Below are 54,606 nucleotides of genomic sequence, written 5' to 3'. Positions count from 1 at the left end.
CTGGGCCAGCATGCCCGCGATCGTTAGCGGCGTCAGTTCGACCGCAGGCGCGTCCTTCACGCGCCGCACTTCATCGACCAGGCTCGCGTAATTGGCCGAAAGCCCGGCAATCTTGGCCTCGATACTGCCCTGCGTCAGGCTGCGACGCAGCCGCTCGATCAGCCAGGCGCCAAACGTGTCGAGCCTGGAGATCTGCGAGACATCGATGAAAATGTTGGGCCGGCTGCCGGCGAGCTTCTCGGCATCGGCAACGATCGCCTCCAACAAGGGCGCAAACGGAGCGGTCCATGGTCCCGCCGCGCACAGCGCAAGCCCGTTGCCGCGCGCAATCCGCTCCAGGGTCGGGTCGCCGTTCACAACTGATAGCTCCTGCGCCTGCCCCTCACCCGGCATCCCCCGCTTTGCGCAAGGCTCGCCTTGTCGAAGGCACCCCTAACCAGCCATAGTTGGTCGCGCCCCGCAAGCGCATGGTTCAAAAATCGCCTGACATTAAAATGACTTCCAGTCAATTTCCAACACTTGACGTTCGAATCGAGCGCTTTCCCATCACAGGCTCCTTCACCATCAGCCGGGGCGCCAAGACCGAGGCTGTGAGCGTGGTGGCCGAGTTGAAGCGAGGCAGCCATACCGGACGCGGCGAATGCGTGCCCTATCCCCGCTATGGCGAGACGCCTGAGGAAACGCTCAAAGTCCTTCAAGCGATGCGTGAGGCGGTAGGGCGCGGGCTCGACCGCGAGGCCTTGCAGGCGGCAATGCCCGCGGGCGCCGCCCGCAATGCGCTCGACTGCGCCTTTATCGACCTTGAAGCCAAGAGCAGGGCTCAACGCGCCTGGGACCTGCTTGGCCGGCCGGCGCCGCAGGCCTGCACCACCGCCTATACGATCTCGCTGGCGTCGCCTGCGAACATGGCGGCCGCAACCGAGAAGGCCGCGCACCGGCCGCTCCTGAAGATCAAGCTCGGGGGCGATGGCGACCGCGAGCGCATCATGGCGGTCCGCCGGGCCGCGCCGAAATCCGAGCTCATTGTGGATGCCAACGAGGCGTGGCTGCCCTCGAACCTCGAGCAAAATCTCGCGGCCTGTGCCGAGGCCGGTGTAACCCTCGTTGAACAGCCGCTGCCTTCCGACTGGGACGAGATGCTGGGGCGGATCCGAAGGCCGGTTCGCGTCTGCGCGGATGAGAGCGTCCATGATCGAAAATCGCTCGATGGGCTGCGCGGGCGCTATGACGCGGTCAACATCAAGCTCGACAAGACCGGCGGCCTGACGGAAGCGCTCGCCATGGCGGACGCCGCGAAGGCGCTCGGCTTCGACATCATGGTCGGCTGCATGGTCGCAAGCTCGCTTGCGATGGCGCCGGCGATGCTGCTCGCCGCGGAGGCGCGCTTTGTCGACCTCGACGGCCCGCTGCTGCTCGCGCGCGATCGCGATCACGGGCTGCGCTATGACGGCAGTCTCGTTCACCCACCGGACTCCGCGCTGTGGGGATGATCCATCAACAGGCGGCGCGCCGAAAACATCACCAATCCGCCGCAGGCCGCGATGCCGGCCATCACGAAGTAGACGTTCTGCCCGTAGCGGGCGAAGATCGCGCCTGTCAGGATATAGACAGAGCCCGTGACCATCCCGCTGCAGGCAGCGAGATAGCCCTGCCCGCGCGCTACAACATGTCCGGGCACGCGACGCACCATCAAGGCCATGGTGCCGACCTGGGTGAGTCCGAACGTTAGCCCGTGCATGGTCTGGACCACGGCCAGGATCGCGATCGGCGGCGCCTGCGCCGTGATGAGCCAGCGCGCGACCGCACAGCTGGCCGCGATGATCACCAGCATCGCCGGCGGCAAGGTCAATCGCGGCGACAGCGCGAACACTACGATCTCGGCGAGCACGCCGAGCGTCCATAGTGTCGCGATCGTCAATCCACCAAAGCCTTCCTGTTGCCAGGTAATGGAGGCGACGACGTAATAGGCGGCGTGGCTGCTCTGGATCAGCGCGGAAGCGAGGATGATGGCGAGAAAGCCCTTGTCGCGCAGCAGTGCGCTTGCGCCCTGATGCGCAACAGGAGCCGGCTTCAGCGGGGCCAGCGGCTTGAGCCCAAGGCTCACTAGCGCGCTGAGGGCGGCCATCGCGGTGATGATCCAGATCAGGTCCCTCGCCGCGATGACATCGATCAGCGCGCCGCAGGCGAGCGCGCCAGCGATGAACGCCGCCGATCCCCATAGCCGCAGTGGACCGTATTTGAGACCAAATTGACGGATGCCGCGCAGCGCATAGGCGTCGATGAGCGGCACCATCGGGGTCCATATGCAGCAGGTCAGCGCATAGGCAAGGAAGATCAGCACGGCCAGGTGCTGCAGGCCGACGATCGCGAGCCCGACCGTGGTTGCAAAGCCCATCGCGATGATACCGCCGCGCAGCGCCTGGTGCCGCTCGGCAAAGCTCGTGACGAAAGGCAGCGTCGTGAAACGTGTCACCGAAGGAACGGCCGTGATGACCCCGATCCAGGCGGCATCGACGCCGACCGCCTTCAGCCAGACCGGGAAGAAGGGTTGATGCGTGCCGACAATCCCGAAGCCGGTGGCATAGACCAGCGCCAGCCGGGTCGCGAATCGCTTTGCGGCGGCCTGTGATGCGGTGGGGATTTGTGAGGGGGGCGACATCAATTCAATTGCGATTCGGGCGAGTTCATGGTGATCGTTAGCGCAATGTGCGCTGATTTGCGCGCCCTGAGTCTGTCATGGCCAACCAAGCATTCGCCCTGTCGCCGATTTCCGCTCGCGCCAGCCTGCCGAGCGAGGAGGACTATGAGGCGATCCGCGATGCCTTTATGGAGACCGCGCGGGGGCGCTGGTTTCTGGATGAATATGCCAAGCGGAACCGCAATGCCGATACCCGCATGGTGCTGGATGCAGTGGCGCGAATCGAGGAGACACTGGCGGCGCAGAAACAGCCGCCACCGCCCGTGGTCGTCGACCGTCTGCCTGCAGCGCTGACTTCGATTCGAGGCGCAGTGGAGAGGGCGCAAGGCGCCGCCTCCAACGCGCTCGACGGGCTGCGGCTCGAGGAAAACCTTGCGCCAATCCGCAAGGGCAGCCGCATCATCAAGGAAATCTCCTGGCGTTGGCGCGAGATCGGCGCCGACGGCCGGATTTGCGACCTGATTGATTCGCAGGTGGCCGCGATCGACACGGCTTGCGCCCAGCTTGCCGCGACCGACCCGCGCGTTGCCTTGCGTGCCGCCTTCGAGATCATCCGCTCCGAGATCGAAGCGTTCCGGAACAGCAGCGAAGCCGAGGCCGCGCCTGTGCAGGTTGCAGCACCTGAGCAGACCGCAGCACTGGTGCAAGCCGCAAGGCCGACGCCGCCGATAGCGCTCGCTTCTGCCCCCGTTGCCGTAGATCTGGCCGCTGCGCCCGCCGAAGCGGATGACGAACTCTCTCCAAGCGAGGTGGAGACCGCATTCAACGAACCGGATCTGCCCGTCGAAACCACTGCTGCTGAAGAAGAGCTACCGGAGCTTACCCAGGACGATGCGGAGGACGAGGCGGTGCTCGAGCTGGTTGCAGCCGAAATGGCCGCGCCCGACCCCGACCACACCGACGATTTTCCCGATGTCGTTGCCGAGAGCGAGCCCGCGCATGTCACCACGCCGCCCATCGTCGAGCCGATAACATCGTTCGTGCGCGAGCTTGAGGAGGTCACGCCGGTCTCAACACAGGCGCCATCGCCGCACGGAGGACCGCCAGTCCCTGCACGGGCGCCGGCGCTACAGCCCACGCTTTCGGCCACGCCTCCCGTTGCACCGGAGCCCGAGGCCACGCCTTCGCTCGGCTCGACCCTGATCGCGAGCGGAATCCTGCGCAAACCCTATAGTCCCGCCAGCGATCCGCTCGCGCCGATCCGCCGCATGAGCCAGGCCGAGAAGATCGCGTTCTTTTCGTGAATCGATCCAAACTCTTCCCCACGCCTCCGTTAGTGACTCGCGTCACGTACGCGTGCCGCGCTTCGCTCTAGCGTCTCCACGACCCGTCTCAGCTTGAGATCTTTGTCGAGGAAGACGCCATGTCCTCTTTCATTTCGTCTCGCATCGGATCGCTGCTCTTTGCCGCAAGCTTGCTTGCCGGCCTGCTCTGCTGTGGGCGGGAAACGGCTCTCGCGCAAACCCAGACCGCGGAACTCGACCGCATCCAGGCGCCGGCGCAGGCGCTGCCAGGGCCTGAGCAACGTGTGGCGCTGGTGATCGGAAATTCGAAATACGAAAACACGACGCCGCTCGCCAATCCCGACAATGATGCGCAATCGGTTGCGCAACTTCTGAACTCGGCCGGCTTCGACGTGATCGCCGCGACCGACCTGACGCACAACGACATGATCGAGGTCATGCAGGATTTTTCCGCCAAGGTCGCCGAGCACGGACCGAATACGGTGGCGATGATCTATTACGCCGGCCACGGTGTGCAGGTCGCCGGCGAGAACTACCTAATCCCGGTCGACGCCAGGATCGCAAGCCCCTCCGATCTCGTGAGCAACGGCGTCCGGCTGGTCGATCTGATGGCGACACTGGAATCGATCCCGAGCCGGCTGCGCATCGTCATGCTCGATTCCTGCCGCAACAATCCGTTCCCCAACCTCGACGATTCCAGCCGCGGACTTGCGATCGTCGACGCACCCTTGCGCTCGATCGTCGGCTATTCAACCGCGCCGGGCGCGGAAGCACTCGACGGCGCGAACGGCCACAGCCCCTACACCCAGGCCTTCCTGCATCTCGCGCGCGAGCCGAACCTGCCGATCGAGCAATTGTTCAAGCGCATCCGCCTCGAGGTAAATCACGAGACAGAAGGACTGCAAACGCCGTGGGAGAGCTCGTCGGCGACGAGCGACTTCTACTTCTTCGGCGATACCGCGGTGGCGTCGGCCCGCGCGCCCGAGCATGGCCCGGTGGTGCAGATGGCATCCAACCTGCCGTGGGAGGCGGTGGACCAAGTCTACGACTACGTGGTGTCGGAGGATTCGCCGCAATACTATCAGGAGTTCCTCGTGCGCTTTCCGCACGACCCGCGCTGCGATCGCATTCGCCGTCTGCTCGCCAATTTGACGCTGGCCGCGGCGTGGCATCAGGCGGTGCTGGCGAACTCGCCGCTCGCCTACAAAAACTTCTATGACCATCACCTGGACAGCCCGTATGCCAAGGTGGCGCTGCATCTGCAATCGCAACCAAGGACCATGCCGCTGCTGCAGGCCGATCATCTCCTGAAAGGAAGCGGCGGTTTCCAGCATCAATTGCCGCTGTCGAGCAACGCAAAAATCACGACGATGCCGGTGCACACGGGCCTGAACACCGCGCCGACCCTCGGCAAAATCGTGAACCTGCCGTCACATGACAAGGGCAGCGAGCACAATTTTCGACATGAGGACCGCACCGTGGGTCACAACACCCAGGTCCTCAAGGCGCAGAAGCCGTCCGTACCGTCACATGACAGCAAGAACAGTTTCGTTCACGACGACCACATTGTTGGTCACAACGACCGCGTCTTCAAACCGCAGAAGACAATCGTGCCACAACGGCAGCTCGACCGGCGCGAGGTCTCGAACACCAATGTCTTGCGCAGCAACCGCTTCGCCAATACGCAGGCCCACATGACTGGTGGCGGCGGTGGTGGCGGCACGCACCTCATGATGGGCGGAGGCGGCGGCGGTTTTAGACGCCGCTTCTGACCGCGGCGATGGTCAACGATGGGGCAGAGCCGAGAGGGTCTGCCCTTTGCATTTCCGCTCAGGCGATGAGCTTTGCGAACAGATCGGCGTCCACATTGCCGCCGGAGAGCACGATCACGATCGTCTTGTCGCGCACGTCGATCCGCCCTGCGAGCAGCGCGGCAAGCCCGACCGCCCCGCCCGGCTCGACCACGAGCTTCAATTCACGAAACGCAAAGGCAATCGCCGCCCCGACCTCCTCATCGGAGGCGTCGACGGCGCCTGCGAGCAGCCTGCCGTTGATGGCGAAGGTGATCTCGCCGGGCATGTCCGCCATCAGCGCGTCGCAGATGGTACGCGCCTTGGCCTGATGCGCCTCGCGTTTGCCGGCGCGCAGCGAACGGGCGTGATCATCGTAGTCCTTCGGCTCGGCGACGATGACCTGCGTGTTCGGAAATTTTGCCTTCACGGCGGTCGCGATCCCGGCGATCAGGCCGCCGCCGGAGGCCGGCGCCACGACGATATCGGGCGTGATGCCAAGGGAGGCCATATCCTCCGCGATCTCGCGGCCGGCGGTGCCCTGGCCCGCGATGATCAGGGGATCATCGTAGGGCTTCACCAGCGTCGCGCCGCGCTTGACGGCAATGTCGCGCGCGATCGCCTCGCGGTCCTCGCGGTCGCGGTCATACAGCACGACCTCGGCGCCATAGGATTTCGTGCGCTCGCGCTTCAGCGCCGGCGAGTCCGCCGGCATCACGATGGTCGCCTTGATGTTGAGAAGCTGCGCCGCCGCGGCCACGCCCTGCGCGTGATTGCCCGACGAGAAAGCGACCACGCCGGCGCCGCGCTTGTCCTCCGGAATCGACGACAGCTTGTTGAAGGCGCCGCGGAATTTGAACGAGCCGGTCCGTTGCAGCGATTCCGGCTTGAGGAAAACCCTGGCGCCGAGGCGCGCGCTCAGGACTGGAGAGGACAATAGCGGCGTGCGCACGGCAAAAGGCGCAATCACCCTGGCGGCGGCATCGATGTCGGCCGGGCTGACCGGCAAGTCTTTGGTGGTGTTTTCCTGGGGAATGTTTTTCATGTCGGCGTCTTAACGCATCCCGAAGCAGGCCCGCAAGATGGCCTCAAGCGGCGCAGCGGGGATGTTCGGGCACGAAGTCGACGCTTCCTGTCGCAGGCCGCGAGGTGCCGGTCGCGGCAAGTCTCGTCAATCAGGCATCAGGCCGCGCGCGCGGCGATCTGCGGCACCGGCGCGACGCGCCCCTGCGGATCGGTCCAGGTGATGATCTCGAAGCGCCCATCCTCATGCTCGGCAAGCGCGGTGCAGCTCTCGACCCAGTCGCCGCAATTCATGTAGCGGATGCCCTGGTCGTCGCGGATCACGGCATAGTGGATGTGGCCGCAGATCACGCCGTCGGCGCCATGGCGGCGCGCTTCCGCCGCGAGCGCCTGCTCGAACGCGCCGATATAATTGACGGCGTTCTTCACCTTCTGCTTCGCCCATTGCGACAGCGACCAATAGGGCACGCCAAACAGGCGGCGGAAGAAGTTGACCAGGCGGTTCATCTGGATCGCGAAATCATAGGCCTTGTCGCCGAGATGGGCGAGCCAGCGCGCGTTCTGCACGACGAGATCGAAGATGTCGCCGTGGATCACGAGGAAGCGCTTGCCGTCGACGCCGGTGTGCACGGCGTTCTCGACCACATCGATGCCGCCGAAATGCGTGCCGTAGTATTGGCGCAGGAACTCGTCGTGATTGCCGGGGATATAGATGACCTTGGCGCCCTTTCGCGCCTTGCGCAGCATCTTCTGCACGAAGTCGTTGTGCGATTGCGGCCAGTGCCAGTTCGACTTCAGCGCCCAGCCGTCAACGATGTCGCCCACCAGATAGATGGTGTCGGCGTCGTGGCTGCGGAGAAAGTCGAGCAGCTTGTCGGCCTGCGAGCCGCGGGCTCCGAGATGGACATCGGAGATAAACAAAGTGCGAAAGCGCCGCTCCGGGCTTTCCTCACCAACAGCATCACTTCCCATGCGCGCGCCCTTAACAGATTCCCATGACAGAGCGGTGACGACCGGGCTTGCCCAAACAGGAACCCGTTAACGCCTCGCCTTTGCAGGCGCCCGAATCGGTCCCCGCCTGCATTGAATCGCGATTACCAGCGCTCAACGACAATCAGGCGACGACGGCAGCAATTCCGGGGGAATACGGGCGACAGAAATGGCGACCGCTATGTCCGATCAAAACCAATGTCGACGCTGTAGGAACGCGCATCGCCCGGGTTCAGGTCCCTCTCCGTTCCGTCGAGCTTCGCGCTCGTGCAGGGCTCGATCGCCAGAACACACGCATGTGGCCGCAGGTCATGCCAGAGTTGCAGGTGGGGCAGTGTCGCGGCGTCGAATGCGACGCTCACCCGAAACATCGCGCCCCGCTCGAGCGGCGTGTTGAGCGTGCAGACCGCTTGCGCATCGATGTCCTCGACGGGAAAGCTGATGGATTCCGAACTCGCCGACCGATCGGGAAACGCCTTCACCTCGACGAGCTTGCGCCCGCCGAGCGAGACCGTCGATCCTGCCGCCAGCGCCGGATAGCCGAAATTGATATGATACAGGCTCGCCTGCGCCGTCCGCTCGTTTCCCAGATTGACCACCGTGTCGCGGATTCGCAGCAGGTTGCCGCCGACCGGCACTTCGATCCTCCGTTGCAGCCTCAGCGCCTCGCCGCCGAAGCGGAATTGCATGATCTCGCCTTCGCAAAAGAGCAGAGGGTCGTCCCGCTCCCAGTCCTCTCCATAGGCGGTCACGCGCGCCGGTGTGAACGGAAGCCGTCCATGCATCGGATGTCCATCGGCGGGCTGGCGGATATGGTCGAGACCGCAAGTTACGAGAAATCCGGAATTGGTGCGGCCGTAGCCGCGGCCGCCATCCTCCTCCGGATGATGCAGGGCGGGACTGCGAAACCCGGCCATGCTCTGCCAGGCGACGGGAAAACCCTTCCACCACAGGGGACCGATATCGAGCGAGCGATCGGGCAGCACCCAGAAGTCAAGGCCACCGCCGCTCGAGAAGGCAAGCGCTCGCACGCCGCGTTCCACGCCGTCGTCCAGCACAATGCGCCTGACACTGGCGAACTGCCGGAGGTCGCCAACCCTTGAACGCAGCTCCTCGCCGGTCATGATTGCGTTTCGTGCTGGAGCGCGATCGCAGGCTCGACCAGATCGAGCCGCCGAAACGCTTCCGGCGGAGCCTGGTTGGCCGCCATCAATTGCGCCATCAGCGCGGCAAGTCGCCGCTCCTGCGCCGGATCCTTCAGCGGATGCTGCTGCCCCGGGTCGGCTGCGAGGTCGTAGAGACGCGTGTCGTTCTCGAGCAACGCACCGGGACCGTAGTTGAGATACATCGGCGAGCGTTCGATCACCGGAACTTTCAGCACCTTCGCGCCCTTGGTGAACGGGAAGCCGTCCGAGAGGCTCGTGCCCGCCAGTTCTTCCGGCAGAAAGGCGGAATGAATGTGGGTTGGCATGACCGTATACTGGAATAGTTCCTGATTTTTCGGATCGGCCGGAAAGCGGTGGTAGGTGTAGGTGCCGTCGGTGACGTTGACGGCGCCGCCAAAATAGCCGAACAGCGCCGCCTCGCGCAGCGGCCGTGCCGCACGCGCCGCCGCAAGGACGGAATACCCTTCGATCTCCGGCGGCGGCGCCACTCCGAACAGATCGAGGAACGTCGGCGCAAGATCGATCGACTGCGTCAGCACCGCGGTGCGCTCACCCGGCTGGGGAAAGCGGGGATCGTGCACGAACAGCGGAATATGCACGATCTCCTCATAGAGGTTCATCCGGTTCTTCGCCCAGAAATCGTGCTCGCCGAGCAGGAAGCCGTGGTCGGTGGTGACGACGAGGGCTGTGTCGTTCCACATGTCATGGTGATCGAACGCGTCAAGCAACTGTCCGAGAAGGAAGTCGCACATCGATACCACGGCATAATAGTTGGCGCGCAGCTCCTCGCATTCGGCCGGCAGCTCATCGACCCGGCCATAGCGCGGCCAGTCCCGGATCGGTCCGTTCCAGCCCGTGTCAAACCGCGCCTTGAAGCGCGCCGGCGCATGAAATGGCTCGTGCGGATCGAACGTCTCGATCTGCAGGAGCCAGTTATCGGCGTTTCGATTGCACTGGAGGAATTCGAAGCCATGAGCGAAGCATTGGACGGACGGAAAATCCTTTTCCTCCTTGATGAACTCTCGGTTGATGATGTTCTGCGAGTGATATTTGCGCCGCTCCGTGGTGAACTGGCGCGCGTGGTACATCTCGCGCAGCCGCTCCCAATGCGGCTGCACCATCGCCTTCCACGGATCGCCCTCCTGGCCGCGTACGAATTCATAGCTGTTGTAGCGGTTGTGGTAGGTCGCGCCGCCGTCCTCCCAATAGTGGAAGTGATCGGTGATGAGATGGCTGTAGACGCCCGCCCGGTGCAACAGCTCGGGCGCGGCGGCGTCGAACGGCTCGAGCGGCCCCCAGCTTCGATGCAGGAAGCTGAGGCGTCCGGTCAGCATGTCGCGCCGGGCCGGCATGCATGGCAGGCTGCCGACATAGTGCTTTTCAAAAGTGAGCGTCTTCGCGGCGAGCCTGTCGAAATTCGGAGTTGGAATACGATGGCCGCCATAAGCGCCAAGCAGGTGACGGTTGAGCGAATCGAACAGGACGAAGACCGTCTTCATGGGCATTCCTTCGACTTGCAGAGGCGCTTCACTTCACGGCACCCTGGGTAAGCCCGGCCACGATGTAGCGCTGGCCGATGATCAGCAGCACCAATGCCGGAAGAATTGAAAGCGCCGCGGCGGCGGCCATCTGGGTGTAGAGGATCTCGTAGTCCTGCGCGAACTTGGCGATGGCGACCGGCACGGTTGCGGTCTGCTTCATCGTCAGCGTCAGCGCGACGCCGAACTCGTTCCAGCTGAACACGAAGGTCAGGATCGACGTGGCCGCCAACCCGGGCGCGATCAACGGCAGCACGACCCGCCGCAGCAGAACCGGCGTGGTGGCGCCGTCGAGCCGTGCCGCCTCTTCGAGTTCCACGGGCACGTCGCGCACAAACACGCCCATCAGCCACAGCGCCATCGGCAGGTTCAGCACGGTATGCGCAAGGATGACGGCAGTGAGCGTGTTGTCGAGGCCGATGCTGCGCATGATCGTGAACCAGGCGCTGGCGAGCGCGAGCGGCGGGAACATGTGAAACACGAGCGCCCAGCCGAAGAAGATGTGCACGAACCAGCGCGGCCATGGCATCCGGTGCAGCGACCAGGCTGCAAGCGTTGCGGCAACGAGACAGATCAGCGTGCTGAGCGCGCCGACGATCAGCGAGTTGAGGTAGTTGAGGAGGAAATCGGAAGTCTTCGAGAACAGTACCTCTCTGAAATTCTTCAACACCGGCGTAAACCAGAATGCACCGGACAGGAGCGAAATCTGCGTGCGAAAGCCGGCCAGCACCACCCAGATCACCGGCACGGCGACGCATGCGGCGGCTCCGACGAGCGCCGCATGCGCGAGCCACGATCGTGAGGCACCCCTGGCTCCCGCGCTCATCGGGCGGCTCCCGTCTGCCGGCGCGACGAGAACGCAGCGACGAGCAACAGACACGTCATGAAGATCACCGCGATCGACATGGCGGACCCGTACCCTGTCTGGTCCTCGCGGAAGAAGCGTTGATAGAGCGTGTAGCTCACGACCTGCGTGGACGTTCCGGGCCCGCCGCCGGTCAGGAGATACACCTCGTCGAACACCTTGAATGCAAGCACGAGGCGGAAGGCGAACGTCACCATGATGGTCGGCAGCATCATCGGCAGGGTCACGTATACGAGCTCCTGCCAGGCGGAAGCCCCGTCGATTCTGGCCGCTTCATAGACGTCGAGCGGGAGGGATTGAAGACCTGCGAGAAACAGCAGGAAGCAGAACGGCGTCCAGTGCCAGATGTCGACGAAGATCACCGAGGCGAGCGCGGTGCTGGCCGAGCCGAGCCAGTTGACGGGATCGAACCCGATCAGTCCGATCGCCTGGTTGACGAGGCCAAAGTCGAAATTGAGCAAGAGCTTCCAGATCGCGCCGACCACGATGCCCGGAACGAGGATCGGCAGGATAAAAATGGTCCGGTACAGGACGCGACCGCGCGTCACCTGATTGCACAGCAGAGCCAGCACAAAGCCGCACAGCATTTGGCCGCCTACCGCGAACGCGGCAAACAGGATGGTGTTGAGCAGACCGGCGCGAAACAGCGTATCGCCTGCCAGCGCCCGATAATTGGAGAGTCCCGCGGGCGCAAGGCTGGAGTGCCCCCCGCTCCAGGTGACCGTAAAGAAACTGGTGATGAAGAGATTGATCAGGGGCAGCACGCTGAGTGTCAGCAACAAGACGAGCGCAGGCGACAATGCCGCCCAGCGCCAGACGCGCTCATCGAAACCGCGATCGAAATCGCCAGCGGCAGGCCGCTTCGCCAGGGCCGGTTGGCCGGCTGCGAACGGTGCCGCATGGGCGGCAGTACCTGCAATCGGCTCCATGCGTTCCTCAGCGCAAGGGCGGCTCCACGCCCGTCTTGTAGCCGTGCTTGGACATCACGTCGTGGATTTGCCCGGCCATGCTGTTGAGCGCCGCGACGGCGGTGAGGTTGCCGGCGACGGCCTGATTGAGCCCAAGCTCCAGGATCGAGATCACTTCGCTGGCCTCGGGAAACTGGTAGATGTTGACGGCGTGCGGCAAGGCCTCGCTCAGCGGCTTCATCCAGCGAAACTTACGCTCCTGCGAAATCGGGTCGCGATAGGTTGCCGCGCTCACGGGGATTCCACCGGCCTTGGCGTAAGCGAGCTGGGCGTCGGCGGTCTGGAACCAGCGCAGGAATTCCACCGCGGCACGCTTGCGATCGTCGGGAACATTGCGCGCGATACCGCCGAGCCAATGACCAAGACCGGGCCCCGGCGAAAAGCCCGGCGCATGCGGCGGGACCGCGAATTCGACCTTGTCGACGACCAAAGACTTGTCGGGATCATCCATCTGCGACCATGCCGAAACCACGACGATGATGTGTCCGGCCTTGCCGGTCACCATGTTCTGGATGACTTCAGCCTGCTCGAGAGAGGCTGTCTGCGGATGACCGGCTTCCTTCGCGAGCCTGAGGTAGTAGTCGAGCGCGGTGTGGCCCGCCTCGTTGTTCAACGTCACCGAATAGTCTCCGGCGGCCTGGTTCTTGAAGACTCCGCCGCCGAACCCGTAGAGGTAGGGATAGAAATCGTAGCTGACCGATGCGGGACCGCGCGCGCCGCGCTGGACGATGCCGTAGCGCCTCGGCGGCTTGTTGAGGCGCTTCGCATTCGCCTCGAGCTCGGCGAAGGTTTCCGGCGCCTTCACCAGCCCCGCCTCCTTGTAGAGATCGCCGCGATAATAAGTCAGGGGTATCAGCGGCGCGATCGGAACCGACATCAGCTTGCCGCTTGGCGTCATCGTCTTCTTGGCCGCGTCGAAATAAACCGTGTTGTCGAGCGTGTAGATGTCGGGATCCAGCTTGAATGCCGGGTCGATGTCGCTGATCGCTTCGAGGAAGCCGCCAAAATACATTTCGGCGAACCAGCCGCTGTTCATCACCAGGAGATCGTATTGTCCCTGCGCGGCGCGGACCGAGTTGCGCTGCTTCTCGAGCGATCCCGCAAATGGATTGACGTCCAGCTCGACTTTGTTGCCGGTGTCCTTCTCGTACAGCTCAACGACCTTGCGGAAACTGTCGAACCACGGCGATTGGTTGATTACCACGGTGATGGGAACCGCCTTGGCTGCGGCCTCGGCCGGCCGCCGGGGCGCCAGAAGCCCAAACGCGGCAACCCCGCCGCCTGCAACCACCTGGCGGCGCGTCACGCCGCGCCCTGCGCCGTTTGCCGGCATGTCATGTCCTCCCCACCCGGTCGGCTGTCGCCGTTTCTCCAGGCTATCAGCAAAACAGGATTCCGGTATTCTTACAAAGAGCTTTTCATGCATCCGGCATAGCCAAAAGCTATGGATTGGATTTCTGGCCGCGAGCTTCGACCGCGCAAACCGCCCTCAATTCGCTGATGACATGGCTGGCAGCAGGCGAAAGCCAGCCGCCCTTCCGGGTAATGACGCCCGCATCACGCGACAACGCTAGGCCCGGGACGTTGAGCATCGTGAGGCCCTTGCCTTCAGGGGTTTCGAGCGTCTTCGATACTGTGCTTGCCAGTGCGTTGGATTGGCGCAGGACGTTGAGCTGGAGCGCGACCGATCCGCTTTCGAGCACGCTCTTCGGCGGCGGCAGATCGCTCGCGACGAAAAATGCGTCAAGCCGGCGGTGCGCCCGGGTCGAATGCGGCGGCTTGATCCAGGGGTATTGCAGGAGATCGCGCATGGTCACCCGCCGCCGCTTGGCAAGGGGGTGACCGCGACGACAGCAGACGCCGAGACGATCGGACGTCAGCGTCATGGTCTCGAGGTCCTGCCGGTCCTCGGCAGACGGAATTTCGGCCACGACGAGGTCGAGCTCGCCCCTTCTCAGCGCGCGAAACAAGGCCTCGTCGAAGCCGGCTTCGACGCGGATGCGCACGCTGGGATGCGCTGCGATGGTGCCGGAGAGCGCGGTCGGAAGGTAGCGGCGCAACCAGGTCGGGCCGGCACCGATGACGACGCTTCCGGTCGTGCCGCTGCGCTGGGCGGCGATCTCCTCGCCTGCGTCCTTCATCTGAACATGCACGGCTTCGGCGTGGCGCAGCATCGTCTGGCCGAATGGTGTCAGCGCCACGCCGCGCGGCAGGCGCTCGAAAAGCTGCACGCCAAGCTGCTCCTCCAGCAGCTTGATGCTCTTGGTCAGGGTCGGCTGCGCGATGCCAAGGTCGGTGGCGGCGAGTGAAATGTTCTTGCGCTGCGCCACGCGCAGAAAATATTCGAGTTGCCGCAGATCCAATGCCATTCGCGCGCTTGAGGAGCCGTAGCCGCCCTGCCCTTGTGACCACGCGTCAATAGTAGCGCCACGCCAGACATTCGCGCAAATTTCGGCTTTAAACCGGAAAAGTGCATCAGTCCTGAACAAAATGTGCAGGCTCACATCGTCAACTTCCGCGGCTCACGACGTACGCCCTCGCACGTCCCGCCTGATCGATTCCGGCTTTTCCACGTCCGCATTGCCGGGTGGAGCGCGTCCGTCGCAGGCATGCGACCGCGCCGCACACACCAACACCCTGATGTTGGCTGTCACGATGCCGCTGGCGTCGACAAGAATGAGATTCGTGACGCCGGGGTTAAGCGGGTTGATGACCAGGGAGCGATCATCGTCGATGCGAACGTCGACGACCAGGGGATCGCCGATCATCACCGTCTCGAAGGCACGCGCCACCACCACCCTTGTGGCGTTGCCGAGTGCGAGCGCGAGCGCAGTGTCTTCCGCCCGCGCGCCCGAAATCGTGACGCAGAACAGGAATACGCCGAGCAGGAACCTTCCAGGCTGCCTTGTCATGCCGAGCCCCAGAGGGTGATGAGATTATGTCCACTGGAACGGCGTTGAGGTTCACCTCTCCCACGCAAAGTCGGGCCCGATTTGCGTGTATCTGCCCGTCGGGCAAGCGCTTGTTCCCGCTTCGAAATCTCGACACAAGAGTGCCGTGCCGGAGACAAGTGAGGATCGCTATTCCAGCGCAAACATGGCGGAAGGTTGTGGCTTGATTCGAAACGACGGGGCAATCCGAGTATGGTGAGCGCAGACGAACATATGCCGATCGCTGGATCAGGCCAGATCAACGGGAAGGCAGAGCTTCCCGGCAAGAAAGCCGAGAAGCGGCGGCGCAAACCAAGTCAAAAACCGAGTCAACAACCGGAGGCGGCATCGCGCGCGCTCCCGGAAGCGAGCGAACCTGTGCTCGAAGCACGGGAACAAGCGGAGATGCCGGTGGTCTCAAGCGAGCCTGCTCCGGCCCTCACGCCCGCGGAGGACATCTCCCCGCGCGAGCCTGCGGCGTCGGAACCCGTCGCGGCCAGCGTTCAGGCCATCACGGACGCTTATGGCAGCTACACGAAGAAGTCCTTCGAGCAGACCACCTCGTTTTTCGAGCAGCTTGCAGGCGCGCGTTCCCTCAACCGGGCGTTTGAGCTTCAGAGCGAATTCGCGCAAGCCGCTTTCGAGACCTTTGTGGACGAGTCGCGGAGGATCCGTGAGTTGCACCGCGAGCTCGCGAAGCAGAGGCTGCGGAGCCTTGAAGGCTTTGTGATGGGACGAGGCGCGACGCGTTCGACCTGACGCGCATCGCGCCTCAGCCGCTCACCGCTTGCGCCGCGCAATGAGCTGATCGGCGACATCATTCAAGTCGCGGCCCACGATCTGCGGCTGAGGACCCACCCCCAGGACGTCATTGCCCGGACGCTTGATCAGCGCGGCTTCCCAGCCGGCGGCAACCGCGCCGAGCGTGTCCCAGGTGTGGCAGGCGATCAGGCAAAACTCGGAAGGCCTGGCCCCAAGCTCGCGCTCGACATAAGCATAGGCCTCGCGCGAGGGCTTGTGGTGCTTGACGCCGTCCGCAGAAAACCGCCGCTCGAACAGATCGACGATGCCGCCCTGGGTGAGCTGGCGCGTCTGCACCTCGAGCAGGTTATCCGTGAGCGTGAACAGCCGAAGGCCGGCGGTCTTCAGCTTTCGGAGCGCGGCCGGAACCTCGGGATGAGGCGGCATGGTCGAGAATTTCTCGGCCAGCTCGCGCCTGTCGGCCTCGCTGATCCCAATGCCGCGCGTATCCGCCAGCATCTTCATCACGGCCGCACCGATATCGGTGAACGGTACGTAGCATCCCGCGACCGTCAGCGCCGCCGAATACATGATGAAGTTGGCAAACCAGAGCCGCATCGCACTCTTGTCGCCAAAGATGCGCTGGAACGTCGGCTCCATCGTCTCCAGATCGAGCAGGGTCTCGTTGACGTCGAAGACGATCAGGGGAAGCGCAGGCATGATTGGTCTCCTTTTTGTTGGTTTGCTTTGTTGTTGATCTGCCCTCAGCGTTTCGTCTTGAGCCGATTGCGGTGCGCAGCCTGCTTGGCGCGATTGCCGCAGAGCGCCATGCTGCACCACCGACGCGCCCGTCTCCTGGTGTGGTCGGCGAACATCAGCGTGCAGCCGACGCCCTCGCACGCCTTCACGTCCGTAAAATTTTCCTCGCAGACGAACTGCGCCATGGCTTCACCGATGGGCAGCAGCAGTGACTCCGGCGATTTCCATCGCCGCATGGCCCGAAGCTCCAGATAACGTTCGCCGTGACGGCTCTCTGCATCGTGGTGCGGCACGAGCTGCTTGAAGGTCTCGTCGCGTTCAAGCAGCCGATTTAACGGCTCCAGTTCGCGGAGCGCTTTGGGCGTCAGCGGGCGGCCCATATGCGTGCGAACAAAATTCCTGAACCACTCGCGAAAAGAGCGCGCCTGGTCGGCGACCTTGTCCAATTCGCCCGGCAATGCGCGCGCCTTGATCTCGTCGAGTGTATCGGAGGGAACAAGTCCAGCCTGGGCCAGCCAGTTCAAAAGCCCCTCACCGTCCTCGATCCAGTCAATCGCGGTGTCGGCCGGTGTCGCCACCGAGTTGAGAAAATCGAGACCAAGAGAATCCGCGATGAAGATCGCGGGCGAATGCCTGTCCACCGGTGCAACCTCTCTCGGGCGGTCCAAGGGTCAGCCCGTAATGAGGATATGTAACCTATAAAATCGCACTTGACAAGTTACTGCTTGACGATCATAACTACCAAATATAGATTTAACAGGTTACGTAAGCATGACCAATCCGAGGGAGGAGAAGATGGCGAAGATCACTGTTGTGGTGGCGCACGGTGCCTGGGCGGACGGATCGAGCTGGGCGCGGGTCATTGCGGCGCTGAAATCGGATGGCGTGAATGTGATCGCGGCGCCGCTGCCGCTGACCTCGCTTGAAGACGACGCCGCCGCCGTCGATCGCAGCATCGATCGCGTTGATGGGCCGATCGTGCTGGTCGGCCACGCTTATGCAGGCGCGGTGATTGCCGAAGCGAGATCAGAGCGGGTCAAGGCGCTGATCTATGTCGCGGCGTTGGCGCCCGACGAGGGCGAGAAGGTTGCCGAAATGTTCTATCGCCTTCCGCCGCATCCGAAGGCCCCGAAGCTAGCGCCGGATGCCAACGGACTGATCTGGCTGCCCGACGAAGCCTTCAAGTCAGCTTTCGCCCAGAACGCCTCCGACGAAGATCTGGCAGTGCTCGCCGCCGTGCAGCGGCCGATCTCGCCGGCTTGCATCACGGTCCCTGCCGGCCGTCCGCTTTGGAAGCACGTACCGAGCTGGTTCCTGATCGCCGAGGACGACCGAATGATCGCCCCCGAAACCCAACGCTTCATGGCCGAGCGCATGAAGGCGACGGTGCGGACACATGCGGTCGATCACACGCCCATTGTCACTTCGCCGCGCGTGGTCGCCGACATCATCGTCGAAGCCATCAAGCACGTCGCGAAATCATAACCTCATAATACCAATCCAAGAGGTTACGATATCAACCCCTCAAACACGACCCGAGAAGTTATCGATCACAAGCAGGAGAAACGCCATGTCGAGCGTCAAATACAACACAGCCAATGTGGATGGTTTTGGAATCTTCTATCGCGAAGCTGGCCGCAAGGGCGCGCCAAAGCTGCTATTGCTGCACGGCTTCCCGAGCGCGGGCCACATGTTCCGCGACCTGATCCCGCTGCTCGCGGATGATTTCCATATCATCGCTCCCGACTTGCCGGGATTCGGTCAGTCCGACATGCCGCCGCGGGACAAGTTCACTTACACGTTCGACAATATCGCCGGCGTGATCGAGCGCTTCACCGAAGTCATCGGCTTTGATCGCTTCGCGGTCTATGTCTTCGACTATGGCGCGCCGACCGGCTTCCGGCTCACCAAGCGGCATCCGGAGCGGATCACCGCGATCATCTCGCAGAACGGCAACGCCTATGAGGAGGGACTGAGCGACGGCTGGAATCCGATCCGCGCCTATTGGCAGGAGCCATCGCAAGCCAATCGCGATGCACTGCGCGCGTTCCTCAAGCCGGAAACGACGCGCTGGCAATATACCCACGGCGTTGCAGACCCGACGACCGTGTCGCCGGATGGGATGAACCTCGACAACTTCTATCTGGCGCGCGCCGGCGCAGACGACGTGCAGCTCGACCTCTTTGGCGACTACAAGAGCAACGTCGCGCTGTACCCGAAATTCCAGGACTATTTCCGCACCCACAAGCCGCCGACGCTCGCGGTGTGGGGCAAGAACGATCCGTTCTTCCTGCCGGGCGGAGCGGAGGCGTTCAAGCGCGACAACCCGGCCGCCATCGTCCGCTTCTTCGATACCGGTCACTTCGCGCTGGAGACGCATGCGCGCGCGATCGCGCAGACCATCCGCGAATTCCTGCTGCGCGCCATCGGCGCGAACCGCGCGGCCTAATCAAAAGCGTGGGCCCGCCACAGAAATCGCCCCGCCGTGCTGAGAACACGGCGGGGCTTCTTCCAACTTCCCCCTGCTCGAGTGTGGGCACGGGTGCAATTTGATTAATCAGAAAAGATAAACAGATCGGAAAGCAATCGCCGCGATTGCTAGGCATCGCCGCGCTGTCGTTTGTAAGCTTGCTGTAAGGAAGCCGTCTCTTCTCGGGTCGCCATCGGCGGCGCAACTCATCGGCGGCTTCACCTGAAGTCCGGATAATTTCAGCCCGTTTCGCCGAATCCGCAGCGGGGTGTTATCCTGCGCGAGGGGATTGCTGCCGCGCAATTCCACTTCCGCAAGCCCACGCCCCTGGGGTAACGTCATCGCAAAGCTGCCTGAGCCGCCCTCCAGCAAGGACGACCCGCAGAATGTTCCGCCGCGCCGTCTTCGCTATCGCCGGTCTGCTCGTCTCCCTGTCGGGTGGATCCGTGCGCGCGCAGACCGCCCCGCCTCTCAACGTCCCGCCGGCGCTACTGGAGGACATCGTCGTCGGCAGCCGCATCCTCGCTGAGTTCGGCGTGCTCGACGCCTTCGGCCATGTCAGCGCGCGTGATCCCAACAATCCGAAGCACTTCCTGATGTCGCGGTCGCTGGCGCCGGCCCTGATCACGGCCGACGACATCATGGAATTCGACCTCGATGGCAACCCCATCGATGCGCGGGGACGCTCGGTTTTCCTCGAGCGCTTCATCCACGCGGCAATCTACAAGGCCCGCCCGGACGTGATGAGCGTCGTGCATTCGCATTCGCCGGGCGTCATACCGTTCTCGGTAAGCAAGACGCCGTTGCGTGCGGTGTTTCACAACGCGGCGTTCCTCGCGGGCGGCGCGCCGGTCTGGGACATCGCTCACGAGTTCGGCGCAACCGACATGCTGGTGCGCGACAACGGCATCGGCAACTCGCTGGCGCGGACGCTTGGAGACAAGCCGGTCGTGCTGATGCGCGGGCACGGCGACGTCACCGTCGGGCCCGACGTCAAGATCGCGGTGTTTCGCGCCTATTACACCGATGTCGACGCGCGCCTGGAATCCCAGGCGATCGCCCTCGGCAGCGAGATCACCTATCTCAGCCCCGAGAAAGGGCTGAAAGCCGACTCGATCAATCTCGCAGTCATCGACCGCGTCTGGAATCTCTGGAAGCAGAAGGTGCAGGCAAACCAGGGCAAGTAGTGTCGCTGGTGAGCTCCGGATCGAATGATCGCGCCCGCATCGCGCGACGCGCGTGCGATCAGCTTTATTTGACCGTCTGCAACTTGCACCCGCGGCGCGCGTTGGTATTTTGACGGGCCAAAATGCCTCCGGCTCCGCCGTGCGCTCAAGTCACCCGCCCGTTTGATCATCCAAAATGAAAACGATTCTGATCTCAGGTGCTGGAATAGCAGGCCCCACGCTCGCCTTCTGGCTGCGCGCTGCCGGCTTTGGGCCGACACTGATCGAACGCGCGCCCCGTATCCGCACGAGCGGCTATGTCATCGATTTCTGGGGCCTCGGATATGACATCGCCGAAAGAATGGGGCTGATCGAAGAGATCAACCGCGTCGGCTATCGCGTGAAGGAAACGCGGATCGTGGACGACGCCGGTCGGCGCCGCGCCGGGTTCGGAACCAGGGTTTTCACCGAGCTGACCGGCGGTCGCTATGTCACGCTCCCGCGCGGCGAGCTCTCCCGATTGCTGTTCGAGAAGATCAGGGGTTCTGTCGAATGCCTCTTCGGCAACGAAATTGCCGGGCTGCGTGAAGAGGCGGACGGGGTTTGGGCGCGGCTGAGACACGGCGGCGAACGCCGGTTCGATCTCGTCATCGGGGCCGACGGCCTGCACTCCGCGGTGCGCCAACTTGCATTTGGTCCATCCGCGCAATTCGAGAAACATCTGGGCTATGTGGTCGCGGCCTTCGAAGCCGATGCATATCGTCCACGCGATGACGACGTCTATCTGATCTACGGTCAACCGGGCCGCATGATCGGGCGTTTCACCCTGCACGACGACCGCACGCTCTTTCTGTTCGTGTTTCTAGCCTCCGATGTCGCGCCGCCCGTAACCCTAGCAGAGCAAAAGGCGCTGTTGCGCAAGATCTATGCCGACGCGCGTTGGGAAGCTCCGCAGATCCTGGCCGCGCTGGAGCGCACCGACACGATTTACCTCGACAGGGTAAGCCAGATCAGGATGAGCGGATGGACGCGAGGCCGCGTGGCGCTGATCGGCGATGCCGCCTTCTGCGTCTCGCTACTGGCCGGACAAGGGTCGGCGCTTGCCATGATCTCGGCCTATGTGCTGGCGGGAGAGTTGGCGGCCGCGGATGGGCGCTATGAGGAAGCGTTCGGCAGGTATGAAACCTCGTTGCGCGACTATATGGACGCCAAGCAAAGAGCCGCCGAGAACTTCGCCGGTGCGTTCGCACCAAAAACGCGGACGGGCTTGTTTATCCGCAACCAGGTCGTTCGGGCGTTTGCGATCCCCGGCCTTGCGAAGCTCGCGATCGGCAGGGAGATCGCCGACAGGCTGGAGCTTCCTCGCTATCGCTGGCTTGCCGGTCAATAGAAGCGGTGGAAGTGATGGATCGGTCCGTGGCCGTGGCCGATAGTGAAGCGATCGGCGGAGGCGATCGCGGCGCTGACGAAAGTCTTGGCGTTGCGGACGGCGGCTTCCAGCGCTGTACCTTTGGCAAGCTCGGCAGCGATCGCCGCCGACAGCGAGCAGCCGGTGCCGTGGGTGTTTTCCGTCGCCACGCGCGGCGCCGCGAGCGCGAGCGTGGCTCCGGCATGGACAAGAGTGTCGATGCTCTCGCTGCCCTGCCCGTGCCCGCCCTTGATCAGCACGGCAGGACAGCCGAGCGCGAGCAGCCGCTCGCCTTGCGCCTCGATCGCGGCCTCGCCCACCGCGACCGGCTCGTTCAACAGTGCCGCCGCCTCCGGCAGGTTCGGCGTAATGATGGTTGCGAGCGGAATGAGCTTTGTCCTGAGCGCCTCGACCGCGTCCTGCGCCAGCAGCCGTCGGCCCGAGCTTGCGACCATCACGGGATCGAGCACGACATGCTTCGGCGACCAGTGTTTGAGTGCCGCCGCGATCGCCTCGATCCCGGCAAGCTCTCCCACCATGCCGATCTTGACGGCGCCGACATCGAGATCGGAGAACACAGCATCGATCTGCGCGCGCAGGAATTCCGGCGGCACGGCATGAATGCTGGTCACTTCCTGAGTGTTTTGCGCGGTCAGCGCCGTGATCGCGGAGGCGCCATAGACGCCGAGCGCGGCAAAGGTCTTCAGGTCGGCCTGGATGCCGGCTCCGCCGGACGAATCCGAGCCTGCGATGGTGAACGCGACGGGCGTGGTCATGAGCTTTCCTTAAGGCTTGTCCTAACGCGCCCTCCCAACCCGAGCAAGCCGGCTTGCCTTGCCGCCCCAAATTTGGCCTATTGGGTTCCAATCGCGCTCCCGGAGACGCCTTCGATGGTCCCTTTCTTCGTCCAGATCAAATGCAAGCTTGGCCAGTCCTACACCGTCGCCAATGCGCTTGCCGAAGCGGAAATCGCGTCCGAGATCTACTCCACCGCCGGCCACTATGATCTTCTGGTGAAGTTCTATGTCGACAAGGACACCGACATCGGCCATTTCGTGAACGAGAAGGTGCAGGTCATTCCGGGCATCCAGGACACGCTCACGATCATCACCTTCAAGGCGTTTGCCGGACGCTAGCAGCGGAATGACCTCTCCTTCGAGCGGCTGGCTGAGCGCTTTGGTGTGTTGCAGCATAATTCCCTTTCGTGGGATGTGGTACGTTCACGACTTGAGGGGGAGAGGGTATGAGGCGACGTGAATTCATTGCGCTTGGTGCAGGGGCGATAGCCTTTTTGCCGCCGCGCGTGCTCGCGCAGCAAGGCAGCATGAGGACGATTGGTGTTCTGGTGCTGGGCAATCCCGATCCCGCGCCGTTTATCAAGGGACTGCGGGAAGAGCTGCACGACCTCGGATACCGGGAAGGGCAGGATATTCAATTCGAGGTGCACTCCGCCGGCGGGAAGGCGGCCGAACTAGCGGTACAGGCAGCGCAGTTGGTCGAGCGCAAAGTCGACGTCATCGTTGCCTTTCAAACGCCGGCTGCTACTGCGGCGAAAAAAGTCACGATAGAAATTCCAATCGTCATGGAGGCTGCGGACCCGGTTGAAACCGGTCTCATAGCAAGTCTTGACCACCCCGGCGGCAACCTCACCGGCATAAGTGGCGCTACCGCCGAACTTGCCGGGAAGACCATGGAATTGATTGGCGAGGCACTGCCCTCTGCCCGGCGTGTCGCCATCCTCGCCAATGCCAATGATCCGTTCCACGTCCTGTTCCTGAAGCATACCCAAGCTGCGGCCAGTTCGCTGAAGATGGAAATCAAGGTGGTCATGGTGCGATCCGCGGGCGAACTTGAGAGCGACTTTGAGGGAATCGCCAAGTGGCCGGCCGATGCTGTGCTGGCCCAGCCGTCGCTACCAACGTATTGCCGATCTGGCACTGAAATTTCGATTACCGGCGGCTGCGCCGACGTCGACCTTCACCAGGGTGGGCGGCTTGCTCGCTTACTCCGCGGACTTGAACGCGCTTTACCGTCGCTGCGCTGACTTTGTAGACAAAGTTCTGAAAGGCAGTAGGCCAGCCGACCTACCGGTTGAATTGCCGACCAAGTTCTGGTTGGCCGTCAACGACAAGACTGCAAAACGTCTCGGCGTCACCGTCCCGTCGACGATCATGTCCCGTGCCGACGAAGTGATTGAATAAGAGACCGATGCCTCCTGATGTTCCCACAGCGGACATGGCCTTGCGCTCCGCCGATCTGCGCTTTCTGATGGGAGAGCGGACATCACGATCTCGCATGAGCGCACCCGACTATGGGTACACAACCCTCAACCCGCCTCCGGCTTCTTCTTCTGCGGCGGCTTCGGGCCTTCGACCGGCGGCAGCGTTTTCAGGTATTCCGCGATCGCGCTGCGATCGGCTGCACTGAGCCGCGACGTGTTCTTGATCACGGGCACCATGGAGCCGCCGGTGCTGTCGCCATCCGGCGTCACGCCGTTCTCGAGATAATCAGCGATGTCCTGCTGGCTCCATTCGCCGATGCCTTTGGGCGTGATGTTGGGCACCCAGCCCTCGCCTTCGGGATCGGGACCGCCGGCAAAGCGTTGGCTCGTGATGATGCCCCCCAGGAAATTGCGCGGGCTGTGGCATTCCACGCAATGACCAAAACTGTTGACGAGATACGCGCCGCGATTCCATGACGGCGGGCGCGACTGGTCGGGAATGAACAGGTGACCGTCAAAGAACAGCAATTTCCAGACACCGATATTGCGGCGGATGTTGAACGGAAACGGCAGATCATGGTCGCGTACCTTGCCGGAAACCTTCGGCAGGGTTTTCAGATAGGAGAAGAGATCGCGCACATCCTGCACCGTCGCGTGGGCATAGGAGGTGTAGGGAAAGGCCGGAAACAAATGCGTCCCGGCAGGTGAGATGCCCCGCTTCACCGCGTTGACGAAATCCGCCTCGCTCCAGCGCCCGATGCCGTCATCGGGATCGGGCGAGATATTCGGTGCGTAGAACGTGCCGAAGGGTGAGGGAATCGCAAGCCCGCCCCCCAGCCGCGTCCGGTCGGGCTGGTTCGGCGCCGCGTGGCAGGAGGAACATCCGCCGGCGTTGAAGATTGTCTCCCCGTTCGCGGGGTTCGGCGTGTAGGCGGCAAGCGTCAAGGGTGCTGGCACGGCGGTGAGCCAGCCGTAAAGGGCTAGCCCGGCGAGGCCAGCGGCGATCAGCAAGAGGAAAATTCGTCGCAGCATCACCCAACCGTCATCGACGCGCGTACCTTACGGCTCGTCCGTTCGCCGCTCCAGCCATAAGATGGCCGAAAGTCTTAATGTGAATGCGGCGATTTCGGGAATAAATCCGCAATCGTCGTGTTGATCGGGTGTCGTCGTGAGACGTCAACAGGGAGAGAGAGCCATGACCAAGATCGTTTTCGCAACCCTCGCATTTGCGGCTTCCGTCGCCCTGGCGGGCCCGGCCTTTGCCGACAAATACAAGGCGACGCTGAACGCCAAGTCCGAAGTGCCGCCGAACGCTTCCGCCGCCACCGGCACTGCTGATATCAATTATGACCCCGCCACCAAGAAGCTGAGCTGGACGGTGACCTATTCCGGCCTCACCGGCCCCGCGACTGCAGCCCACTTCCACGGGCCGGCGGAAGCAGGCAAGAACGCCGGTGTCGCCGTCGCCATTCCGAACGCCGGAAAGAGCCCGGTTGAAGGCAGCGCAACGCTGACCGACGCGCAGGCCACCGACCTTACCGCCGGCAAGTACTACGTCAACGTGCATACCCAGGCTAATCCCGGCGGTGAAATCCGCGGGCAAGTGACGAAGTAACCGCTTTCTTCTCCTGAAGTGAAAAAGGCGGATGCGCAACGCATCCGCCTCTTTTCATTTTGCCGCGGGATCAGATCGCGGCTCACGGTCTCACTCGCGCGGTCACTTCAGCTTGAGCCGATAGGTCTCGTGGCAGGCATTGCATTTGTCGTTGAGCGTATCGAACGCCATTTTGACGCTGGCCTGATCCTTGATCTTGCCCTTCAGATCGGCAACCGCCTCGGTCACGGGCTTCACCTTTGAATCGAAATCAGCCTTGTTCTTCCAGATCTTTTTCGACGCTCCAAAGCTCGCGTTGACGACCTGCTCCTTCGGATTGGTCTTGAACACGGTCGGGATCTTGGGAACGTCGGTCTCGAGCTTGGCGAGCGCCGCATCGACCGCCGCCTGGTCATAGGGCAACTCGCCCTTGCTCATTTTCAGCATGGTCACGTAGACTGCCTTGCCGATCCCTCGCATGAAATTGTCCTGCTCGACCGCGAGCTTCTGGTCGGCCATCACCGTGCTCGACCCCAACAGCAACGCTCCCGCGACAACCACCACTTTTTTCATCGGCGAACTCTCCGTCTCCGCTGCGTACAGGCAACGGACCGGTCCGTTTCAAACGGACCGCGGCGCCTTCGTTCTTATAACCCTGCGATCGTGGTTTATTCCCGGCATTGTTCTCAAAGGCTATGCCGGCGCTGGTGCTCGCGGATCGCGATCCAGACCCGTTCGGCGGTCGCGGGCATGTCGATATGGTCGATCTTGTACTCGCGCCAAAGGCCTTCGATGATGGCGTTGACGACCGCCGGGCACGAACCGATCGCGCCGGCCTCGCCCGCGCCTTTCACGCCCATCGGATTGGTCTTGCAGGGCACATTGTGGGTCTCGAAGTGGATTGACGAGACGTCCGCCGCGCGCGGCAGCGCATAGTCCATGTAGGTCGCGGTCATGAGCTGGCCGTCGCTCGGGCTATAGACCACCTGCTCCATCAGCGCCTGGCCGATGCCCTGCGTGACGCCGCCATGGACCTGGCCCGCCAGCAGCATCGGATTGAGCGTCACGCCGAAATCGTCGACGATGACGTAGTTGATGATCTTGATGATGCCGGTCGCCGGATCGATCTCGACTTCCGCGATGTGGGTGCCGTTGGGATAGGTGCCGTCGGCGCTGTTGAAGGTCGCGCTGCCGTTGAGCTTTCCGGTGTCGGAGCCCGCGCGCTTGGCAACGTCGGCAAAGCTGATCGAACGGTCGGTGCCGGCGATGCGCACCACGCCGTTATTGATCTCGAGGTCGCCGGCACTCGTCTCCAGCGCTTCAGCCGCGAGCTCCTTCAGCTTCTTGCCGAGATCCTGCGTAGCACGCTGGACGCAGACGCCGCCGGTCGGGATCGACGCGGAGCCGCCGGTGCCAAGTCCAGTCTTGATCTCGTCGGTGTCGCCCTGATGGATGTGGACGCGCTCCGGCGGCAGCCCGAATTGCTCGGCGACGATCTGCGCATACGCGGTGTGATGGCCCTGCCCGCTCGACTGGGTGCCGATCAGGACGGTGACGTCGCCGTTGAGATCGAGCCGAACATTGGCTGTCTCGTCGCCCATGGTGCCGCAGATCTCGACATAGCTCGACATGCCGATGCCGCGCACGAGGCCGGCCTTCTTCGCGAGCTTGGCGCGCTTGGGAAAGTCTTTCCAGTTCGCGACCTCCATCGCCCGCTTCATATGCGCGGCGAAATCCCCGGAATCATAGACCTTGCCGGTCGCCGTCTTGTAGGGCAGCGCTTTCGGCTGGATGAAATTCTTCTTGCGGATCGCATCCGGCGTCATGCCGAGCTTTCGCGCGCAAGCGTCGACCAGCCGCTCGACCACGTAAGCCGCCTCTGGCCGGCCCGCGCCGCGATAGGCGTCAACCGGCACGGTGTGGGTGAACACGGTGCGGACGCGGCAGTGGAAGGCCTGGATGTCGTAGAGCCCCGGCAGCATGCCGGCGCCGCCATGCGGGATGTAGGGCCCGAAGGTCGAGAGATACGCCCCCATGTCGCCCATCAGATCGACGTCCATACCGAGGAATTTGCCGTCCTCGGCGAGCGCCATCCGCGCGGTGGTGACGTTGTCGCGGCCTTGCGCGTCGCCGATGAAATGCTCGCTTCGGTCAGCCGCCCAACGCACCGTCTTCTTCAGCTTGCGGCTAGCTACCGCGAGCAGTGCATATTCGCGGTACGGAAACAGCTTGGTGCCGAAGCCGCCGCCGACATCGGGGCAGATGACCCGCATCTTCTCGACCGGAATCTTCAAGACGTTCTGGCACAGGACGTCGCGCAGCCGGTGGCTGCCCTGGCTGCCGACGGTCAGTGTCAGATGATCCCGCTTGGCGTCGTATTCGCAGTGCGCCGCGCGCGTCTCCATGAAGCTTGCGACCACGCGCGGATTGACGATGGAGATTTCGGCGACCGCATGCGCTTTCGCGAAGACTTCTTCCGTCGCCTTCTTGTCGCCGACCGGCACGTCGAACAGGATGTTGCCGGGCTTGTTCGGCCAGACCTGCGGCGCGCCCTTTTTCACGGCATTGGCAACACCCGCGACCGCCGGCAACGGCGACCAATTGACCTCGATCGCCTCGACGGCGTCGCGCGCGTGGTCGATGGTGTCAGCCACGACAAAGGCCACGGCATCGCCGACGTGACGCACCTCGTCTTTCGCCAGGATTGGGTAAGGCGGACCGGTGAAAGGATCGACTTCGAAATTGAACAGGCATGGCAGGTCGCCGAGATCGGTGATGTCAGCGGCCGTCAGGATCAGCGCCACGCCGGGAAGGCCGCGGGCGCGACCGGCATCAATCGTGAACTTCGCATGCGCGTGCGGCGAGCGCAGCACCAGGGCGTGCATCGCCGGCTGCGGCGCGAGGTCGTCGGTGTAGCGGCCCCTGCCGCGGATGAGCGCGTCATCCTCCTTGCGCAGCACGCTTTGACCGACGCCGAATTTGATGGGAGCAGCCATCCCTATCTCCAATTTCTCGGTTCTGATTTGCCGGCATATTGCAGTGGTTTGGCTGGAAGCGCAAACGCACTTTAGCCCTTGACCAGGCCTCTCAACCACCTCAGGCCGAACAGGCCGACGACCGACCCGGTATAGACCACCGCGCCGATCCCGATCAGCAGAAGCAGTGCGACCTCGTCGTGAAACCGCATGCCGCCGAATTGCGCTGCAGCATATCGAGCGGCAAGCCACAGTGTCGCCGCGAGAACGAGGCCGCAGATCGCGAATTTGGCGATCGACCGGCCAAGCGCACGGTTGACTTCGAGATAGCCGGCGCGCACGGCAAAGCCGAGCACCAGCAGGAGATTGACCCAGGCGCCGACCGCGGTTGCCAGCGCCAGGCCCACCTGCGCCAGGGATCCCATCAGCAAGAGCTTGAGCCCCATGTTGACGGCAAGCCCGGTGAGCGATGCCTTCACCGGCGTCGCGGTGTCCTTGCGCGCATAGAAGGTCGATACGGCGCTGCGGATCAGCACGAACGGAATGAGACCGACGGCGTAAGCCGCAAGGGTCGCGCCCGAGGCCGCCGCATCGGCACGGGTGAAGGCGCCGCGCGCGAACATTGCGCGCGTGATGACGTCCGGCACGGCGAGGAAGGCGGCGACAAAGGGCACGGCGAACAGGAGCGTGTAGTCGAAGGCGCGGCGCTGCTGCTCCATCGCCCCGGCATGGTCATCCGCGGTGATTCGCCGCGACATCTCCGGCAGCAGCACGGTGCCGATCGCGATGCCGATCACGCCGATCGGAAGCTGGTTGAGGCGATCGGCGTAGTAGAGCGCCGACAGTGCGCCCGCCGGCAGGAAAGTCGCGATGATGGTGTCGGCAAACATCGCCACTTGCGTACCCATCGAGCCGAGTGTCGCCGGCCCCAACGCGCGAAAGAAGGCGCGGATGTCTTCATCGAGCCTCAAAGGCGCAAATCGCGGCAAGCCGCCACGGCGCGCGAGATCGCCCGCGAGCAGGAAATATTGCAGGAAGCCGGAGATCAGCACACCCCAGGCCGCGGCGTGGCCTGCAGTCGGGAAATACACCGCGACCGCGAGCGTCATCATCATGGCGAGATTGAGCAGGATCGAGGCGGCGGCGGCGCTCGCAAAGCGATGCATCACGTTGAGCATGCCGCCATAGAGCGTGACCAGGGTGATCAAGAGCAGGTATGGAAAGGTGATGCGCGTCAGCTCGATCGCAAGGTCGCGCTGGCCGGCGTCGTGGGTGAAGCCCGGCGCCAGCACGCTCATCGCCTCCGGCATGAAGACCCAGGCAACGACGAGCAGAACCACCTGCGAGAAAAACAGCAGCGTGAACACGCGGTCGGAAAACAGTCTTGCCGATGCCTCGCCCTTCTCGCCATGCACATGCGCGTAGGCCGGCACGAAGGCGGCGTTGAACGCGCCTTCGGCAAAGATCGCGCGGAAATGATTGGGCAGGCGGAATGCGACGAAAAACGCGTCCGCCACGGGACCGGCGCCGAGGATCGCCGCGAGCATGATGTCGCGCGCGAACCCGGTCAGCCGCGAAAGCAGGGTATAGCCGCCGACGGTGAAGATGCGCCCAAGCATGCGCTGCTTCTATCCTATAGAGCTTCGCTGTCCATAGCTGATCGCTTGCTGTATCTGGAGAGAATTGTCCCGGGCCCGAGACCCGCGATGAGAGCCCAGGAACCGGATCCTTCGACCTAGATGTGCAGATGACGTCAGCTCCCCGCCTCAGTCCGACCATCTCCCGGATATTCCTGGGGGCGCTTGCCGTGCGCTGGACCTATGCGCTGCTGCTCTATGCCACGCTCGGCGAAAGCGGCCTGGAGGGCGTCGATTCCATCGTATTCGTGGGGGAAGCCCGACAATTCGCCACCGCGATCCGCGATGGCCTGATTCACGGGTCGCACTGGCTGGGCGATGCCGCATCCAACACGATGCCGCTCTATCAGGTGCTGACGGGCGGTTGCTTTCTGCTATTTGGCCATCTCGGCCCGATCGCCGATGCGCTGACGCAGGGCGCCACGGACAGTGCAACATGCGTCCTGGTGTTCCTGATCGCGCGGTCCCTCGACGTACGACTTGGGGTACCCTCCGCGATCGCCGCGATCTTCAATCCGACGCAAATCGTGATGAGCGGCCTTATCTACACGGATACGCAGTTCACGCTGTTCGTGGTGCTATCCATTTTCCTCGTGCAACGATGGTTCCGAAGCCCGAGCTTCGGCCACGCCGCAATGCTGGGCGTTTCGCTTGCCTGCGCGGTGCTCACGCGCGTCTCGATCGCGCCTTGGGCTTTCGCCGTGATCGGACTGCTGCTCGCCATGTCAGCCTGGCAACGGCGATCGCTATCACAATTGGCCGCACTGGTGGGGGCGGCGACGATGGTGTCGCTGAGCCTGGCGGTGATCTCGGTGCGCAATCACGATCAGTACGGTTCGTATGCGCTGAGCGCGCAAACCGGCGAGCACGTGGCCTGGTGGATCGTGCCGCTCGCGCGTGAAATGCAGGACCGCACGCCGTACGCGGTTGCAGCCAAGGAAATGAACGATCGCGCGATCCAGCGCTACGGCGCGCCGTCCCCCAACCGCTTCGAGCAATCCAGGCGGCTCCAGGAGGTTGCCGCCGACGCCCTGCGCAACGACCTCAAGCTATCCGCGCTGATCAAGTCCTGGGCGTCGGGTGCCTTCATCAACCTCGTTTCTCCAGCGCATCTGGTCTCGCCGCCAGTCTCGCGCCTGCCACGGACAGGCTTCTATGACACGCCGGGCGCTTCCTTCGCCGAGAAGGTGTTCAACTATGCCTTCCGCTCGGGCAATCCCACCTATTCCTGGCTACTGATTGCCGGGACGCTCGGCCTTCTTGTGCTGCGGTTGATCCAGGCGATCGGACTGGTATCGCTGGCGAGACAGCGGAGCAACTGGCCAAGCCTGCTGTTTGCAGGTTCGTGGATCCTGTTCCTGCTGCTGTTGAACGGTCCGATCGCTTCACCGAAATATCGCCTGCCGCTGGAGCCCTTGTTCGACATCCTCATCGGCGCCGGCTGCGTGGCGATCTGGAGCTGGCGGCGCGGGACCGGCGCGAAGCAAACCGCCGCGCCTTGAGAGCCGTATTTCGCACGATCAAACCACCTCGCGCACGGCGGCGATCACGCGGTCCTGGGTTTCCTCATCGAGATAGGCGTGCATTGGCAGGCTGATCACGTCCGCTGACAAGCGCTCGCTGGCCGACAGGCCGCCCTCGGCGACCGGGAAATCCCGGTAGGCGGTCTGCTGGTGCATCGACTTCGGATAATAGATCGCGGTCGGAACGCCGCGCGCCTTCAGCGCGGCAGCAAAACGATCGCGGTCGACGCCCTCGGGCAGACGGATGGTGTATTGCGCCCAGATCGAGGTGCGGCCGGCAGCGAGATGCGGCACGGTGACGACGTTGCTCAAGCCGCGCGCATAGCGCTCGGCGACCTTGTTGCGCGCCGCGATCTCGTCTTCGAAGATCTTCAGCTTCTCGATCAGGATCGCCGCCTGCATTGTGTCGAGCCGCCCGGTCAGGCCGAGGCGAACGTTGTCATACTTGTCCGAGCCTTGCCCGTGCACGCGGATGCTTTTGAGCGTCTCGGCAAGAGCTGCGTCATCAGTGAAGATCGCCCCGCCGTCGCCGAAGCAGCCGAGCGGCTTTGCCGGGAAAAAGCTGGTGGCGGTCGCGAGCCCAAAGGTGCCGAGCCGGCGGCCCTTGTAGCTCGCGCCAAAGCCTTGCGCTGCATCATCGAGCACGAACAGGCCCTCGGCTTCCGCGACAGCGGCGATCGCGTCATGGTCGGCGGCCTGGCCGAACAGGTCGACCGGAATCACCGCCCGCGGCTTGAGGCCAAGCTTTCGTGCCGTGGCGATGCCCTGCTTCAGCGAAGCGGCGTCCATGTTGAAGGTCGCGTCATCGACGTCGACAAAGACCGGCGTCGCGCCGGTCAGCGCTACCGCCTCGCCGGTCGCGCAGAAGGTGAATGACGGGCACATCACGGCGTCGCCGCGGCCGAGCCCCTTCGCCATCAACACCATCAACAGCGCATCAGTGCCGCTCGCGCAGGTGACGACATGCTTCGCGCCGCTGAAGGCGGCAAGCGCCGCCTCGAGCTGCGTCACTTCCGGACCATTGACGAACTGGCAGTGGTCGAGCACGCGGGCCATCGCCTCGTCGATCGCCTTGCGGAGCCGCTTGCGCTGGGCGGCGACATCGATGAAGGGGATGGCTTGCAGGCGCAGATGTTGATTCATGGAACCTTGCACGGACGGAGGGACGGACATCGGAAACTGGTGTTAGCCCACGATGCGGCGCGGCCCCTTGCGGGCGGAAGGGGCCGCGACACGCTTCGGTGAGGTTTCGAGGCAGCGGGTGGCGATCTCGAGGCTGGCGACGCCTTCATCGCCGGTGACCGCGGGTGCAGAGGCGGAGCGAACCGCGTGCACGAACGCGACCAACTCGGCGCGCAGCGGCTCGTCGTGGCCAACCGGAAGATGCCGCATCGAATAGCTGCCGTCGGGCTTGAAGCCGAAGCATTCGGTGACCTGGCGCGTGAGCAGGTCGCCCATGACATATTTCCCGCGCGTCGCCACCGTGACGTTGCGCGCCTTGAACGGCGTCAGCCAGTTGGTGTTGATATGGGCGAGCACGCCGGACTCGGTGCGGAACTGCAACAGCGCGATGTCCTCCCGCTCGGCGACCGCGCTGGAAAGCTGCGGCTGCACCTCGACGATGTCGGACTCGGTGAACCAGCGAATCAGGTCGATATCGTGCACGGCAAGGTCGATGACGACGCCGACATTGGACATGCGTGGCGGGAACGGTCCGACCCGGGTAATCGCAATCGACAGGATGTCCTCGCTCGCGATCGCCTGCTTGATCGCGGCGACCGCCGGATTGAAGCGCTCGACATGGCCGACCATCAGCGTCACGCGCGCGCGCCGCGCGGCCTCGACGATCTCCCGGCCCTCCTCCACGGAGGAAGCGATCGGCTTCTCGACCAGGACGTGAATCTTGCGCGCGATGCAGGCCAGCGCGATCTCGTGATGCAGATGGGTGGGAGCGGCGATGGTGACGGCATCGACGCCGGCCTCGATCAGCGCCTCGAGGCTGTCGAAGGTGGAGCAGTTGGCGAGCTCGGTCGCGCGCTTGCGATGCGCCTCCAGGGGATCGACCACCCCGACGAGGCTAACGTTGGGAAGGGAGGCCAGCACCCGCGCGTGGTTGCTACCCATCACGCCGGCACCGATGACACCGACCCGAAGCGCATGTTTTGGTTCGGACTTCGTCCCCAATCCGAACTCGTTGGAACCCATTCGCCGACCCCAATCAAATCAAGCCCAATATAACCCCGCCGCTCTCTAGCACGTCGTCACACATGTGGCGATTGCAGAGACGCGAAACCGGACACGATTTGATGCAAAAAATTACAGCAGCGAATCGCCAAAAGCGCAACGATTCGAACCCCCTGTGGCTGCTGATGGCACGCCTCGTCAAGCCGCGCTTCGGCCCGATTCGCGTGAGCCTGAAAACCAGAAAGATCGCCGCGCCGCAAGTCCTTCCGGCAAATTCCCGTAAACAAGCGGCAGTCCCTCGGGAAAAGCCCCGCGGGCCTCTCAGGAATAGCGGCCGCGAGACGGGAATTTGATGACGCGCGCGGTCTCCTGCGCCGCTTGTGCCTCGTGTCCGCCCTCGGCTGCAGCGGCGCACAAGGTGTCGATTTCCTGGTCCGAAATCCGGTGGAGATTGATCCGGATCTCCATCGCTGTCATGGTCAGAAGCTGCGCCACGAAGTTCAGGTTCAGCTCCTTGGCCAGATTGATGTGCTCCTGAAGCGATCGTGCCATCAGATCGAGCTTGTGGTCGATTGTGCTGCTCATTTAGCCTCCCAGAGAAATGCTTGCCATCTGTTCCGAGATCCAGTCCTGCGTGGTCGTGACCTCGCCATAGAGACCGATCAACTGCGCGACGGTTTCGTGAACGGTTGGCGCCGGAATCTGATTAAGCGCCAGGCTTGCCGAAGCATCGGCGAGATAGGTGACGCGGTGGCCATGGTGGAAGGCTTCCACCGCGGTCGCGAGGCATCCCGCCTCGCCGGAAAATCCGGCCAGCACGAAGTGGCCGCCGCCTTCGGTCATGGCGTGGGCAAACTCGCGGTTGGCATAGCAGGACGGCTTGGAGCGCTCGAACACCATCTCCGAGGTCAGCGGCTCGAATCCCGGGATCCAGTTGGAATAGGACAACACCGGGTTGAAGAACGGCGAGCGGCCGACCATGCGCAGGAAGGCGACAGGCAATCCCACCTGCCGTGAATGCCACAGCACGAGCCGGCAGTTCTCCAATGCCTTCTCGGCTCCGGTTATGGAGAACAGCCGGGGTGAGGCGATGTATTCCTGCTGCAGATCCATCAGCACCAGCGTCGGGATCAACGAAGCATTCGAGTACGATCGAAGATTGACCACGTTCCTCATTTTTTCTTGCCCGCTGCAAGTTGGCCTGAGCCGCGCTTGGCCGAGCGGTCCAGCACACCCGGCCGGTCCCATCGGCCTTCGGGCCGCATCAAGACATAGGGGTCGACGCCGAGCGCGATCGCCTGCGGATTGGGATCGGTGTCGATGACGATCTCGATATAGGCGTAGTCGGAGAAGAAGAATTCTGACGAACCTTCGAGCGGCCTCCAGCCCATATTGAGGTAGTAGTCGAGCAGGTCCTTCTGCGCGCGGCCGTAGATGCGGCGATAGCCCTTCATGCGGCAGAACTCGACGCCGGCCTTCATCAGGCGCGTGCCGATCTGGCGGCTGCGGTACTCGTGTCGCACCGCCAGCCGCTCGAGCTTGGCAAAGCCGGCGAAGTAGCGGATGCGGAGGCAGCCGACCGGCTCCTTGCCGACATAGCTCAAGAGATGGCTTGCGGAAAAATCATTGCCGTCGAACTCTTCGTCATAAGGACAGTCCTGCTCGGCGATGAAGGTCGCGCCGCGAACCGCAACGACGCGCATAAAATCCTCAATCGAACGCACCACCGTGATCGAGACGTCGTGGTCGTCCTCCATGTCGAGGAAGTCGTCATAGATCGCACGCGTTTGCTTGATCGAGACGCCGCGCGGATACATGTGGAATTTCGGCGCGGCCCTGCCGTGGAACCTCGCGCCGCGGCGGAATCCCAGGCTTTCGGCGAGCCGCAGGCCCTCGATCGTGATCGGTCGGGTGAAGATCGGCGCGTCACGATAGAGCGGCGTCCAGGTCTTCTCGAACGCCAACGGCACGCCGCCGGCAATCAGGCCGGGCGCGTAGACGCCCCAGAAGTAGATCGCAGCCGGTTTCTCGTGCTGGCGCGTCAGCAGATGCAGCGGCGGATCGGTCGCATCGAGCTCACCGCTCAACAGGAGATCGGCGCCCTCCGCGTTGAGCATCAAGAATGCGACGTAACCTTCCGCCGCGGTATCCCCGGAAGCATAGCAGTCGCGACGGGCAATGCCCCAGAGTGAATCCGGATTGTGCCGCGCCACCCGATGAATCACCTCATTGGCGGCGCCGGCGCCCATGGCCTTGCGCGCGCGCGGGAGCAGCGTTTCGATATCCCGATAGGTCGCGCTGAAGACGACCAGCCGCTGCGAGAGGTTGGTCAGCCCGGGAGCTTCCAGAGCGAATTTGGCCTTCTTTTTCTGAGCACCGACAAGGGCTTGAGCGGTCCGGGTGGTATGTCGGTCATGGTGGGTCATGGCGTGCTCCGGTTGCCAAAGCCTGCGCTGTACGAATAGATTACGGGGATTGCAGGGGCGCCGTATGCCGATAATTGTGAACCGGGGCGGTCCGGAAAACGAACACGTCGACTTAAGTTCGTGTGCCGGCGGTCCCGATTGGGAGTCGGTCCGCACCTTTCTTGAGCTCGCCCGCTGCGGCAGCATCCGCTCCGCCGCCGACCGCATGGGACTTTCGCCCAATGCGTTGCGCCGCAAGATCGACGACCTGGAACGCGCGCTCGGAACCGTGCTGGTCACGCGCCATGTCGACGGAATCCGTCCGACCCCGGAAGGCGCCGAGATCCTGCTCGCCGCCAAGCGCATGGAGGAAGCAGCCTTCGGCCTGATGCGGGCGCGCAACCGCGCGGCGCCCGCAATGAGCGGCGAAGTGCGTATCGGCATCACCGAGGCGTTCGGCACGTTCTGGCTCGGGCCGCGGCTCGTGGAATTCCAGCGCGCCTATCCGCAGCTCGCCGTCGACCTGATGTGCGCGATGCGGTCGGCGGACGTGTTACGGCTCGAGGTCGACGTCGCAATCCAGCTCACGCGACCCACCAGCCCCGATGTGAAGGTGCTGCGCCTTGGCCGCATTCATTCGATGCTGGCGGCGGCGCCGTCCTATCTAGCGATCTACGGCACGCCGAAGACGATCGAGGACCTGCGCAAGCATCGCCTGGCGATGCAATTTGCCGACCAGACCAAGAGCCAGGAAGTTTTCACCGGGCTGTTTCCCGATGTCGAACTGCGCAAGCTCGTAAAATTCTCCACCAACAATTCAAGCGCGCTGCTCTGGGCCATCATCAAGGGCGCCGGCATCGGCTGGTCGCCGACCTATATTCACGTGATGGGACCGAAGATGGTGCCGCTCGATATCGATGCGGTGTTCCCGTTCGATATCTGGCTCACCTATCACCCCGATGCGGCGCGCGTGCCGCGGGTGCGGCGGATGATCGACTGGATCGTCGAGAATTTCGATCCGAAGGTGTTTCCGTGGTTCCGCGACGAGTTCATCCATCCGCGCGATCTGCCGGGCCTCTATCACGGCCCGCCGCTCGTCAATTTGTTCGAGGGGCTTTCCTGGGAAAGCAATATCGTCAAGCTGTGACGAGCGGCGGCAACTCCGCGATACCGGCTCAAGTGGCGTAACGCAGCGAGCGCTCCGGATCGATCATCCAGAAGCCAAGCAGGCCGCCTGCAACCATCAGCGCGCCGCTCAGGGCAAAGCCGACCTCATAGCCCCGCGCACCCGGCAGGCCCTGGATCAGGACGGCGCCGACGACCGGGGCTGCGATTCCAGCCAGTGAGGCCACCGAATTGTTGGTCGCAAGCACAGCACCACGGCGCTCGGCCGGCACCACTTCTGCCAGCACCGCTGGGCCCAGCGAGTAGACGATCGGCGTGCAGCCAAGCGCGAGCGCGATCAGTCCGATGCGGAGCCAATCGGCGTGCGGGCTGACATACAGTAGCGAAAACAGCACTCCTGCCAGCACGAGCAGCGCCGACAGATAGCGGCCTCGCGCCGTCCTGGACGGGATGCCTTTCTGCAGCAGACGCTCCGAGCCCCAGGCAAGGGTGATGCCGAGCGGGATCATCAGCGCAATCACGAGCGCGTAGAGCCGACCCGAGACGACGCCGTCATAGCCAAGCCCGCGCTCGAAATAGGCGGGTAGCCAGGTCAGCGTCAGCCCGAGGCTCCAGTAGCCGACGAAGTGCGTGATCGCGCAGCCGAGCACGCTGCGGTCGAGCAGCAATTGTGCGAATGACGGCCCGATTGGATTGGATGACGCGGCATCCGCGTCGGCGCTGTCCACGGTCCCTTCATCGGCGAGCGCCAGCCACGCCAGCGCCCAGGCCCCGCCGATCGCGGCCAGCGCGACAAAGTTGGCACGCCATCCCCATCTCGCCGTGATCAGCGGTATGAGGAGGCCAGCCGCGATCAACCCGATGGCCGACCCTTGGGCCACGATCGCGATCGGCAGGTTGCGCCGGTTGTTGGGAAACCATTTTGTCAGCGCGTGAACCGCGACAGGCCAGGCCGGCCCCTGCGACAAGCCGAGCACGGCGCGGCAGAGGATGATGGTTCCGAGCGAGGCGGTCGTGGCGATGGGAAGCTGACACAGCGACCAGACCAGCACCATGGCGGGGATCAGGGCCCGCGTGCTGAAGCGGTCGGCGAGAAACCCGCCGAAGACGCCGCCCACCGCAAACAGCCAGAAGAAACCGCTGCCGAGATCGCCGAACTGTCGGGGCGAAAGTCGCAGCTCGTCCATCAGCGGCACGGCGACGAGCCCGAGCGCGATCTTGTCGAGGAAATTGATCAGCATGAACGCGGCGAGCAGGATGGTGATGGTCCAGGCCCGCCCGCCTCCAGATGCTTCACTCATCGCCCTTCCCGAACGTTCGAGCCGCTCTCCAAACCGTTCAGGGAGGCCGCCCCTGATCGCCGCGGCGGCCGCATTTGGCCGCCGTCGTTCAAAAATTCGTGTCCACCTGAGCGTGTAACACACCCTGGTCCGGTTGCGAAATTGCGCAGGACATCCTTTGGAGGGACCCCATGCTACCGCGTCCGCTCATCGCTTCCCTTGGCTTGCTCGCCGCCCTGACCCCCGTCGGCGCGAGCGCGGCCAGTCGCCCGGTCGTCGTCGAGCTCTTCACCTCGCAGGGATGCTCGTCCTGCCCTCCCGCCAATGCTTATCTGAACGAAATGGCCAAGAGCCGCAGCGACGTGCTGGCGCTCGCGTTTCACGTCACCTATTGGGACCGGCTCGGCTGGAAGGACCCCTTCTCGCTCGAGGCTGCGACTGAGCGCCAGGACCGCTATGGCCATCGCTTCGGCGACGGCTCCTATACGCCCGAAATCGTCGTCGACGGTGCCTCGAGCCATGTCGGCTCGGACCGCGGAGCGGTTGGCCCCGCGATTGAAGCGGCCAAGCAGGCGGGAAAAACGGCTGCGAGCGTTAGCGTCAGCAGGAACGGCAGCGACCTCGTGATCGACGTAGGCTCCGGCTCGGGCCGCGGCAGGGTGCTCTTGATCGGCTTCGACCACGACCGTCAGACCGCGATCCGGCGCGGCGAGAATGGCGGCCGCACGCTGGAGGAAGCCAACGTGGTGCGCTCGATCCGCGTCATCGGCGACTGGCAGGGCGCAGCCCTCCGTCTCAACGAGAAACTCCCGGAAGGCGAGGAAGTCGCGGTGATCCTCGAAGCGCCCGACGGTCACATCGTGGGCGCGTCGCGGCCGCTCGGGAGCTAGCGAAGGACCTCATCTAGTCGCGGTATGAGCGCCTCGCCTCCTCTCGGACACCTCTGCGGCGCGGGCGTCGTGTCACCTGGTAGATGACCGGGTGGGGCTACCGGACACTGCTTGGCTCGCGCAATTAGGGCTTCATTAACCATACTTGTTCAGGCTCGCAGCGGGCGGCGTGGCCTCCCGGGAGCCAGCTTCAATGACCATGACAACCTATGACAGCTTGCCCGACGCGCGCGGGCTGAAGCTACGCCGCGCACTCGCCCTCCCTTTCTATGCCCTCGCCCTCATCCTGAGCTACCTCAGCGATGCGCTGGGCAGCCTTGCGGCCGTGATCGCGCGAGACCCGTAGTTCTCCGCCCGTGAACGAAGTTCCCGATGCGGTGCTCATCGGGTTGAAGGGCTCGCGGGCGGATCTCCCTGTAACCTTTTTCTACCCTGTTTTCCCCTGTTACTCCCTGTTACTGATGTTTGCGATGACCCCTGCGGCGGCAGGATTGGCCGCGATTTGCAGGGTTTTATGACAGCAATTTGCCACTATATGCATCGGCAAGAAAAGCGGATCAGCGTAGCTCGCCTCCGGGGCGGATCTGATTCAATAACAGGGTAAATTTACGTGACCAAAGACAAGCGCTCCCCTTCCAGCAATTATCGCAACCCTCCCGCCGCGTACCGATTCAAGAAGGGGCAATCCGGCAATCCGAAAGGGCGACCAAGGAAGAAAAAGGCTATTGGCGCAAATTTCGGTGCACTGCGCGGTGGGATCGCCGATCGCTTTGCCTTCATGGCCTTGGAAGAAGCAACGAGACTGGTCACGGTTCCCGAAGGCAACAAGGCCTCCAAAATACCTGCAATGCAGGCGCTGATTCGAACAATGTTTACAGCCGCTGCGCAGGGAGACACCAAGGCGGGACGCCAGCTTCTTGATGTGATTGCGCGGGCGGAAAGCGCACGGGCAGCGGACGCGCAGGAACTTGTCGGGTACGCGATGCTATACAAAGAAAGATACCAGGAAGTTGATCCCCCGGACGATCTTTACCCTCACCCCGATGACGTCATCATCGATCGGGCTACCGGCGCGGTTGAAGTCGACGGGCCGATTACAAAGGACGAGGCAGACGGGCGCCAAGCCGTTCGAGAGCGGGCGATAAGGTCCTTGGGTCGCTATCTCGAGGTAGAGGCAGCCCTTAAGGAGGACCCCACCAACGTCGATCTCAGGCGAGAGTTCAAAGAGCTGAAAAAATACTACGACTTTCTCAAGAATGACTCCGCTAGAAACGCGCGGCTCGAGGCACTTCGACTATCGCGGCGCGCCCTCCAGAAACCCGAATCAAACGACGACGTCTCGGATCAGTAATCGCTAGGGATGATCTGCAACGCGACAATCTCCGGGAAGGATTGTAGGCCAAAGAGCGCTCACGTCGGAAAGCGTCGGCGAGCATGCAGAAGCGAAAGAGGTTAACCTCCCAAAACCCCACGTGCGCGAGCTCAAGAAGAAGACCCAGCGCACGCGGCGATCGACCGAACATTGGGTTCGTTTTGTGAATTTTAGGTCATCTGGCTCTCATCACACCTCCATGCCGGATCGGTAGCTGCCGTTCCACGCGTTTTCACCGGCTTGAGCCTGGAACTCTCGTCCTCAAGTCCGGTGTGAAAGCAGCTTCTTCTGCACTACTTGGCCATCGACTTCGAGAAATCAAGCGCGAGAACTCAGCAGTCTCCGATCCAGCCAATACGAGCGCGGACAGCACAAGGCCAGGATCATGGTACGACGCGCTTAACCCTTATCTTGGTCCCGTCTTAAGCATATGAACTTCTGCTTTCCAGAATCTGCACGTGGCAGCTTCACTTGTTCTTTGGTTTGGCGTTACTCGCCTTTCGCGACCGTACGCCGGGCCTTCCTCCGTTCTCATCGATGAACTCGACGCCGGCGGCCTCCAAGGCTCGTCGGACTGCTTGATCATTGGCGGCCGTCAACTTAGGCGGCCTCACAAAGGTTGATACATCTCCTGGGCGCAGCGGTCATTCTCGCTCATCAATCGCCAATTCGATTGCCCCAGAGATGTTCACCAAATAGGTACGCTCGCCCATCGGCGCAACTTACGTTCGGGTCAACCGCACAGGCTCCCAAGCAGGAGTGCCGCCACGACCGCGAGAACTGCACCAAGCCTGCCAAACAGGGCTGCCCCCGTCCAAACCAGCTTCCTAGCGGCTCCGGCTTACATGATAGTTACGGCATCGCTTTCGCTTGCCCGAAGGCAAATTAGGACATTCCGAAATTCTACTGAAGATACCTCGGGTCCAAATACGGGCAGCACCTTTGTTGACAATAGAACAAAATAGGAACATTCTCTGGACCGGTCAATCACGGAATTGAGCATGCGCCTGGCATCAGCAAGCGAGTTGGATGCACTTGAAGTCGCGACCGACCAGGTCATTGCAGCTTGTGACGGCGATGTACGCGCGGCCGTGCGCGCGCTGATCGTCGCCAAAGGACTGTTGGAAGCCGAACTCGCCGAGGTGCATGCGGCAACGTCGCGAGGATATGCCCGCGGCCGCATAAGAAAGGGAGATCAGGATTAGGGGGAGCACGTGCCCAACATCACCTACTATGTTGCCCTTCCTTTCGTGAACGGCGAGCAAGGTCTCTTTCCGCTATTGCGACCGAGGCAGCACACCTTCAGGTCGCTCTTGACAAGGCAGATGAGCCAACGGCGGTTCAATCGATGCAGGCCCTGAATGGTTTGCTGAAGCCCATACCAGGGTTTGATGAGTTCGAACTGCAGCAAAAGGCTTTGCGAGAGCAAGAAGAAAAGCGAAGACTTGCTCAAGCGCGAAACCTCACGCTCGCCGAACACTCTGCCGTGAACGAAACTCTTTGCCGTATCGCGCGAAGCTGTCGTGAAACAGAGCGGCTCTACTGTCTACCGCGAGGTAACAGCCCTGAGGGAGTGCGGAATGCGTACACTGATATTCGGCGCCATTCTAATTGCAGTCGCCGCTGTAGGGTTTCAAACCCTGATTTCGTCTTCGCTTGCCGCGGCTCGGAATGCCAAAGCCGCGACATTTTCCCAGCGATTTGATGCGATGCTCAAGCCCGCAGTGACCAAGTGAGAAAAACCCGCCGCCTGAGAAGCCCGACGGCTCTTTTGCGTAGCCGGTGCCGCGGTACGCGATAAGCCTCCCGGGCCGAACCTGAGTGTCCGCAGCCGCGACCGCGGTGGCCTAGCGCCGTTCCATGCCCCAAGGGATTGACGATTTGCGCCAGCTGCTGCTTCCCCGCGCATGACCAGCGTCCGCCTGATCAAACACGAAGCCGTTCCGAAGTGTGGCAGTTACGAAGTCCGGTCTTCGGACGGCGATCCCAATGGCGGGGCCCTCTAACCCTGCCAGCGGCGCCGGATCAAGGCTGTCACCCGGCTCTGAAAACCTCTGATCTCTCGGAGCGCATTGTCTCGCTCCAAGCCATAAGGAAGCTGTTGCACCGCGTGGCATAGGCTCGCCTGCAACTCGACTATCTCTTTCAAGTTATCGATTTCGGACACGCCTACTGTGCGATTGCTCAACGACCCGTCCTCTCATAATTGGATGCCATGTTCGGCGGACTGTTTCGAAGGTTCACCTCAGTCCTTCGATCAAGGTCCTCAAGCCGAGCGCATGGTTTTGCCATCAGCAGAGAAACGCGAAGCATTGCCAAGTGGTGTGACAATTCGCAATCCGGTCGGGGCGTTCAGATCACTGACGAACAAGGTGACCGCGTTTCTAACATCACCTCGGTCGAAATAATCAAAGGCTCGTTGCTCGCGCCGCGCACCATACTTGTCGCGCGACATATCAGTTATAGGGGCACGATCCATTTTCGCTAGCCAGCCGCCGAATCAAGTGTGAAAAGTGCCGACAGGTTGGAACGGAGGTTCTAGTCCGTCTGTCCGAAAGCCGACAAACCAACGTCTTTTCAATCGCAGTGTGGGAATCGGGAGACACGTGTCCGGGTCTGCAGACAGCCTCAAACCCGAACGGCTGCTGATTGGCAGCGAATCGGATAAGGGTATCGAACAGGCTTGGAATTGGACGGTTCAACTTAACGAGGCAGCCATGCTCCTCTTCGCCCTCCTTCCGTGGATCTTCTTTACGGTCTTCACGTCACCGCTGTTGATCTTCTGACGACCGCGGCGCCTAGCGCTGCTGTCGCAAGAACGGTGATCCCCGCCCCAATTCGGCGGCGTTTCTCGTCTGAGGTTGCGCAAGAGGCAGCGGTGGGCCGGCCCTCAGGTTTTGCAGCGGCGAGCAGATCACGCGCGCGTGCGATGTTGCAGGCGCCTTTGGCGAACAGGATGCGGTGCAAGCCTTAGCCTGGAGGCTTGCCGTGACACCTATGCAAGCTTTGCATGCTTGGAAAATCGAACGGCCTGTCGGCGGTCGATGTTTCGCAAGCATCCCGCTGCGAGTGCTACGCGGCCACGGCTCTCAGCCGTACGTAAGAGCCCGGGGCGTCTTCGATGATCGGCAGCTTGCCACCGCCCGATTCACGCGCAGGCACTCGCTCCGAGTCCAGCCCGGAGATCCACGCGTCCCAAACAGGCCACCACGATCCTTGATGGGCTGTGGCACCCGCGAGCCATTCGTCAGGCGTCGGCGGCAAATCGTCGTTTGTCCAATGCCCATACTTGCTACCCGGCGCGCTGATCACGCCAGCCATATGGCCCGAAGCAGACAACACGAACTTTAAGGGGCCAGAGTACAAGTGCGTTGCCGCATAGGTCGATTTCCAGGGCGCGATATGATCTTCGCGCGTCGACAGGATGAAAGTCGGCACCTCAATCTTCGACAAATCGATCGGAACGCCGGCGAGGCTGATGCCGCCTGGCCTGGCCAGAAGATTCTCCTGATACATCTTTCGCAGGTAGAACGAATGCATGGCCGCCGGCATCCGCGTCGAGTCCGAATTCCAGAACAGGAGATCGAACGGAAGCTGGTCCTTGCCGAGCAGGTAGTTGTTGACGACAAAGGACCAGATTAGATCGTTGGCGCGCAACATGTTGAATGAAGTCGCCATGTCCTAGGCGTCGAGATATCCTTGGTCGTGCATCCTCCTTTCAAGCGATGCGAGTTGCTCATTGTCGATGAAGACAGCCATATCTCCGACTTCGGTGAAGTCGACGAGCGTCACGAAATAGGTGGCGCTGGCAAGCCGATCGTCGTTCTTCGCCGCGAGATAGGCCGCCGTCGAGGCAAGCAAGGTGCCACCAAGGCAATATCCGACCGCGTTGACCCGACGCTCGCCCGTTACCCTCTCGACCGCATCCAGGGCCGCGATCGGCCCTTCGAGCATGTAATCTTCGAAGCCTTTCTCGGCGAGCTTCTCGTCAGGATTGACCCAGGAAATGACAAACACCGTGTGTCCCTGATCCACGGCCCACTTGATCAGCGAATTCCTTGGCTGCAGATCGAGCACGTAGAACTTGTTGATCCATGGCGGGATGATGAGCAGCGGTTGTCTGCGAACCTCACGCGTCGACGGGGCATACTGGATCAATTGCATCAGATTATTCTGATAGATGATCTTTCCCGGCGTCGTGGCGATGTTCTCGCCAAGGCGAAAGGCCTTCATGTCAGTCATTTTGATCGACAGGCGGCCATCGCCGCGGCTCAAATCGGACAACAGATTCGCCAAGCCGCGCAGCAGGTTCTGTCCACCCGATTCCAGCGTTGCGGTGAGAACCTCCGGATTGGTCGCAATGAAATTGGAAGGCGATAGAGCATCGACGAACTGGCGTGTGTAGAAGTCGACCTTTCGGGCCGCCGCCTCGTCCATGCCCTTCACGTCCCGGACCGTCGAAAGGATCGACTTGGCAGCGACCAGATAGCTTTCCTTCACGAAATGAAAGACGGCGTTCTCGGTCCAATCGGGGTGCTTGAAGCGCTTGTCCTTCGGCTTATCGGTTTCAGGAGCTCGTAGGTTGAACATGCGCTCCGCGCTCTTTTGCCAAACCGCGAGATTGTCGTTGACGAGATCGATCTGCGCCTTCGCCACCGCGGTTGGGTCGGCTGACATCTTCGTCATGAGGTCGGCAAAATCGAATCCAAGCGTCGATGTATCACCCATGCCGAATTTCGTGGGGTCGGTCTGGTTGGACACAAAGCGCTGCATAAGCACCTGGCTTTGCTTTGCGATGTTCTGGAGCTGCTCTGCCAGTGCGAGGGGGTCCCACGAGGTCTGGGTTGACTGGTCCGCCATGTTTCCTCCGCGAGCGATTTTGTGTCGGACCGAGTGCTCGGAGCCTCGGCCGTTTAGTGTAGCCTAACACCTCACCGGCTCGATTGGAGAAACATAAAGCGCAGCTCGCCACCGCAGCTTTTTGTTCCGACCTCCCGCACGCGAATACCATCGCTCAATGACGATCATTTTTGCCGCCGCTCGAACTTGTGCGAAGCGAGATCGCCCCCTTGCGCTGCCTTGATGGTTCCATCCCTCCCGGCCCGCTTGTGAGGTAGCCTCCGGATATCACCGGATGCGTCGGGGTCGGACGCTGCCGCTGCTCTTCTTCGGACGCTTCCTTCTGCGCCTGCAGCCGCTGCACGAAGATTTTTGCAGCCCGCGAAATATGATCGCGACTGAGCCGCTCTGCTTCCGCGCCGTTGCCCGCGATGATGGCATCGAGGATCGCAACATGCTCGCTGAGGATGGTTTGCGGCATTTGCGCACCGTCGCGCAGCACCTCGCCCATGACGCGTCGCAGATAGGGCCAGTGCGGCGCGGTGAACCCGACGTCAGCCTGCTGTAGCGCTCCGAAGTTGAACCGAATTCAACGAGGGAACACGCACGGAATCACCTGCCGACCGTGCCGCCGGTAGGTTCGAAAATCGGCATCCGTCGTCAACACCATGGGATCGTTCACGACCTCGGTCATCCGAACGAGGCAGGCATCCGCGAAGCTCATGGGCACCTCGGAGTATTTCTCCAGCAACCTGAGCACGGCGTCCACATCATCGGCAAATCGGTAGCTGCAGATGAGCGCGCCGCGGCGAAGCAGCGATGCGATGCCTCCTATTCCGCGTCCTCCGAGGAGGTGAAGGGTCTCGGATAAGACGGCCTCGCAGGTTAACCAGGGAGGTGGGAAACGCGAAGCTTCGTCTGCGGCCCAGCCGTGGTTGCCATCGCGCCGGCTGAGGAGCGCCACGAGAAAACCGGCATCAACGAGGGCGCTTGCGGCCATAGCCGGTTGACCTCAGGTATTCTTTCTTCCGTGCGCTCAAATCCGGCGGCAACTGATCAGCCGAACCGATGAGATCGGCAACCGCGTCGAGCAAGGTTGACCGCGTCGCACGAGACCTGCCTGTTTCGGTGAGGCGCTCCCGCACAACGTCGGATTTCGACATCTGACGGCGCCGCGACTCCGCTTCAATTTGAGCGACCAGATCTTCAGGCAATCGAACGGTCAGAGTTTTCATGGACAAGATGTATTACAAAAGCGGCAGATGCGCAATACAGATCAATGACTGCTTTTTGATGTCGTGGCCGACCTCCGGTCCCTTCCCAGTCAGCCCAACTCGACGTCCGCGGCTCCAAGTGTGCTTGGAAGCCGCCAGCTTCTTTCAACCAGAGAGATTGGGTCTTACCGGTCTTTCACCGCTTCTGCTTTTGCGGCTTTCGAAGCCGTACGCCTGGCCCGCCGCCGTTCTCGTCGATGAACTCGACCCCGGCGGCTTCCAGGGCGCGTCGGACTGCGAGGTTGTTAGCTGCGGTCATGGAAGTCTCGCCATCTGCTAGCTCGGCGCGTCGGATCGTCGCGACGCTCAGCGAACTTTCGCGAGCAAGATCCTCCGCACTCCACCGAATAAGCGAACGGGCGGCTCGGATCTGAGCGCTAGTCAATGCGCTGATGTTCATGTTGACACTTTTTAGAGCTTGTGCTATGTTTCATATCATAAGCATCTATTCATATCGAACCGAGGAATTGCGTCAGCAGGATCGATTCTCCAGTAGCGAGAGGAAGACATGAAATCGAACAGGTGGAAAGAAGCGCACAGGCGTGAATTCATCGGTGGCTCTGATGCCCGGATCATCATGGGCGACGACGAGGCGGCGTTGCTCCGCCTCTGGAAGGAGAAGCGCGGCGAGCTTGAGCCAGAGGACTTATCAGGCGAGCTTCTGGTCCAGCTCGGCACGGTGACGGAGAACCTAAACCGGCACTGGTACGAAAAGAACACCGGACAGATTGTCCGTGACGTGCAGCGGCAGGTCTTTCATCCCGTGCACCGCTGGATGGCGGCGACCCTCGACGGCCACGTGGCGGAAACGGGGGCCGTGTTCGAGGCCAAGTTCATGCTGCCGTGGAATTTTTCGGAAGAAGGCGCGGCCGAGAAACACATGGCCCAGTTGCAGCACAACATGTGGGTGACAGCCTGTCGGGCGGCCGTCCTATCCATCATCACGGGGGGCGGCAAATGGGTGGAGATGACCATTCCGGCCGATCCGCTCTATCAGCACCTGCTGTTGACCGCGGAGCGGAAGTTTTGGCGCTGTGTCCAAAGCGGCGAAACCCCTCGCCTCTTCGGCATCGAGCCGCCGCGGCCCAGGGTCGAGGCGGTCAGAACCATCGACATGAGCAGCTCCAACGCCTGGGCGGAGTTTGCAAACCTCTACCGCATGACCCGATCTGCCGCGCTCGACCATGATCGGGCGAAGACCGAGTTGAAGGCCCTGGTACCGCAGGACGCAAAGGAAGCCTGCGGGCACGGAGTAAGAGCGAGACGATCAAAGGCGGGAGCGATCAGTTTTGAGGTCGTTGACGGGGAGGCACATGATGCAGTCCTCCAGCGCTAGCATTGGAGCGCTCGCCGCAGCCCTTGCGAAAGCTCAGGCCGAGATCGCGAACCCGGAAAAATCCCTCACGGCGACCATTGTCTCGCCATTCCCGCGCGAAGGGAATCGGAGCTTTCGCTACGCGTCCCTCTCCTCAGGTCTCGATTTGGTGCGCAAATGCCTTGGCGGGCACGAGATCGCCACCGTGCAGACCACAGCAATCGATGAGGGTAGCGGCCTGATCAGGCTCACGACCAAGCTCGTTCATGCCTCCGGTGAATGGATTTCGTCGGACTGGCCGGTTTGTCCGGTCGGCGAGACGGCAGCGCCGCACCGGCTCGGAGCCGCCCTCACCTATGCCAGACGATACGCCTTATTCACCCTGGTCGGAATTGCCGGAGAGGATGATCTCGATGCGCGAGACCTGAACGTCCTTCCAATGACCGCAGCACGTGACGGATTGGCAGCGACTGGGAAAGGCGAGCCTTACGAGGACTCAGAATTGCTGGCATCTAAACGTGGCCCGGCGCCCCCACGCCGCAATGGGACCGAGCGCTCAAAACCCGCCGTTCTCTCGTCCGCGGAGTCCGAAGACCTCCGGCAGCAATTGACCGCTGAGCTCACGTCCCTGAATGAGCCCGAAGCACTTGCCAATTGGGCGCATCGGGCGCTTCCGCTTAAGAATCAGCTACTGGCTGCAGATGCGCAAAGAGTCGAGGCCGCGTTCGCGGCCAAGCTGAGCCAGCTCGATGAAGGCGCAGCAGTCGAACCGCCGATCAAAAACGGCTGCAATCACCAATTGTCGGGCGAACCCTGCGGCAACGCAGTCGTCACCATTCGCAAACCGATCCGCGAACGCGACCGCCACCATCTGAGATTTGTAGCCTCTCAGCCCTGTCTTGTCTGTGGGAGGGTCCCAACCGATGCCCATCACATCAAGTTTGCGGAGCTGCAAGCGATAGGACGAAAAGTCAGTGACAAATTCACCGTTCCGATCTGCAGGATGCACCATCGTGAACTGCACCGGCACGGGAATGAGCGAACCTGGTGGCAGAATCAGGGAATCGATCCTCTTCCGATTGCGGCCTCGCTGTGGGCGCGGACGCATGAGGTCGTGTCCGTTGCTGCAGAGATGATCGGCGACATTGACGTTCCCACTAACGTCAACGGACGGAATGGACCGCTACCCTTAGTCCCGCACCAAAATGACGAAACGAAGCCAATTGTTGTTCCAGAGGCAGAATGACCTCCTTTCGGCAAATCGAGGCGAACCGCCGTAACGCACAATTGAGCACCGGTCCCATCACGGAAGACGGCAAAGGAAGATCGCGACAAAATGCGGTTCGTCATGGTTTGACTGCGGAAACCGTCATTCACGCGCTGGAGGATGCCGAGGACTACGCAGCATTCGAGACGGCCGTGACATCTGACTACGACGCGCAATCGGCCGTCGAAAGAGAGCTGGTGCTTAGACTGGCGAGCCTGTTGTGGCGCTTACGTCGTGCGACCGCCATCGAAACGGGTCTCTTCGAGATCCAGGCGCGACAATTGCTGCAGTTCCGCAAGCGACGCCGATACGATCGGCGGGATCAACGGACGGTCGACAATCTAGACCAGCGCCCTGCTGGGTCCGAGAACGATGGAGACCAATATCGCCGGCTCCACGCCAGGTGCGATGACGCCAATTCACCGTCGAAGGCAGAGAACGATCTCACACGATCCTTCGTCCACCTGACCAAGCATCCATCTTGCCCTCTCGATCGATTGAGCCGCTATGAGGCCACGCTTTGGCGACAGGCTTGCCAAATCCTGCTCTGTTTGCAGGGTCTAAGCCGGCGGAGGCCTTGGGAAAGACTCCGCCGCTTGTAAAGCCCACGGTTGGCAGCGTGATTTGCACGCGATTGGCCTTTCAGTTCTATTTCGTACGGCCGGTCTCTGCCTCAACATTTCGGCACGCCAACCATGCGTCGAACCTGCGGCTCTTTGCAGGATTTTCGAGGTTGGAGCCCCACCGAGCGACGCGCTATCGCCTCACCTTGGCGGTTTAGGCTTTGCCCGACAGCATTCTTCGTTGAAGGGGGCTGAGCTTCTTGGGGTCAGGTGGTCCGTGCGCCTTCCCCTTTCGCGTGGCAAAAAACTCATCACGCGCCTCCCCTCCTTCTTTGGAGGGCGCACCCTTGGTGAACGTCTTGTCACCGCCCTTGGATTTTTTCCGCATCACTTGCTCCGTCGGGCAAATCAGTGATCTATGAGACGCCCTGACCAATTTATCAGGAGCCCTAATGTCGGAACCAGTTTCTGAGCTTATCGAGATATCGAAGCTCAATGGCGATTTCAAAAGGAATTACGGGAAGCTCATCGGTGCTTTCCTCTATCTGCGCTCGATCAGCGCTGCGCGCGGGCGCTCGTTCTTTTGGAGTGGCTTTTTGTTTGCGCTGGTTTCTGCCTGTGCGGCGTGGCTCGAGCGACACGGCTTTTCATGGCTACACGTCGCCGAATAAATTCAAATTGAGAGGTGGTTGGCTTACTCCCATCGGCTCGCGCCGAGCGCAGTCTGCCATAGAGAGCTGCCAATACGCCCTCCAGGCTATCGAGCCGCATGTGACGGAAAAGCCGATCTGAGACACGCAATTTCTTTCTGTCTTTCGACAACGGGAGAACGGCGGTCGGCATGAGGAAATAGTCCTGAATTTGGCGGTTGCCGGAGTCCATTCGGATCAAGAGCGTTAAGTCGGCTCGTGGGTACTTGAGCCTTCGAACTTCCCAGCGCCGAGACTTGGCAGTGCCGTCTGAAACAGCCCGCGCGACCGCAACCGCCACGGTCAATCCTCCGGAAATCGTGAGAAGATACAGTTCGTAAGAAAGGAAGGGTTCACGCCGCGTCCCCTCAGATCGACGTTGATATCATCGACCACAGAGCAGATTACGTGGTCGATTTCGGCCGCCACCTCTGCAAAGCGATATCGGGCCTTGGGTCTGAAACCAACAAGCTCATAGGCCCGCATCAACGATCCGAATCTGTTCGCATACACGGAGGGGTGGCGCACTTTTTTTGCGGCCTGCACAATGTGCACACTCAATCGACCCTTTCGCCGCAACAGTGCACTAAGGCGATCGAGCAGTTGTCGATCGGTTTCTATCTTGTTGTTTTCGACCTCTTGGAGTCGCTTTTGCGCCCTCGCGAAAAGGCGGGGCTCGATGATCGCTTTGAAGGCATTGTCCCGACGTATCCACATACCGGGGGGATTTTTGATCAATCGGTCACCGAGCTTCGTCGAACGGCGATTGAAGACCATGTGGCCTAGATAGACCTCGTTCTCCAAAACGTTGCTGATGGTGCGCGAGGTCCAGCGTTTTCCGCTTCGAGTGAAAGTGCGCTCAGCATTGAGTTCCTCCGCTATCGCCGACCTGTTCTTTTTCTGAACGACGAACGACGCAAAGATGCGGCGGATGAGGTTGATTTCGGATTTAGGGTCAGGAACAAGAATAACCCGCTCGCTCTTCACGTTCTTCCGCTGGCCGTATTCCAGAATCGCCTTCGGCCTGCCGTTCTCGTCGACCAACATCCGACGCAGTCCATACGCGGCCGGTCCTCCGCGCCAATATCCTCGGCTCACGGTATTGGATTGGCCGAGAAATACATGCTTCGACAGATCTCGGCTGAAATTCGCAGCTCCCACACGCTTCAGATTTTTGAGAACGACCGATACAAGGCTGCCATCATTCTCAAACTCTTCGGAACAATAATGAACTTCGAGGCCGGCCCGCTTGCAAATGAACTCGTAGTAGGCGCTTTCATCGACGTCCTGGAAGCGTCCCCAGCGACTGACGTCGAAGACAAGAATGCAATTGAAATCTGCCCGCCCATTCTGGACGTCATCTATAAGCTGCTGAAGACCGTCACGGCGGGCGATACTAAGTCCGCTACGCCCCGGGTCTGAATAGGTATGGACTATTTCGATGCCCCGCCTCGCGGCGTAGGCAGCAATAGCAGCGGCCTGAATCTCGATTGAGAATTTCTGCGGATCGCTCGACATGCGCACGTACTGCGCGGCGCGAGGAGCTGCTTGCGATTGGAGTAGTCGGGGTCCTTTGGGCGTTTGCCATCGTCCCCTCCATTGTACAACGAGGATGCTCGCTGACGTGCGGCGACGTCCTGCCCGGCCCAACGATCAAACGCTCACCATGGTTTCAATTGCACGCCGGTCGTGGACGCTGGCGTTGTACGAAGCCTTTTATGGTAGCACCTTGAAGGAGCAGCACAGGTCGAGCTGGCTTTGAATTCCGGCAGAAGCACGATATGAGGGGCAGGAAACGAATGGTGCTGAATGTCCATTTTCAACCCTGGTTGCGTAAGCCTTCGCGATTATTAGCTACGCTCGTGACGCCGAGTTGGATGGGCATCTGAAAGATAATCGCTTGATGAACATACCCGGCCCCTCCATAGGAACAGACGTATCGGTGCTGGACCTTCAATTGTCCGATCGAAAGCGGGTATTTCAGCAGCACGCCGAGCTCATTGCCGGCGAGCGCGAGGGTTGGATCGCCAAGAACGAGAGCTATTACACCGCCGACCGCAACTATATGCGCTTCCTGATCGAGCCGGGCTCGCGCGTGCTGGATCTCGGCTGCGGCACCGGCTCGCTGCTGGCAGCGCTCGATCCGGCCTATGGCGTGGGCGTGGATTTTTCGCCGGCGATGATCGCGATTGCGGAAAAGCAGCATCCTGGCCTCAAGTTCATCGTCGGTGACGCCGAGGTCCCCTCCGAGCAACTGAAGAAGGCAGGTCCCTTCGACTATATCGTCCTCTCCGGCATGTTCGACGATATCGAAGTCGCGCTCGAACTCCTGCATGATCTCTGCAAGGCGGAGACGCGGATCGTTATCGCGTATTATGCGTCGCTGTGGGAGCCCCTGACCAAACTCGCTACATGGGTGGGGCTGCGGATGCCCCAGCCACAGACCAACACCATCTCGAACGCCGACCTGCGCAACATCATGGATCTCGCCGAGCTCGAGATCATCAGCGAAGATGCCCGGCAGCTCATTCCGTTCCACCTGCTGGGTCTGGGACCGTTCGTGAACAAGGCGATCGCTCCCTTGCCCCTGATCAGGCATCTCTGCCTGCGCACCTACATGGTTACGCGCTCCAAGCGCATGCAGCGCAAGCCCGCGCCCTCGACATCGATCGTCATTCCCTGCCGTAACGAGATGGGCAACATCGAGCGTGCCATTCGTGAAATGCCGCGCTTCGGCTCCGAACAGGAGATCATTTTCGTCGAGGGAAACTCAACTGACGCAACGCTTGCCGAGTGCAGAAGAGTCCAGTCGGCCTATGAAGGCAAATTGAACATCAAGGTTCTGCGGCAGGACGGCAAGGGCAAGGGCGACGCTGTGCGCAAGGGCTTTCAGCATGCCACCGGCGATATCCTGATGATCCTGGATGCGGACCTGACCGTCCCGCCCGCGGCACTGGCGAAGTTCTACGAAGCCATTGCCACCAACAAGGGCGAGTTCATCAACGGTACCCGCCTCGTCTACCCCATGGAGAACGAGGCCATGCGCCCGCTCAATCAATTGGCCAACTTGGCGTTCGCGAAGATCTTTTCCTATCTGCTCAACCAGCGCTACACCGACACGCTGTGCGGCACCAAGGTGCTCTGGAAGAAGGATTACGAGCGGCTCCGCGTAGCGCGAAGCTATTTTGGCGAGTTCGATCCGTTCGGGGATTTCGACCTGATCTTCGGCGCCGCGAAGTTGAGCCTGCGGGCGATCGAGCTTCCGGTCCACTATGGCGCAAGGAAGTACGGCAAGACGCAGATCTCGCGCTTTCGCGACGGGTGGCTGCTCCTGAAGATGGTGGTGTTTGCCTACAGGAAGATGAAGGCGATCTAGGAGGTTCAGCCGTCTTCAACTGCCAAAAAACGCCTGAGCGCGCGATCGATCATGGCATCGAGACGCTCCTCCAATGCCAGATCTGCGAGCATACGCGCCTCCGTGAGAAAAGTCGCTGCTCTCTCGTAATGGGATATTTGCCTTTGGCGTGGGCGCTCGCACTTTTGGCAAGAGAACGGCCTGCGCGCTCCGGGGCATAGCGACCAGTGAATCCGATTGATGGCGACCACCATTTCCGATCGATGACGACCACCTGTTCCGGTCGATGGCGACCAGGGCAACAGGGCTGTGGACGGGCGTGATGAACGCCGTTGGGTGATC

General features: G+C 62.0%; 58 protein-coding genes (1 of these 58 only partly in view). 25 read left to right on the top strand and 33 right to left on the bottom strand.

The window, feature by feature from the left end:
- Nucleotides 1-357: the 5' portion of an MlaE family ABC transporter permease gene (locus VKR55_RS00835; protein WP_324398896.1), read on the bottom strand. It extends 777 nt beyond the left edge of the window; only the first 357 of its 1,134 coding nucleotides appear in the window; the start codon lies at nt 355-357; its stop codon lies off the left edge, out of view.
- 137 nt (nt 358-494) lie between these two features.
- Here VKR55_RS00835 and dgcA point away from each other — a divergent pair, with 137 nt between their 5' ends.
- Nucleotides 495-1,490 carry an N-acetyl-D-Glu racemase DgcA gene (dgcA, locus tag VKR55_RS00830; RefSeq protein ID WP_324398895.1) on the top strand — a complete coding sequence of 332 codons (996 nt, stop codon included), beginning with the start codon at nt 495-497 and terminating at the stop codon, nt 1,488-1,490.
- Here dgcA and VKR55_RS00825 read toward each other — a convergent pair.
- The gene (locus VKR55_RS00825) at nt 1,460-2,659 is read right to left on the bottom strand and encodes an MFS transporter (protein ID WP_324398894.1); all 1,200 of its coding nucleotides are present in this window, start codon (nt 2,657-2,659) and stop codon (nt 1,460-1,462) included. The two genes, dgcA and VKR55_RS00825, sit on opposite strands and share 31 nt — an antisense overlap.
- A gap of 77 nt (nt 2,660-2,736) precedes the next feature.
- Between VKR55_RS00825 and VKR55_RS00820 the strand changes: the two genes are divergently transcribed.
- Nucleotides 2,737-3,942 (top strand): hypothetical protein, encoded by a 1,206-nt coding sequence (locus tag VKR55_RS00820; protein ID WP_324398893.1) that lies wholly within the window; start codon nt 2,737-2,739, stop codon nt 3,940-3,942.
- A 119-nt stretch (nt 3,943-4,061) separates the two neighbouring features.
- A complete protein-coding gene (locus tag VKR55_RS00815; protein WP_324398892.1) occupies nt 4,062-5,714 on the top strand; it encodes a caspase family protein in 1,653 nt (550 codons plus the stop codon).
- Nucleotides 5,715-5,772: 58 nt separating this feature from the next.
- Here the strand turns inward: VKR55_RS00815 and VKR55_RS00810 are convergent, their stop codons facing one another.
- The 9 genes from VKR55_RS00810 to VKR55_RS00770 all read right to left on the bottom strand — a co-directional run bounded on the left by VKR55_RS00810 (nt 5,773) and on the right by VKR55_RS00770 (nt 15,194).
- Nucleotides 5,773-6,777 (bottom strand): threonine ammonia-lyase, encoded by a 1,005-nt coding sequence (locus tag VKR55_RS00810; protein WP_324398891.1) that lies wholly within the window; start codon nt 6,775-6,777, stop codon nt 5,773-5,775.
- A 137-nt stretch (nt 6,778-6,914) separates the two neighbouring features.
- A complete protein-coding gene (locus VKR55_RS00805; RefSeq protein ID WP_324398890.1) occupies nt 6,915-7,727 on the bottom strand; it encodes a UDP-2,3-diacylglucosamine diphosphatase in 813 nt (270 codons plus the stop codon).
- Nucleotides 7,728-7,924: 197 nt separating this feature from the next.
- Nucleotides 7,925-8,869, bottom strand: a complete 945-nt coding sequence (locus VKR55_RS00800; RefSeq protein ID WP_324398889.1) for a DUF4432 family protein — start codon at nt 8,867-8,869, stop codon at nt 7,925-7,927.
- A complete protein-coding gene (locus VKR55_RS00795; RefSeq protein WP_324398888.1) occupies nt 8,866-10,410 on the bottom strand; it encodes a sulfatase in 1,545 nt (514 codons plus the stop codon). Before VKR55_RS00795 ends, VKR55_RS00800 begins: the two co-directional genes overlap by 4 nt.
- A gap of 28 nt (nt 10,411-10,438) precedes the next feature.
- On the bottom strand, nt 10,439-11,275 hold the full coding sequence (locus tag VKR55_RS00790; RefSeq protein WP_324398887.1) for a carbohydrate ABC transporter permease: 837 nt from the start codon (nt 11,273-11,275) through the stop codon (nt 10,439-10,441).
- Nucleotides 11,272-12,243, bottom strand: a complete 972-nt coding sequence (locus tag VKR55_RS00785; protein ID WP_324398886.1) for a carbohydrate ABC transporter permease — start codon at nt 12,241-12,243, stop codon at nt 11,272-11,274. The genes VKR55_RS00790 and VKR55_RS00785 overlap by 4 nt, the downstream gene beginning before the upstream one ends.
- Before the next feature lie 7 nt (nt 12,244-12,250).
- Nucleotides 12,251-13,615, bottom strand: coding sequence for an extracellular solute-binding protein (locus VKR55_RS00780; protein WP_324398885.1), 1,365 nt, complete (start codon nt 13,613-13,615; stop codon nt 12,251-12,253).
- 109 nt (nt 13,616-13,724) lie between these two features.
- Nucleotides 13,725-14,651, bottom strand: coding sequence for a LysR family transcriptional regulator (locus VKR55_RS00775; protein WP_324398884.1), 927 nt, complete (start codon nt 14,649-14,651; stop codon nt 13,725-13,727).
- A gap of 153 nt (nt 14,652-14,804) precedes the next feature.
- Nucleotides 14,805-15,194 carry a pilus assembly protein N-terminal domain-containing protein gene (locus VKR55_RS00770; protein WP_324398883.1) on the bottom strand — a complete coding sequence of 130 codons (390 nt, stop codon included), beginning with the start codon at nt 15,192-15,194 and terminating at the stop codon, nt 14,805-14,807.
- Nucleotides 15,195-15,389: 195 nt separating this feature from the next.
- Between VKR55_RS00770 and VKR55_RS00765 the strand changes: the two genes are divergently transcribed.
- On the top strand, nt 15,390-15,971 hold the full coding sequence (locus VKR55_RS00765; protein ID WP_324398882.1) for a phasin family protein: 582 nt from the start codon (nt 15,390-15,392) through the stop codon (nt 15,969-15,971).
- Nucleotides 15,972-15,992: 21 nt separating this feature from the next.
- Here VKR55_RS00765 and VKR55_RS00760 read toward each other — a convergent pair whose 3' ends face one another.
- A complete protein-coding gene (locus VKR55_RS00760) occupies nt 15,993-16,673 on the bottom strand; it encodes a haloacid dehalogenase type II (protein WP_324398881.1) in 681 nt (226 codons plus the stop codon).
- A 44-nt stretch (nt 16,674-16,717) separates the two neighbouring features.
- A complete protein-coding gene (locus tag VKR55_RS00755; protein ID WP_324398880.1) occupies nt 16,718-17,353 on the bottom strand; it encodes a CGNR zinc finger domain-containing protein in 636 nt (211 codons plus the stop codon).
- A gap of 130 nt (nt 17,354-17,483) precedes the next feature.
- Here VKR55_RS00755 and VKR55_RS00750 point away from each other — a divergent pair, with 130 nt between their 5' ends.
- The 4 genes from VKR55_RS00750 to VKR55_RS00735 all read left to right on the top strand — a co-directional run bounded on the left by VKR55_RS00750 (nt 17,484) and on the right by VKR55_RS00735 (nt 21,738).
- Nucleotides 17,484-18,197 carry an alpha/beta fold hydrolase gene (locus VKR55_RS00750; protein WP_324398879.1) on the top strand — a complete coding sequence of 238 codons (714 nt, stop codon included), beginning with the start codon at nt 17,484-17,486 and terminating at the stop codon, nt 18,195-18,197.
- Nucleotides 18,198-18,282: 85 nt separating this feature from the next.
- Nucleotides 18,283-19,161 carry an alpha/beta fold hydrolase gene (locus tag VKR55_RS00745; protein ID WP_324398878.1) on the top strand — a complete coding sequence of 293 codons (879 nt, stop codon included), beginning with the start codon at nt 18,283-18,285 and terminating at the stop codon, nt 19,159-19,161.
- Between the two features lie 407 nt (nt 19,162-19,568).
- Entirely contained in the window at nt 19,569-20,369 is an 801-nt protein-coding gene (locus VKR55_RS00740) for a class II aldolase/adducin family protein (RefSeq protein WP_324398877.1), read from the top strand.
- A gap of 175 nt (nt 20,370-20,544) precedes the next feature.
- Nucleotides 20,545-21,738, top strand: coding sequence for an FAD-binding domain (locus VKR55_RS00735; protein ID WP_324398876.1), 1,194 nt, complete (start codon nt 20,545-20,547; stop codon nt 21,736-21,738).
- On the opposite strand, the gene thiD is transcribed toward VKR55_RS00735, so the two are convergent.
- Nucleotides 21,732-22,532 (bottom strand): bifunctional hydroxymethylpyrimidine kinase/phosphomethylpyrimidine kinase, encoded by an 801-nt coding sequence (thiD, locus tag VKR55_RS00730; RefSeq protein ID WP_324398875.1) that lies wholly within the window; start codon nt 22,530-22,532, stop codon nt 21,732-21,734. The genes VKR55_RS00735 and thiD overlap by 7 nt on opposite strands.
- Nucleotides 22,533-22,646: 114 nt before the next feature.
- Here thiD and VKR55_RS00725 point away from each other — a divergent pair, with 114 nt between their 5' ends.
- The 3 genes from VKR55_RS00725 (at nt 22,647) to VKR55_RS32990 (ending at nt 23,957) form a co-directional block, all read left to right on the top strand.
- Nucleotides 22,647-22,892 carry an Lrp/AsnC ligand binding domain-containing protein gene (locus VKR55_RS00725; protein WP_324398874.1) on the top strand — a complete coding sequence of 82 codons (246 nt, stop codon included), beginning with the start codon at nt 22,647-22,649 and terminating at the stop codon, nt 22,890-22,892.
- A gap of 107 nt (nt 22,893-22,999) precedes the next feature.
- Nucleotides 23,000-23,800: an ABC transporter substrate-binding protein gene (locus tag VKR55_RS00720; protein WP_324398873.1), complete on the top strand. Its 801-nt coding sequence runs from the start codon at nt 23,000-23,002 to the stop codon at nt 23,798-23,800.
- A complete protein-coding gene (locus VKR55_RS32990) occupies nt 23,688-23,957 on the top strand; it encodes an ABC transporter substrate binding protein (RefSeq protein WP_414642276.1) in 270 nt (89 codons plus the stop codon). Before VKR55_RS00720 ends, VKR55_RS32990 begins: the two co-directional genes overlap by 113 nt.
- Nucleotides 23,958-24,082: 125 nt before the next feature.
- Here VKR55_RS32990 and VKR55_RS00715 read toward each other — a convergent pair whose 3' ends face one another.
- A complete protein-coding gene (locus VKR55_RS00715) occupies nt 24,083-25,009 on the bottom strand; it encodes a c-type cytochrome (protein ID WP_324398872.1) in 927 nt (308 codons plus the stop codon).
- Nucleotides 25,010-25,172: 163 nt separating this feature from the next.
- On the opposite strand from VKR55_RS00715, the gene VKR55_RS00710 reads away from it, so the two are divergent.
- Complete coding sequence (locus tag VKR55_RS00710) at nt 25,173-25,592, top strand: CHRD domain-containing protein (RefSeq protein WP_324398871.1); 420 nt, start codon at nt 25,173-25,175, stop codon at nt 25,590-25,592.
- 102 nt (nt 25,593-25,694) lie between these two features.
- On the opposite strand, the gene VKR55_RS00705 is transcribed toward VKR55_RS00710, so the two are convergent.
- From VKR55_RS00705 to murJ, 3 genes are all read right to left on the bottom strand, one after another.
- Entirely contained in the window at nt 25,695-26,144 is a 450-nt protein-coding gene (locus tag VKR55_RS00705) for a cytochrome c (RefSeq protein ID WP_324398870.1), read from the bottom strand.
- Nucleotides 26,145-26,257: 113 nt separating this feature from the next.
- Nucleotides 26,258-28,567, bottom strand: a complete 2,310-nt coding sequence (locus VKR55_RS00700; protein ID WP_324398869.1) for a xanthine dehydrogenase family protein molybdopterin-binding subunit — start codon at nt 28,565-28,567, stop codon at nt 26,258-26,260.
- Nucleotides 28,568-28,638: 71 nt separating this feature from the next.
- Nucleotides 28,639-30,165: a murein biosynthesis integral membrane protein MurJ gene (gene murJ, locus VKR55_RS00695; protein WP_324398868.1), complete on the bottom strand. Its 1,527-nt coding sequence runs from the start codon at nt 30,163-30,165 to the stop codon at nt 28,639-28,641.
- Nucleotides 30,166-30,293: 128 nt separating this feature from the next.
- Between murJ and VKR55_RS00690 the strand changes: the two genes are divergently transcribed.
- Nucleotides 30,294-31,685 carry an ArnT family glycosyltransferase gene (locus tag VKR55_RS00690; RefSeq protein ID WP_324398867.1) on the top strand — a complete coding sequence of 464 codons (1,392 nt, stop codon included), beginning with the start codon at nt 30,294-30,296 and terminating at the stop codon, nt 31,683-31,685.
- Between the two features lie 18 nt (nt 31,686-31,703).
- Here the strand turns inward: VKR55_RS00690 and VKR55_RS00685 are convergent, their stop codons facing one another.
- From VKR55_RS00685 to VKR55_RS00665, 5 genes are all read right to left on the bottom strand, one after another.
- Nucleotides 31,704-32,849, bottom strand: a complete 1,146-nt coding sequence (locus VKR55_RS00685) for a DegT/DnrJ/EryC1/StrS family aminotransferase (RefSeq protein ID WP_324398866.1) — start codon at nt 32,847-32,849, stop codon at nt 31,704-31,706.
- 42 nt (nt 32,850-32,891) lie between these two features.
- The gene (locus tag VKR55_RS00680; protein WP_324398865.1) at nt 32,892-33,911 is read right to left on the bottom strand and encodes a Gfo/Idh/MocA family oxidoreductase; all 1,020 of its coding nucleotides are present in this window, start codon (nt 33,909-33,911) and stop codon (nt 32,892-32,894) included.
- A gap of 300 nt (nt 33,912-34,211) precedes the next feature.
- Nucleotides 34,212-34,475: a hypothetical protein gene (locus tag VKR55_RS00675; protein ID WP_324398864.1), complete on the bottom strand. Its 264-nt coding sequence runs from the start codon at nt 34,473-34,475 to the stop codon at nt 34,212-34,214.
- The gene (locus VKR55_RS00670; RefSeq protein WP_324398863.1) at nt 34,476-35,066 is read right to left on the bottom strand and encodes a cysteine hydrolase family protein; all 591 of its coding nucleotides are present in this window, start codon (nt 35,064-35,066) and stop codon (nt 34,476-34,478) included.
- A complete protein-coding gene (locus VKR55_RS00665; protein WP_324398862.1) occupies nt 35,063-36,316 on the bottom strand; it encodes a GNAT family N-acetyltransferase in 1,254 nt (417 codons plus the stop codon). Before VKR55_RS00665 ends, VKR55_RS00670 begins: the two co-directional genes overlap by 4 nt.
- Nucleotides 36,317-36,380: 64 nt before the next feature.
- Between VKR55_RS00665 and VKR55_RS00660 the strand changes: the two genes are divergently transcribed.
- The gene (locus VKR55_RS00660; protein ID WP_324398861.1) at nt 36,381-37,442 is read left to right on the top strand and encodes a LysR family transcriptional regulator; all 1,062 of its coding nucleotides are present in this window, start codon (nt 36,381-36,383) and stop codon (nt 37,440-37,442) included.
- Nucleotides 37,443-37,470: 28 nt separating this feature from the next.
- Here the strand turns inward: VKR55_RS00660 and VKR55_RS00655 are convergent, their stop codons facing one another.
- Nucleotides 37,471-38,721, bottom strand: a complete 1,251-nt coding sequence (locus VKR55_RS00655; protein ID WP_324398860.1) for an MFS transporter — start codon at nt 38,719-38,721, stop codon at nt 37,471-37,473.
- Nucleotides 38,722-38,891: 170 nt separating this feature from the next.
- On the opposite strand from VKR55_RS00655, the gene VKR55_RS00650 reads away from it, so the two are divergent.
- From VKR55_RS00650 to VKR55_RS00630, 5 genes are all read left to right on the top strand, one after another.
- Nucleotides 38,892-39,590 carry a DUF1223 domain-containing protein gene (locus VKR55_RS00650; protein ID WP_324398859.1) on the top strand — a complete coding sequence of 233 codons (699 nt, stop codon included), beginning with the start codon at nt 38,892-38,894 and terminating at the stop codon, nt 39,588-39,590.
- Between the two features lie 193 nt (nt 39,591-39,783).
- Nucleotides 39,784-39,936: a hypothetical protein gene (locus VKR55_RS00645; RefSeq protein ID WP_324398858.1), complete on the top strand. Its 153-nt coding sequence runs from the start codon at nt 39,784-39,786 to the stop codon at nt 39,934-39,936.
- Between the two features lie 264 nt (nt 39,937-40,200).
- Nucleotides 40,201-40,941, top strand: a complete 741-nt coding sequence (locus VKR55_RS00640) for a DUF5681 domain-containing protein (RefSeq protein ID WP_324398857.1) — start codon at nt 40,201-40,203, stop codon at nt 40,939-40,941.
- A gap of 1,022 nt (nt 40,942-41,963) precedes the next feature.
- Complete coding sequence (locus VKR55_RS00635) at nt 41,964-42,167, top strand: hypothetical protein (RefSeq protein ID WP_324398856.1); 204 nt, start codon at nt 41,964-41,966, stop codon at nt 42,165-42,167.
- 375 nt (nt 42,168-42,542) lie between these two features.
- Nucleotides 42,543-42,698: a hypothetical protein gene (locus VKR55_RS00630; protein ID WP_324398855.1), complete on the top strand. Its 156-nt coding sequence runs from the start codon at nt 42,543-42,545 to the stop codon at nt 42,696-42,698.
- A gap of 530 nt (nt 42,699-43,228) precedes the next feature.
- On the opposite strand, the gene VKR55_RS00625 is transcribed toward VKR55_RS00630, so the two are convergent.
- Nucleotides 43,229-43,441, bottom strand: coding sequence for a hypothetical protein (locus VKR55_RS00625; RefSeq protein WP_324398854.1), 213 nt, complete (start codon nt 43,439-43,441; stop codon nt 43,229-43,231).
- Nucleotides 43,442-43,568: 127 nt separating this feature from the next.
- Between VKR55_RS00625 and VKR55_RS00620 the strand changes: the two genes are divergently transcribed.
- A complete protein-coding gene (locus VKR55_RS00620; RefSeq protein WP_324398853.1) occupies nt 43,569-43,748 on the top strand; it encodes a hypothetical protein in 180 nt (59 codons plus the stop codon).
- Between the two features lie 286 nt (nt 43,749-44,034).
- On the opposite strand, the gene VKR55_RS00615 is transcribed toward VKR55_RS00620, so the two are convergent.
- From VKR55_RS00615 to VKR55_RS00590, 6 genes are all read right to left on the bottom strand, one after another.
- Nucleotides 44,035-44,640: a hypothetical protein gene (locus tag VKR55_RS00615; RefSeq protein ID WP_324398852.1), complete on the bottom strand. Its 606-nt coding sequence runs from the start codon at nt 44,638-44,640 to the stop codon at nt 44,035-44,037.
- Nucleotides 44,641-44,643: 3 nt separating this feature from the next.
- Nucleotides 44,644-45,822 (bottom strand): PHA/PHB synthase family protein, encoded by a 1,179-nt coding sequence (locus VKR55_RS00610; RefSeq protein WP_324398851.1) that lies wholly within the window; start codon nt 45,820-45,822, stop codon nt 44,644-44,646.
- Between the two features lie 154 nt (nt 45,823-45,976).
- Entirely contained in the window at nt 45,977-46,324 is a 348-nt protein-coding gene (locus VKR55_RS00605; RefSeq protein ID WP_324398940.1) for an FCD domain-containing protein, read from the bottom strand.
- Nucleotides 46,325-46,390: 66 nt separating this feature from the next.
- Entirely contained in the window at nt 46,391-46,801 is a 411-nt protein-coding gene (locus VKR55_RS00600) for a type II toxin-antitoxin system VapC family toxin (protein ID WP_324398850.1), read from the bottom strand.
- A complete protein-coding gene (locus tag VKR55_RS00595; protein ID WP_324398849.1) occupies nt 46,779-47,036 on the bottom strand; it encodes a CopG family transcriptional regulator in 258 nt (85 codons plus the stop codon). The genes VKR55_RS00600 and VKR55_RS00595 overlap by 23 nt, the downstream gene beginning before the upstream one ends.
- 175 nt (nt 47,037-47,211) lie before the next feature.
- Entirely contained in the window at nt 47,212-47,334 is a 123-nt protein-coding gene (locus VKR55_RS00590; protein WP_324398848.1) for a hypothetical protein, read from the bottom strand.
- Nucleotides 47,335-47,583: 249 nt separating this feature from the next.
- Here VKR55_RS00590 and VKR55_RS00585 point away from each other — a divergent pair, with 249 nt between their 5' ends.
- From VKR55_RS00585 to VKR55_RS00570, 4 genes are all read left to right on the top strand, one after another.
- Nucleotides 47,584-48,411, top strand: coding sequence for a YqaJ viral recombinase family protein (locus VKR55_RS00585; protein WP_324398847.1), 828 nt, complete (start codon nt 47,584-47,586; stop codon nt 48,409-48,411).
- A complete protein-coding gene (locus VKR55_RS00580; protein WP_324398846.1) occupies nt 48,392-49,636 on the top strand; it encodes an ERF family protein in 1,245 nt (414 codons plus the stop codon). Before VKR55_RS00585 ends, VKR55_RS00580 begins: the two co-directional genes overlap by 20 nt.
- Nucleotides 49,633-50,259, top strand: a complete 627-nt coding sequence (locus VKR55_RS00575) for a hypothetical protein (protein ID WP_324398845.1) — start codon at nt 49,633-49,635, stop codon at nt 50,257-50,259. The genes VKR55_RS00580 and VKR55_RS00575 overlap by 4 nt, the downstream gene beginning before the upstream one ends.
- A 413-nt stretch (nt 50,260-50,672) precedes the next feature.
- On the top strand, nt 50,673-50,891 hold the full coding sequence (locus VKR55_RS00570) for a hypothetical protein (RefSeq protein ID WP_324398844.1): 219 nt from the start codon (nt 50,673-50,675) through the stop codon (nt 50,889-50,891).
- Nucleotides 50,892-51,212: 321 nt separating this feature from the next.
- On the opposite strand, the gene VKR55_RS00565 is transcribed toward VKR55_RS00570, so the two are convergent.
- Nucleotides 51,213-52,427 (bottom strand): recombinase family protein, encoded by a 1,215-nt coding sequence (locus VKR55_RS00565; protein ID WP_324398843.1) that lies wholly within the window; start codon nt 52,425-52,427, stop codon nt 51,213-51,215.
- Between the two features lie 439 nt (nt 52,428-52,866).
- Here VKR55_RS00565 and VKR55_RS00560 point away from each other — a divergent pair, with 439 nt between their 5' ends.
- The gene (locus VKR55_RS00560) at nt 52,867-54,285 is read left to right on the top strand and encodes a glycosyltransferase (RefSeq protein WP_324398842.1); all 1,419 of its coding nucleotides are present in this window, start codon (nt 52,867-52,869) and stop codon (nt 54,283-54,285) included.
- 5 nt (nt 54,286-54,290) lie between these two features.
- Here the strand turns inward: VKR55_RS00560 and VKR55_RS00555 are convergent.
- A partial coding sequence (locus VKR55_RS00555) for a hypothetical protein (protein ID WP_324398841.1) occupies nt 54,291-54,606 on the bottom strand: 316 nt, incomplete at its 5' end.

Origin of the sequence: Bradyrhizobium sp., from assembly GCF_035309285.1 — a bacterium.
Taxonomy (GTDB): domain Bacteria; phylum Pseudomonadota; class Alphaproteobacteria; order Rhizobiales; family Xanthobacteraceae; genus Bradyrhizobium.
Note: the sequence above shows the minus strand (reverse complement) of the source record. Positions and strands in the feature narration are given on the sequence as shown.

What these genes read in the sequence shown, in the direction of transcription:
- thiD (WP_324398875.1), bottom strand. Translation starts at nt 22,532, where the DNA reads ATGACCACGCCCGTCGCGTTCACCATCGCAGGCTCGGATTCGTCCGGC.
- VKR55_RS00635 (WP_324398856.1), top strand. Translation starts at nt 41,964, where the DNA reads ATGCGCCTGGCATCAGCAAGCGAGTTGGATGCACTTGAAGTCGCGACC.
- VKR55_RS00655 (WP_324398860.1), bottom strand. Translation starts at nt 38,721, where the DNA reads ATGAGTGAAGCATCTGGAGGCGGGCGGGCCTGGACCATCACCATCCTG.
- VKR55_RS00590 (WP_324398848.1), bottom strand. Translation starts at nt 47,334, where the DNA reads ATGACCGCAGCTAACAACCTCGCAGTCCGACGCGCCCTGGAAGCCGCC.
- VKR55_RS00595 (WP_324398849.1), bottom strand. Translation starts at nt 47,036, where the DNA reads ATGAAAACTCTGACCGTTCGATTGCCTGAAGATCTGGTCGCTCAAATT.
- VKR55_RS00750 (WP_324398879.1), top strand. Translation starts at nt 17,484, where the DNA reads ATGACCAATCCGAGGGAGGAGAAGATGGCGAAGATCACTGTTGTGGTG.
- VKR55_RS00690 (WP_324398867.1), top strand. Translation starts at nt 30,294, where the DNA reads ATGACGTCAGCTCCCCGCCTCAGTCCGACCATCTCCCGGATATTCCTG.
- VKR55_RS00745 (WP_324398878.1), top strand. Translation starts at nt 18,283, where the DNA reads ATGTCGAGCGTCAAATACAACACAGCCAATGTGGATGGTTTTGGAATC.
- VKR55_RS00615 (WP_324398852.1), bottom strand. Translation starts at nt 44,640, where the DNA reads ATGGCGACTTCATTCAACATGTTGCGCGCCAACGATCTAATCTGGTCC.
- VKR55_RS00820 (WP_324398893.1), top strand. Translation starts at nt 2,737, where the DNA reads ATGGCCAACCAAGCATTCGCCCTGTCGCCGATTTCCGCTCGCGCCAGC.
- VKR55_RS00675 (WP_324398864.1), bottom strand. Translation starts at nt 34,475, where the DNA reads ATGAGCAGCACAATCGACCACAAGCTCGATCTGATGGCACGATCGCTT.
- VKR55_RS00735 (WP_324398876.1), top strand. Translation starts at nt 20,545, where the DNA reads ATGAAAACGATTCTGATCTCAGGTGCTGGAATAGCAGGCCCCACGCTC.
- VKR55_RS00800 (WP_324398889.1), bottom strand. Translation starts at nt 8,869, where the DNA reads ATGACCGGCGAGGAGCTGCGTTCAAGGGTTGGCGACCTCCGGCAGTTC.
- VKR55_RS00775 (WP_324398884.1), bottom strand. Translation starts at nt 14,651, where the DNA reads ATGGCATTGGATCTGCGGCAACTCGAATATTTTCTGCGCGTGGCGCAG.
- VKR55_RS00660 (WP_324398861.1), top strand. Translation starts at nt 36,381, where the DNA reads ATGCCGATAATTGTGAACCGGGGCGGTCCGGAAAACGAACACGTCGAC.
- VKR55_RS00665 (WP_324398862.1), bottom strand. Translation starts at nt 36,316, where the DNA reads ATGACCCACCATGACCGACATACCACCCGGACCGCTCAAGCCCTTGTC.
- dgcA (WP_324398895.1), top strand. Translation starts at nt 495, where the DNA reads ATGACTTCCAGTCAATTTCCAACACTTGACGTTCGAATCGAGCGCTTT.
- VKR55_RS00710 (WP_324398871.1), top strand. Translation starts at nt 25,173, where the DNA reads ATGACCAAGATCGTTTTCGCAACCCTCGCATTTGCGGCTTCCGTCGCC.
- VKR55_RS00645 (WP_324398858.1), top strand. Translation starts at nt 39,784, where the DNA reads ATGACCATGACAACCTATGACAGCTTGCCCGACGCGCGCGGGCTGAAG.
- VKR55_RS00630 (WP_324398855.1), top strand. Translation starts at nt 42,543, where the DNA reads ATGCGTACACTGATATTCGGCGCCATTCTAATTGCAGTCGCCGCTGTA.
- VKR55_RS00785 (WP_324398886.1), bottom strand. Translation starts at nt 12,243, where the DNA reads ATGGAGCCGATTGCAGGTACTGCCGCCCATGCGGCACCGTTCGCAGCC.
- VKR55_RS00650 (WP_324398859.1), top strand. Translation starts at nt 38,892, where the DNA reads ATGCTACCGCGTCCGCTCATCGCTTCCCTTGGCTTGCTCGCCGCCCTG.
- VKR55_RS00825 (WP_324398894.1), bottom strand. Translation starts at nt 2,659, where the DNA reads ATGTCGCCCCCCTCACAAATCCCCACCGCATCACAGGCCGCCGCAAAG.
- VKR55_RS00685 (WP_324398866.1), bottom strand. Translation starts at nt 32,849, where the DNA reads ATGAATCAACATCTGCGCCTGCAAGCCATCCCCTTCATCGATGTCGCC.
- VKR55_RS00670 (WP_324398863.1), bottom strand. Translation starts at nt 35,066, where the DNA reads ATGAGGAACGTGGTCAATCTTCGATCGTACTCGAATGCTTCGTTGATC.
- VKR55_RS00625 (WP_324398854.1), bottom strand. Translation starts at nt 43,441, where the DNA reads ATGGATCGTGCCCCTATAACTGATATGTCGCGCGACAAGTATGGTGCG.
- VKR55_RS00790 (WP_324398887.1), bottom strand. Translation starts at nt 11,275, where the DNA reads ATGAGCGCGGGAGCCAGGGGTGCCTCACGATCGTGGCTCGCGCATGCG.
- VKR55_RS00805 (WP_324398890.1), bottom strand. Translation starts at nt 7,727, where the DNA reads ATGGGAAGTGATGCTGTTGGTGAGGAAAGCCCGGAGCGGCGCTTTCGC.
- VKR55_RS00565 (WP_324398843.1), bottom strand. Translation starts at nt 52,427, where the DNA reads ATGTCGAGCGATCCGCAGAAATTCTCAATCGAGATTCAGGCCGCTGCT.
- VKR55_RS00700 (WP_324398869.1), bottom strand. Translation starts at nt 28,567, where the DNA reads ATGGCTGCTCCCATCAAATTCGGCGTCGGTCAAAGCGTGCTGCGCAAG.
- VKR55_RS00815 (WP_324398892.1), top strand. Translation starts at nt 4,062, where the DNA reads ATGTCCTCTTTCATTTCGTCTCGCATCGGATCGCTGCTCTTTGCCGCA.
- VKR55_RS00795 (WP_324398888.1), bottom strand. Translation starts at nt 10,410, where the DNA reads ATGAAGACGGTCTTCGTCCTGTTCGATTCGCTCAACCGTCACCTGCTT.
- VKR55_RS00725 (WP_324398874.1), top strand. Translation starts at nt 22,647, where the DNA reads ATGGTCCCTTTCTTCGTCCAGATCAAATGCAAGCTTGGCCAGTCCTAC.
- VKR55_RS00680 (WP_324398865.1), bottom strand. Translation starts at nt 33,911, where the DNA reads ATGGGTTCCAACGAGTTCGGATTGGGGACGAAGTCCGAACCAAAACAT.
- VKR55_RS00600 (WP_324398850.1), bottom strand. Translation starts at nt 46,801, where the DNA reads ATGGCCGCAAGCGCCCTCGTTGATGCCGGTTTTCTCGTGGCGCTCCTC.
- murJ (WP_324398868.1), bottom strand. Translation starts at nt 30,165, where the DNA reads ATGCTTGGGCGCATCTTCACCGTCGGCGGCTATACCCTGCTTTCGCGG.
- VKR55_RS00715 (WP_324398872.1), bottom strand. Translation starts at nt 25,009, where the DNA reads ATGCTGCGACGAATTTTCCTCTTGCTGATCGCCGCTGGCCTCGCCGGG.
- VKR55_RS00610 (WP_324398851.1), bottom strand. Translation starts at nt 45,822, where the DNA reads ATGGCGGACCAGTCAACCCAGACCTCGTGGGACCCCCTCGCACTGGCA.
- VKR55_RS00740 (WP_324398877.1), top strand. Translation starts at nt 19,569, where the DNA reads ATGTTCCGCCGCGCCGTCTTCGCTATCGCCGGTCTGCTCGTCTCCCTG.
- VKR55_RS00810 (WP_324398891.1), bottom strand. Translation starts at nt 6,777, where the DNA reads ATGAAAAACATTCCCCAGGAAAACACCACCAAAGACTTGCCGGTCAGC.
- VKR55_RS00570 (WP_324398844.1), top strand. Translation starts at nt 50,673, where the DNA reads ATGTCGGAACCAGTTTCTGAGCTTATCGAGATATCGAAGCTCAATGGC.
- VKR55_RS00770 (WP_324398883.1), bottom strand. Translation starts at nt 15,194, where the DNA reads ATGACAAGGCAGCCTGGAAGGTTCCTGCTCGGCGTATTCCTGTTCTGC.
- VKR55_RS00760 (WP_324398881.1), bottom strand. Translation starts at nt 16,673, where the DNA reads ATGCCTGCGCTTCCCCTGATCGTCTTCGACGTCAACGAGACCCTGCTC.
- VKR55_RS00580 (WP_324398846.1), top strand. Translation starts at nt 48,392, where the DNA reads ATGCAGTCCTCCAGCGCTAGCATTGGAGCGCTCGCCGCAGCCCTTGCG.
- VKR55_RS00720 (WP_324398873.1), top strand. Translation starts at nt 23,000, where the DNA reads ATGAGGCGACGTGAATTCATTGCGCTTGGTGCAGGGGCGATAGCCTTT.
- VKR55_RS00575 (WP_324398845.1), top strand. Translation starts at nt 49,633, where the DNA reads ATGACCTCCTTTCGGCAAATCGAGGCGAACCGCCGTAACGCACAATTG.
- VKR55_RS00705 (WP_324398870.1), bottom strand. Translation starts at nt 26,144, where the DNA reads ATGAAAAAAGTGGTGGTTGTCGCGGGAGCGTTGCTGTTGGGGTCGAGC.
- VKR55_RS00585 (WP_324398847.1), top strand. Translation starts at nt 47,584, where the DNA reads ATGAAATCGAACAGGTGGAAAGAAGCGCACAGGCGTGAATTCATCGGT.
- VKR55_RS00780 (WP_324398885.1), bottom strand. Translation starts at nt 13,615, where the DNA reads ATGCCGGCAAACGGCGCAGGGCGCGGCGTGACGCGCCGCCAGGTGGTT.